Source organism: Conchiformibius steedae (assembly GCF_014054725.1).
Classification (GTDB): Bacteria; Pseudomonadota; Gammaproteobacteria; order Burkholderiales; family Neisseriaceae; genus Conchiformibius; species Conchiformibius steedae.
Genome location: NZ_CP059563.1, coordinates 1,545,716 through 1,603,386, shown reverse-complemented (window position 1 = coordinate 1,603,386; position 57,671 = coordinate 1,545,716). Strand labels below are relative to the sequence as shown.

Below are 57,671 nucleotides of genomic sequence, written 5' to 3'. Positions count from 1 at the left end.
GCGGGCTATGCGGCGGCAAATACTGCGGCAACGCCCGCGCCTGCCCCTGCAGATCCGACTGCAGGACCGTTTGCGCAAGTGCCGCTGCATATTATTCAAACCACCCAAACCAGCGGTGTGGGCGTAAAACCGAATGTGGTGCTGCAAATCGACAATTCCTATTCCATGTATGCTTCGCCTGAAGAAACCAGCCCCAATAGACACATTTTACAACCCCCGCGCTTATATACCGATTCCCGTTTGGAAATTACCAAACGGGCGTTGCGCCGCATTATGCAAAATCCCCAATACCGCGACGGCATCAATTGGCAGATGATTACCTTGTGGGACAAGGTAGTAGAAGAATATAAATATCCTTTTCCGGTAAGCAGTTCCACTTGGAACAGACCGCCGAGTACGGATTGGTGGCAAGACCATGCGCGGGCATTTTTGGCGGGGAATAAGCCGTTTGCCCGTCCGCCTGCCGAGCTGGACCAACTGATTGATAAGTTTGTCGCCACAGGCTATACCCCCACCACCGAGCGTTATTTTGATGCCATTTACCTGCTGCAAAAAGCCTTGGAACGCGATGATGCATGGCGTTGTCAAAAAAGCGCGGTGATTATTTTTTCAGACGGTAAGCCGAATACTGCCAATTATTTTGATGATAAAAAATCATTGCCGTCCGATTTGCTGCGCAGTCAGGCTGCACCTATGGCAAAAAACAGAAAAAGTGCTCGTGAACCGGCATTGTCGTTTTACCTGCACCCCGGCAACCAACATTATATGCGGATTAACCACGATACCAATAAAGGCACAGACGAGCCGATGATTAAATTTGCGTGGAAAGAACCGTTTATTTACAGCCATCCGAATATGCGTCTGTTTGTACGCCAATCATCGGATAATAATCCGCCTGCTTGGGGCTTGTTGTCTCCGTATGATTCCCTGCAGGGTGTGGAAACTTATGGTTATTCGTTTATTAACCAAGGTTCAAACTCTCCCCATTTGGGCGATTATAACTATTGGACACAGCGTGGTTATTCCTTGCGTTTCTTGGCAGAATCGGTGTATCTTAACGATTTGCGCAAAGTGGGTCAACATGCCAACCCCACTAAAAACGGTCGCCGTTTAAGAGACAGAGACCCTTCGGGCAAAAGCTATGATGCGCCGCCGTTTCATAAGCAAAATATTGAAACCTATACCATTGCTTTCGGTATTGACCGCACAAGAGAACCTTTGGGTTTTCCGTATTTGAAATATGCGGCAACGGGTACTTCACCCGATTACCAAAGCCGTAAGGTATTTGATGCGCGCAGTGAAGAAAGCCTGAATAAAGCCTTTGATACCATTTTGAGCGATATTGCCTCAAAAAGCCTGTTTACCCCGCCTGCTTCGTTTGCGGGTATTTCGCCCACCGTATCCAGCGATGAAGCCACGCGCAAAGTGCCGAATATGGCGGCAACCACGCATTTGAGCATGAAAACGGGCAGCAGCGAAATCTATTTTTACGAGGTGTTAAGCAGCGACCAAAACGGTACGAATGTTAATAAAAACCAGCATACCACACCCAGCTTCGGCAACCGCCGCGTGCTGATTAACAACGGCAGTATTACCACTTGGCTGAATCAGTTGGCGGCAAACAATGCCTTTTTCGGTATTCCCGACAACGGCAAAAATGCCAATGAATGGCAGCAGTCGATGATTCCGTGGATTATGCGTTCCAAAGCCGATGTATCGCTGGGCAGCACCAATAATGCGCTGAAATACCGCGACCGTGTGGATATTCATGACGGCGGTATGCGCCGTAATACGCGCAATATGGGTGATGTGGTGTATTCACCGATTTTGGCCTACGGTCCGAATGAAAACGGCCGTCAGAAATACCTGATGACGGCTGCCAACGACGGCATGGTGTATTTGTTCCGCAGCAATAACGACCGCAACCACCCCTATGATTTGAAACTGAACTATATCCCCGCCGCTATGGAACGCGAAAGCGAGCAAGACACCATGGCGAAACACTTTAAAGATATTGTTCACCCCGAATATGTTCAAAATTATCAGGTAGCACCGCACCGCTTTATGATTAACGGCGGCTTTGTGATGCGTACCATGGATAAGAACGGTCCGCAACAAGTCTTTATGGCGGGCAATATGGGTCAGGGCGGACGCGGTATGTATGCTTTGAATGTGGGTGGTCCCAGCCGTGCCGACGGTTCAAAAAATGTGGGTATTGATGCGCCCGAATCAGAATGGACAACTTCTGTGCCGTTGATGGAAACCCCCAAAGGCAATGCAAACCGCGAAATGGGTTATACCATTAATGCCCCGCAAATCGGACGGGTGGCGTTAAACCGTTCGGTAGTTAAAGATGGCGACGGCAAGGGTACGATGACCACGGATTTGCTGGATTTGCGTTATGCCATTTTTGTGAACAGCGGTGTGAGCAATCCGTTTAGCCGTGGCGACGGCACGCCCGGTAGCGACAATACCGAAAGTGCTTTGTATGTGTACAGCCCGTTTAATAATTTGAACGTGGGTGCCACCCCGCCGAAAGGTCAGAGCAATAAAAATCCCCATGCTTTACAACAGGGTGAGTTAATTAAGAAAATTGTTGTTTCCCCCAGCGATGGCAAAGGCGGTTTGGCGCAACCCACTTTGGTGGACATCAACTTTGACGGTGCGATTGACATTGTGTATGCAGGCGACTACAGCGGCGGCGTGTACCGTTTTGATTTGCGCGGCGACAAGAGCGAATGGAAGGCACAAAAAATCTTCCAAACCCTGAACGGTCAGCCCATTACCAGCGCACCTGCGGTGTTCCGTAACGAACAGAACAAATATATTGTGATTTTCGGCACGGGCAGCGATTTGTACCAAAAAGACTTGGACGACAAAAACGTACAGTCTATGTACGGTGTGTATGAAGATTTGACCGATTTCAATCCCACTGTGAAGTATCAGAGCGATTTGGTGCAACAAACCATTACCGAAAGTCATGCCAATATCAAAGGTAAAGATTATAATGTGCGCAAATTAAGCGATAACAGCCCCGACGACCCAAACATCAAAGGCTGGTATTTCAGCTTCCCTGCGGGCGAACGTGTGGTGGTGAAACCCAATGTATTGCTTAAGAGTGTGTTGTTCAGCACCCGCAGCTACCGTGTGAACCGTCAGGGTTCGGCAAATGCTGCCGGCACACAACCTGATTTGTGCGTGCAAACCAGCAGTTCGGAGACTTCGGAAGGCGAAAGCTGGGTAATGCAGGTAAAAGTGGACAACGGCGGTAATATCCCCAGCGGTAAAGATGCCAATGAAGTGTATGCTTATGCGGACTTTTTGGGTCAGTATGAAAAAGATGCCGACAACAAAAAATATGTTCGCCCCGATGAGCTGTTTGCGGGCTTCCGCAGCGAAGGCGGTATCGTGAACATGGCATTGCTGTTTGGTGTAAACAAAGACCCGAACGGTGTGGGCGGTATTCAAAGCTCTTACACCCGCGACGGCGATGCGGGCGATAACGGTATTGACCCGCCGCCTGATGCCGCAGGCGAAAATGCCAAGGGCTTTGATTTGTGTGTGGCAGAAGACGACAACAAACTGCTGTACAACAACACGGGCGACAGCAAGGGCTTGAGCGATAACTTTGTACCGATTCATGCGAATGTGTGTGCGTCTGCACAAAAAGGCATCGTGCGCCGTTTGAGCTGGCGTGAGTTGTTTTAATTATCTGATGTTGTGATAAAAAAACGGTTGCAGATTGTTCTGCAACCGTTTTGGTTTGTGTGGGTTTAACAGTTTAAACGTTGCCGCCGTTTGCCAAAGTGTCCTGCATGGGGGAAAAGGTGGCGGCAATCAGTTCGGGCAAGCAGCCTGCCACGGCGGTATCGGCACAGTAGCTGACTTCTTCAAACAGGCGCAGCAAATCCAAGCCTTCGCGAGCATCAATAATGCGGACAATCGCGCCTTTACGCGCTGCCAAATCCATTTTGATTTGTGGCGGGGGCAGTTCCAACGAAACCAAATGGCTGACAAAGGTTTGCTGTTCGGGGTGGCTGCTGACGCGCAAAATGCCGTTCAAACGGGTGTGCCAGCCCGCAAGGGGATGGTCGTAACCCACTACTGCCTGCATACCTGCGGCGGCGATTTGAATCAGGGCGGCGAACGCGCTTTCCTGTGTGCCGCCGTGCAGCCAGATGTGTTTGGGGCTGCGCCAAGTAAGGGTGTTTTCTTCGCCGCTGCTGTGCGCCAATTGGGATTGGGCGTGGCGCAGGTTGTGGATTTTGGCCTGTCCTGCCAAACCCGATAATTTAACGCGGGTGTCGTGGTCAAAGCCTGTTTCGCGTATCATTTTTTCGGCGGCATTGAGGGCTTGGGCATCGGCAAAGGCTTCGCGGCTGAGGGTGGGAATGCGCCAGCGTCCGTGTCCGAGCCTTTGCAGGTAAAAGCCTGCACCTGCTTTCGGTCCTGTGCCGGATAAACCATGTCCGCCAAAGGGTTGTACATCGGGAAAGGTGTCGGTGGTGCGGCGGTTGATGTAAATATTGCCTGCTTCAATGTTTTGGGAAATATCGTCGCTACGGCTGCGGATGCGGCTGTGAATGCCGCAGTTAAGGGCGTAACCTTTGCCGTTGATTTGGGCGATGGTTTGCTTGAGCTGGTCGGCATGGAAACGGCAAATGTGCAGCACGGGACCAAATACTTCGCGCTGGAAGTGGCTTAAATCCGCCAATTCAATAATGGTGGGCGGAATATAGGCATGATGGGACAGATGGTGGGGCAGGGGACTTTGGTGAACGTGCAGGGCGGTGGTTTTGGCTTGTTCTATATAAGCGCTGATGTTGTCGTGGGACTCTTGGTCAATAATCGGTCCGACTTCCACGGCGGCATCGGCGGGATTGCCGATAATCAGGTTGTCGGCGGCGGCGCGTAACTTGGCGATGACTTGGTCGGCGATGTCGTCTTGCACGCACAACAGGCGCAGGGCGGTGCTGTGTTGTCCTGCGCTGTCAAAGGCGGAATGCAGGACATCGCGGCACAGACGGTGAATGTCGGTGCTGCTGTCGGCAATCATCACGTTTTGTCCGCCGCTTTCGGCAACAAACACGGGCAAATCGCTGCGTTGTCCGAGGCTGTGGTTGATGAGCTTGGCGGTGGCGGTGCTGCCCGAAAACAACACGCCGCCGATGCGCGGGTCTTGCACCAATGCTGCGCCAATGTCTGCGCCGCCTGTTAAAAGCTGCAAAGCGGCTTTGGGAATGCCGCAGCTGTGCAGAATATTGACGGCGCGGTAGGCGGTAAGCGTGGTTTGTAGGGCAGGTTTGGCGATAACGGTGTTGCCCGCCGCCAGCGCAGCGGCGATTTGTCCGACAAACACTGCTAAAGGCGAATACCACGGACTGATGCACACCAGCGTGCCGACAGGGGCGCGGTCGGCGCACAAACGTTCGGCTTCGGCGGCGTAATAACGGCAGTAGTCCACCGCCAAACGCAGTTCGTCCAAAGCGGCGCGCGCGGTTTTGCCCGATTCGCGGATAATCAGGTTCAACATTTCGGGCAGGCAGTTTTCCAGTGTGTCGGCAAAGCGGCACAGTGCATCGGCGCGTTGCTGCACGGGCACGGCTGCCCAATGCGGTTCCACAATTTTTGCCGCACTCAACACATTATGCACTGCCGCTTCGCGTATTGGCGACACCGCACCGATGGCATCGTTGGCATCGGCGGGATTTTGCACAAAACGCGCTTCGTGGCGCGGCGTGTCCATTACCGTAACGGGTGCGGCTTGGAAACCGTCTTCGCTGGCGAGATTCATCAGTTCCTGCAAACGGTTTAACACCAAATCATCACTAAAATCAATCCCAATGGCGTTTAAACGGGTTTGACCGTACAAATAACGCGGCAAGGGCAGCGCGGGGTGGGTTTTGCCCTGCGTGCTAACCGCCGCATCCAGCGGATTGCGCGGCGAACGGATACCGTCTGCCGTTTCTTCCGTTTCGGGCAGCGTGTCTGCCAAATTTAAGGTAAAACGGTCGCACAAACGCCGCGCCGTGTAATCCGACCACTGCGCCGCCTCGCCCACAGGCAAATAAATACGACAGCGTCTGCCCAACTGCTTTTCGCCCGCCACATGGTCAAACAGCGTTTCGCCCAAACCGTGCAGGCATTGAAATTCCAATTCGCGTTCCTGTGCCATTTCGTGAATGGCAGCGACTGTGTCGGGATTGTGGGTGGCAAACTGCGGATACAGCGCGTCTTCTGCTGCCAACAGCAATTGGGCGCACGCCAGATACGATAAATCGGTGTGCGCTTTGCGCGTGTAAACGGGATAGCCGTTTAAACCTGCCGACTGCGCCGCCTGAATTTCCTGCGACCAATATCCGCCTTTGACCAAACGCACCATTAAGCGGGTTTGGTTTTTGCGGGCGCAATCCGCCAATAGCTCAATCACAGCAGGCGCACGTTTTTGATATGCCTGCAAGGTGATACCGATGCCGTGATAACCCGCCAACACCGTTTCTGCTGCCAAGGCTTCCACCAGCGACAGTGATAATTCCAAACGCGTGCTTTCTTCGGCTTCTATGCAAATGGAAATTTGATATTCTTTTGCCAGTAAAAACAGCGTTTTCAGTTTGGGTAGCAAATAATAATGCACCTGCTGGGCGCACAGGTGGCGGAAAAACGGACAAATCGCCGACAGTTTTAAGGACAGATTATGCGCGGTATAAACGCCCGTGCGCCGTGTAAGTGCGCCGATGGTATGCACCGCATCGGTGTAAATCTGATAATGGGCTTGGGCTTCGGCTTCGGAAGCCGCTTCGTTTAAGGGCAGGGCAAACGAAAAGGCATAGCCTGCTTTTTCGCGTTTTTTGAATTTTTTGGCGGCTTCTTCAATGGTGGCGGCTGCGGTAAAGTGGCGCGTGAGCATATTCACGCTTTGTACGGCTTTTTTGCTGCGGCTTTCCGCATCGGTGGGGACAGCTTCTTCGGTTTCGCGGTGTCCTGCCAGTTTTTGCAGCCACGAAACGGGTTCTTCTTCGGTATGGCGCAGGATTTTGTCCCAATCGCCTGCCGACAATTTGTCGCGCAACAATTCCTGACGGGTGGTTTCATCGGGCGTGCGCGGCAAGGCTTCCACCAGTTCCATCAGCGCACGACCTTCGGGCGATACGGGCGGACAGGCATCTGCCAACACCAAAGCAGGGGTTTCTGCCGCGCTTTGGCGTGATTTTTCCCGCAACGTATGCGCCAAATCGTCCGCAGCATCGCGCTGTTCGGGCGGGATGTGCAGTCCAGCAAACAAATCGGCAACCGATTGGGCTTCATCGCGGCGGTAAGCGGCGGTCACGGCGCGGCGCAGGGGGGAAGTGTGTTGCGGCAGAAATTGGAACATGAGTTTTAACCTATGAAGCAAATGCGGAACTACAAAGCGCAAATCTTATCCGAAATCAGGGGAAACGGGCAATTTGTTTGTCGGTTTGCGCCCGATTTTGCGGCATCATCGCCCCAATTCGGCAAAAAACACCATCAACAGCGGCGCAGTCAGATTCACCACAAAGCCGAAACTTACCGCCACAGGCACGGCTGCCAATCCGCCCGAATGCTGAATGGCAGGCAGGGTAAAGTCCATACTCGTTGCCCCGCCGATGCCCACCGCGCTGTTGGCAAAACGCGGCATCAGCAGCGGAATCACCGCCAATGCCAGCAGTTCGCGCAACAAATCGTTCAGCAGTGCCACGCTGCCCCATGCCGCGCCGTAGCTTTGCGTCATCATGATGCCCGACAGCGAATACCAGCCGTAGCCTGACGACAACGCCAGCCCCTGCCACAGCGACACCCCGTCAATCAGCAGCGCAAACAGCACCCCCGCCGCCGCGCACGACAGCATAAATACCGCGCTTAATTGTAGTCCGCGCGTATTCAGCAGCACCTGCCTCAGCGGAATCCCGCCGCCGCGCAACTGCACCCCCACCAAAAAAATCAACATCATCAGCGCGTAATGCCCTGCATCTTTGTGCGGCAGCAGCGCAGCGGGCAACAGCAATCCCAAGCCCAAACCCAATAGCACCGTACCGATTTGTTTTGCACCGTTGGCAAACGACACCTGTTGTTTGTCTGCCGTTTTGCCCGCAGGCTGCCACGGTTTGATGCGGTCAAACCACATCATCGCTGCCAAATTGCAGCTTGTCAGCAGCGCAAACAGCAGCAGCGCGTAAAACGCGATTCCGCCCAATTCGCGCCCCAAATTATCCGTTTGTGCCAAACCGATGCCAATCAGCAGCAAAATCACATACACGCACAAGGTCAGCAAACGGTCGGTCAGCCGCAGCGCGGGCGCAGGCAAACGAAAACAAAAACCGACAAACATCGGCAGCAGCACGGTCAGCACGGTTTGCAGATTGTCCATCATACACCACCCAAAAAAGGGAAAGAAAAGATAGTTGATGAAAATAAAAACGAGACAAGGCGGCAACGCCCGCCGTGTACAAATCGTACATCAGGGCGTTGGCAACGCCGTATCGTTGCGATTTTAATCAACGATAAAAAACGGCACGCCTTGCCTGATGCCAAGCGTGCCGCCAAAGGAAAAATCAAACAATCAGTTTGGAAATGGTTTTAAACGCAGGATGTTTGGCATCTTGCAGCAGTTGGAACAACACGCTTTCCACATTGCTGACAATTGCGCCTGCCGCCGTTGCTTGGCGCAAACCGTTTTTCTTATTGGCGGCGGTGCGCGAAGTCAGGCATTCTTGCGGCAGATACACATTTAAGCCCTGTGCGCGTAAATCCAGCACGGTTTGCAACATACAAATATGCGTTTCGCAACCCACGGCGATGATATTGGTTGCGCCGCTGTCGCGCACGGCGGCGGCAACGTCTTCCGTCCACGCCGAAAAGCGGGTTTTTTCAAACACGGGGGCGTTGTCGGCGGCGGTTTTGATGGGTTCTACCGTGTGTCCCAAGCCTTTGGGGTATTGTTCGGTGAGCAGCAACGGCACGTCAAGGGCGCGTAAACCTGTGATTAACTTCACGGTGTCGGCGATAAAGCGCTCGTTTTCGTGCAACACGGGCAACAGCCGTTCTTGAATGTCAATTACCAAAGCCAAGGTGTTGTTGGGGGTAAGCATGGTTTTTCTCCTAGCGGTGTTTTACTTCAAAACATTGATGAATTTTTTTGTTGCGGAAATCGTCGGGAACGGATTGGGCAGACACATCGCGGATGTGAAATTCGGCTGCCAGTTCGGGGGCAAGGCTGAAACTGCGTAAATTATTGGAAAAATACAAAGTGCCGTTGGATTCCAGCAGGCGCATGGTTTGGCGCACCAGCGGGATTTGGTCGCGCCCGATGTCTAAAATATCGTGCATTTTTTTGCTGTTGGAAAAGCTGGGCGGGTCTAACACAATCAGGTCAAAACGTTTGTTTTGGACGTTGGCCTGTTGCAAATACTGAAACACGTCGGCGCGGACGGTGCGGTGGGCTTGGGGATTGATGCCGTTTAGGGCAAAATTGCGTTGCGCCCATTCCAAATAGGTGTTGGACAAATCCACGCTTTCGCTGGAAACCGCGCCACCTGTGGCGGCATACACGCTGAAGCTGCCCGTGTAGGCAAATAAATTTAAAAAACGCTTGCCCGCCGCGCTGTCGCCCACGGTTTTGCGGGTGTTGCGGTGGTCGAGAAACAAGCCTGTGTCCAAGTATTTATCTAAATTCACCCAAAATTTGCGCCCGTTTTCGCTCACGATAAAATCTTCGCCCGTGCTGCCTGTTTTTTGGTATTGCTGCAAACCTTTCTGACGGCTGCGCTGTTTTAAATGAATGTTTTGCGCGGGAAATCCGCACACAAAGGCAACGGCTTCCACTGCGCCTTCCAGCCAGCGGCGGTGGTCGGCGGGCGACATCAGCCAGCCTGTGTCGTATTCCTGCACATGGGCGTGACCGCCGTAAATATCCACGGCAAAGGGAAATTGGGGAACGTCGCGGTCGTAGGCGCGCCATGCTTCCAGTTGCAGGCGTTTTGCCCATTTTAAGCGGTGTTTGATGTTTTTGCCCAAGCGGTTGGCAAACGGGGAAAAATCGGTCATGGCATTTGCTGCGGGGGATAACGGTGGCAGCATACCGCGCCCTTGCGGGTTTGTAAACACGGCAGCAGCAGCGGTTTTTGCACGGCGCATTTGTCAAATGCCCGCTGCACGGGTTAAGTTCGCACTTTTGCTTTTTTCATCAAAAATTCCTTTTCGGTTTGAAACCCTGCCGTTTACGGCGGTAAAATAAGTTTTTTTGTTTCGGCGGGGTGTAAGCCCGTCCGAATCAGGGCAACACATCGGGCTGTGCTTGATGTGCAGCCCTGTGTATTGAAACATTTTTGTGATAAGGAATACAGGTGAAAACCTACGCGCCCAAATTAAGCTTTGAATTTTTCCCCACGCGCACACCCGAAGGTCGCGCCAAACAGGTGGTAACGCGCAAGCAGTTAAGCCAGTTCCGCCCTGATTTTTTTTCGTGTACTTCAGGGGCAGGCGGCAGCACCCGTGAAGGCACGCTGCAAACGGTGCAGGATATTTTAAACGAAGGCACGCCCGCCGCGCCGCACCTGCCCTGCATTGGCATGGACGCAGGCGAAATCAAAGAATTGTTGCAGCAATACAAGCAAATGGGCGTGCGCCATTTGGTTGCCTTGCGCGGCGACATTCCATCGGGCATCGGTTCGGGCATGGGCGGTTTGCGCTATGCCAACGAATTGGTGGAATTGGTCAAAAACGAATTTGGCAACGATTTCCATATCGAAGTGGCAGCGTATCCCGAATACCATCCGCAGTCACGCAGTGCCGAAGACGACATCAACCATTTTGTGCGTAAGGTAAGAGCGGGCGCAGATTCGGCGATTACCCAGTATTTTTACAATGCCGATGCCTATTTCCGTTTTGTGGACGATGTGCAGGGGCGCGGCGTGGACATTCCCATCGTACCGGGGATTATGCCTGTGGCGAGTTTTTCCAAGCTGGCGCGGTTTTCCGATGCCTGCGGTGCGGAAATCCCGCGTTGGCTGCGTTTAAAATTGCAATCGTATGCCGATGATACGGCGGCGATTAAGGCATTGGCATTGGATGTGGTAACAGAAATGTGTGCCCGTTTGTTGCGAGAAGGTGCGCCGGGGCTACATTTTTACACACTGAATCAGGCGGGATTGTCGTCCACCATCTGCCAGCGTTTGGGCTATTGAGACTAGGGCGTGTCCCTATTGACTTATGCGGCGGTGTTTTTGGTATAAACCCGCGTCTGCCGCGTTAAAAATCCTTACAAGGTGTTCAACCTTGCGCGGATTTTTGCCTTGCATACACGGATTTCTACTCAACAAACCGCTTGGCAAAGCAAATAGGGACACGCCCTAGGACACGCCCTAGGCTGCCGCTGCCTGCTTACCGAATAAATAAATATAAAGGAAACAATATGCTGAATCCGTCTTCTTCTGAAACGCCCAATTTCAGCCAGCGTCAGAGTGTGGGGGCGCGTGATGAACAGCAAGATGTGGTGTGGAACCAAAATGTGTCGGACACGCTGCGGCTGTATGTGTTGGCAGACGGCATGGGCGGACACCGCAACGGCAGTTTGGCATCGCAAACGGCAGCACAGGCATTCGCCGCGCATATTGACAGCCACATCAGCGGCACGCACCCCGAATCGGCGTTAAAAGCCGCGCTGTATCAGGCAAATAACGCCTTGGCGCGGGTGATTAAGGCGCGTCCCGATACCGAGGGTATGGGGACGACTTTGGTGGCGGTGCTGCTGCACCTGCCCGATGGCGCGTACAGCTTTGTCAGCGTGGGCGACAGCCCTTTATATGTGTTTGAAAACGGGCGTTTGCGCCGCATCAATGAAAATCATGCCTTTGCGGCGGATTTGGAAAAGCTGGTGTCGGCAGGGCAGATGAGTCGTGAAGAAGCGGCGCAGCATCCTGCCCGTCATGCCATTACCAGCGCGGTGATGGGGAAAGACATTCCGCGTATTGACGTGCGTTCGGGCGTGTTGCCGCCTGATGCCTTGCTGCTGCTTGCCAGTGATGGTTTACAAACTTTGGACGATGCACCCGATGGCGACATTGCCGCGCTGCTGGCGCAACAGGGGCGCGATTTGGACGGCTGTACCCGAGCCTTGTTAGACGCGGTGGCGGCGCGTGGGCGCGAGGGTCAGGACAATACCAGCGTGATTTTGGTGCGCCGTTCCGAGCATGAAGCGCACACTGCGCCTGTCCGCAAAGTGGCGAATCCGACCACCTTAAACAGCCAACGCCGCCCCAGCGTGTTGAATCCCGACAGCGGGCTGATGTTGCCGCCGCCACAAAAGCCGAAATCTTCGGTGTTCGGCGTGGCGTTGTTGGCGGGCATGGCAGTAGCAGGGATAGCGGGTTTGCTGGTGTTGGCACTGTATTTCCGTCCGCCACCGCAGCAGCAACCCGAACAGGCAAAACCTGCTGCGTCCGCTGCGGCGGCATCGTCTGCCGTTTCTGCCCCTGTTTTGCCTACGCCTGACGCGTCCCCCGCAGCTTCCCGACCTGCTGCACCCGCATCCGCGCCCGCCGTTCCCGTTTTACCCGCATCCGCCGCATCATCGGAGTCTGCTTTATGACTGCTTACCGCCACGACGCACTTGCTGTCGGACACCTGCTGAACAACAATACCTACCGCATCGAGCGTGTACTCGGTTCGGGCGCGTTTGGAATTACCTATTTGGCGCAACACGTTTTGTTGGGTTCGCAACACGTTATCAAAGAGTATATTCCCGATACCGCCACCCGCCGCGCCGGCACAGATGAAGTCGTCGCCAAAAGCAACGGCGATGAAGAGCTGTTCCGCTGGGGTTTGGACAGTTTTTTTCACGAAGCGCAGCTTTTGCACCGTTTGAATCACCCCAATGTGGTGAAAGTAAACGATTTGTTTGAAGCCAACGGCACAGCGTATTTTGTGATGCCTTATTTGGGCAGTACCACCTTATTGGATTGGATTCAGGCGAACCCCAAGCCACAACGTGCCGATTTAGATAAGATTTTTGTGCCACTGCTGGAAGGTTTGAAATATATTCACGCACAGGATTTGCTGCACCGCGACATCAAACCCGCCAATATTCTGTTGGCGCAGGAAGGACAGCCGATTTTGATTGATTTCGGTTCGGCGAGAATGGCAGTGGGCGGGCGCAGCCGTCCGCTCACGCAAATTCTGACCCCCGGTTTTGCCCCTGTGGAACAATACAGCAACAAAGGTCCGTACACCCCCGCTTTGGATTTATACGGCTTGTCGGCGTGTTTGTATCAGGCGGTAACGGGCAATTTGCCTGAAGAGGCCGTCAATCGTTTGCAGCAAGACCCTTATCAGCCGTTGGCAAAAAGCGTGTATGCCAAACACTATCCCGCACATTGGTTGGCGGCGATTGACAAGGGCTTGAGTGTTCACGCTCGCGACCGTTTTCAAGATGCTTTTGAAATGCAAAAAGCTTTGATGGGGCAAGGCGCAACGGCAACAGCAGCACACACCCAAGTGCGCGAAGCTGCGCCCCCTACAGGGAAAAAACAACAGCAACAGTCGGTTCATGCTGTCCCGAATGCTGCACCGAAAACGGCATCGGCTGGGTGTATGGGCGGTTGTTTGGGCAGTGTGATGCGTTTCGGGCTGATTGGTGTGGCGGCAGCGGTGGCGGCTTACGGCTATTTTGTCGGTGCAAACAAACAAGCGGCGGAAAACGGCGAATCGGACAAACCCTATCAGGGCGAAATCCGCATTACTGTGGCAGGCAAGGGCGCAACCTTTAGCGGGCGCATTGAAAACGGCAAGGCCAACGACAGCAACGGCAAGCTGGTGTTTGATGACGGCACGGTGTGCGAGGGCAGCATCATCAACAACAAACGCGAAGGCACAGTGTTGTGCCGTTACCCCAAAGGCAGCGTGTACAACGGCACATGGAAAAACGACCAAAAACACGGCGAGGGCGAATACACCATGAATAAAGCCTCGCCCGCGCAGTCTTACCGCGGCGGCTATGTGCGTGGCAAACTGCACGGTCAGGGCGTGATTGTGTACAAAAACGGTGCGTCTTACGAAGGCGAGTTTGCCAACGACCGCATTATGGGCAAAGGCGCGATGACGGGCATGAAAGATGCGCCGATGTGCAAGGGCGAGTTTAATCAGGCGAAAAACACCGCCGTGTGCAGCTACCGCGAAGACGGTTTGACTTTCCGTTACACAGGCGGGTTTAAAAACGCGTTGTGGGAAGGCAAAGGCACGCTGGTGCGTTTAAACGGCAAAGTGGAAGCAGGGCGCAGCGAAGGCAGGTTTAAACAGGGCGAGCTGGTGGAAGAAACCCTGCGCCCCGTTCCCGCCGAAGAAACCGAAACCATTGAAACGGAAAACGAAGAAAACACAGCGTCTGCGTCTGCGCTGTAAGGGCAGACGGATAGCGAAAATCAAAAGGAAGAGCCTGTGAACAAGATTAAACTTTTTGCCTGTTGGCTGTTGCTGCTGTGGGTGCTGCCTGCACGGGCAGACGATTATCCTGACGTCCGCGCCGCGCAGCAATCGGTGTACCGCGTGTGGCTGGGTTTGCCCTTGCCGAAAGAATTTACCCTGCAAAGCGGTACGCAGTACCGTCCCGCGTTGGACAATAAAGGTTTTGCCGTTGCGCCGTTTGACGGTTTGCAGTTGCAAAGCAAATCGTCGGGCAAACTGCGCGAAGCGGGCGGCAGCGGGCTGATATTCCAATATGGGGCGCAACCTTATCTGTTGCTGGCAAGCGGTTCGGCTTATAGCGTGTCCAAGCAGGGGCATTTGCTAACCAATGCGGCAGTGGCTGCCGATGCCAGCGGTACAGAAGTGTTTTTTACCGATAAAGCGGGTATGCGCTACAACGGCGGCGACGGTAAAGTACGCGCTTTTGTGGTGATGGCGGTGTCGCCGAAATTGTCGCTGCTGCCTGCTGATACGGTGGCTGCCGACAGCCGCCGCGATTTGGCGGTGTTGGCGGTAAAAGACCCGCGTATGCTGCACGCCAAAGCCAAACCGATTGCCTTGGCAGACCCGCAATTTGTTGAGCGTGGCACGCCCGTGTTTGCCGTGGGCATGGAAGGCGTGTCTGACCAATTGGGCGCGAAACGCGGCGCGTTTGACGAACAGGGCTATTTGAATCCGTCTAACGAAACGGGTTTGCTGGAACGCCATGTCAAGAACGGCGCAGCCGATGCGTGGGAACACAGCGCGGCGGTGCAGGGCAGTATGCGCGGCGGACCTTTGTTAAACCGCTGCGGACAAGCTGTTGCCACGGCGCAAATCGGTAAAAACCAAGTTGCCGTTGCCAATAGCGAAGCCGCTGCGCTGTTACGCAAACAGCAAATTCCCTTTGAACAGGCAACGGGACGTTGCGGCGGCGCAGAAGCCGTTGCCGCCAATTGGCTGGACGCGATGATTGCTTTTGTGAAAACCGCTGCCGACAAACCGCACACGTTTATTCCGCTGCTGATTATCGGTGCGCTGGTGTTGGTGGCGTGTGTGGTGGCGTGGAAGCTGCTGTTCTGGGTGTTGCGCCGCAAACGCCGTTCTGCTGCGCGTGCGCCAGATATGCCGCAACATCAAGCCGTTCCCCCGCGCCCCGAACCCGCGCAAGCCACGCGCCGCGCCGCCGCGCCCTCGCCCAAAACGCACAAGGTCAATCCCGCCGCTGCGGGTGTGCCTGCGCGTTTGACCGTTCAAACAGGCGCATGGCAGCCGCTGACGGTGTATCCGCAGCAAAGCCTGCGTGTGGGGCGGGATACGGATTGCGATGCGGTGATTGCAGACGGACGGGTGTCGTCCCACCATTTGGATTTATACTTTGACGGCAACCAGTTGTTTGTGGAAGACGCGAACAGCACCAACGGCACGTTTATTAACGGCAAACGGACAAACGGGCGCACGCGCTTAAACCGTGGCGATGTGTTGCAGCTGACTTCTGATGCCGATGTTGCCGTATTTGTGTACGGCGACACCGCTGCTGCGCCTGTGGCACGTTTGCGCCCGCAAACAGCAGGTTTGCCCGAAGTGCTGTTGTTTGCAGAACAAAGCGTTCAAGTCGGACGTGCCGCCCACAATGATTTACAATTGTCGGATATGCAGGTGTCGGGTACGCACGCGCTGCTGCGTGTGGAAGCAGATGGCAGTCTGATGTTGTCAGACCAAGGCTCAACCAACGGCACGTTTGTGGACCATGTCCGCATTGACTCGCCCGTGCGCCTGCGTGTTGGGCAAAGCATCTTTTTCGGCAGTCCCGACAGCGCCTATGTGGTGGCGCAGCCCGATTAACCGTTTTGTGAGAATTGAATCATGTCGCTAACCCTGTGCGCCGCCGCCAAGCATTATTACGATGCTTCCGCTCATCCGCGCTGTCCTTATTGCCACGATGTGTCTGCTCCCGCAGCGGGAACGCGCACCGTAGCCGCGCCCAAAACCCATGTTGCCACTGCGCCGCCTGTGGCGGCTGCGGATACCGTTCGTCCCGCCGCAGCTGCTGCGCCGAAAACCCAAATTTTTTCTGCACCCGCCGCCGACCACGATTGGCCCGTAACAGGCTGGCTGGTGGTGTTGAACGGCGCAGGTCAAGGGCGCGATTTTCGTTTGATTGACGGCGAAAACCGCATCGGGCGCAGCCGCGATATGGAAGTGAGTTTGGATTTTGGCGAACACAGCGACCCGCACATCAGCCGCGACAGCCACGCGATTGTGGTGTACGATGCCCGCGCCAACGAATTTTTTGTGGAACGCGGGCGCAGCCGCAACCTGCCTTTGCTTAACGGTGCGACTTTACGCGGTACGCCCGTATTGAAAGCCCGCGACGTGTTGCAGGTGGGCGAAACGCAATTGCTGTTTATGCCCTTGTGTGGCAAGCATTTTGTGTGGGAAGATTAAACGGGGAAATTTTAGATGGACGAAATGGAAGCATTAACGCCTTTATCGCAAGCGCGTTTGTGGATTGTGAAAATCGGTTCAAGTTTGGTGACGGCAGGCGGGCGCGGCGTGGATTATGCCGCTTTGGGCGCGTGGGCGGAACAAATTGCCGCACTCAAGCGCAGCGGCGCAGATGTGGTGCTGGTGTCCAGCGGCGCGGTTGCCGAAGGTTTGAGCCGTTTGGGTTGGGACAAACGCCCGACCGCATTAAACCAACTGCAAGCCGCCGCCGCCGTAGGACAAATGGGTTTGGCGCAGGCATACGAACAGGCATTTGCCCCGCACGGCATTACCACTGCGCAAATTTTGCTCACCCACGACGACTTGCGCCACCGCACCCGTTACCTGAACGCCCGCAGCACCCTGCAAACGCTGTTGGCGCATCACATTGTCCCCGTTATCAACGAAAACGACACCGTTACCACCGATGAAATCAAATTGGGCGACAACGACACTTTAGGCGCATTGGTGGCAAACCTGTTGGATGCCGATGTGTTGGTGATTCTAACCGACCAACAAGGCTTGTACGACAGCGACCCGCGCCACAATCCCCAAGCGCGTTTTATCGGGCGCATCGCCGCCGACCACCCTGATTTGACTGCTATGGCAGGCGGTGCGGGAACGGGTGTTGGCACAGGCGGTATGTTTACCAAAGTATTGGCAGCCAAACGCGCCGCCCAAAGCGGGGCAAACACCGTGGTTGCCTCGGGACACGAAAGCGATGTACTGATGCGTCTGCGCCGTGATGAAGCCGTAGGCACGCTGTTTTACGGCACGGTATCGCGGGTAAATGCCCGTAAACAGTGGCTGTTGGGGCAATTGCGCGTGGCAGGCAGCGTAACCGTAGATGCAGGCGCAGAAAAAGCTTTATTGCAACAACATGGTAGCCTATTGCCTGTGGGTTGCCGTGTCGTATCGGGCAGCTTTGCGCGGGGCGAACCGATTGCCGTGTTGAACGCGCAAGGTCAGGAAATTGCCCGCGGTTTAAGCAATTACAGCCGCAGCGAAACCGAAAAAATCCTTGGCATCGCCAGCCGCGACATCGGCAGCCAACTCGGTTACGCCCACGAAGACGAGCTGATACACCGCGACAACCTTGCCCTAACCAACTGATTGCCTGAAAGAAAGGAAACCCGATTATGAATCCCCGCTTGGATTTGCTCAAACCCTATCCCTTTGCCCGTTTGCGTCAAGCCCTGCAAGGTATCAACCCGCCCGCAGGACTGCCCGTGATTCCCCTGCACATCGGCGAACCCAAACACCCCGCCCCCGCCGTGATTACCGATGCGCTTACCGCCCACCTGCACACCGTATCGCAATACCCCTTGGCACACGGTTTGCCCGAATTGCGCCAAGCCTGCGCCGATTGGTTGTCGCGCCGTTATAACGGCATTGTGCTTAATCCCGAAACGCAAATCCTGCCCGTATTGGGCAGCCGCGAAGCCCTGTTTGCTTTTGTGCAAACCGTATTAGACGGCAGCGAAAGCAAGTGTAAACCTGTAGTTGTGTGTCCCAATCCGTTCTATCAGATTTACGAAGGCGCAACCTTGTTGGCAGGCGGCGAAACCGTGTTTGCCAATGCCACCGCGCCGCGTTTCCTGCCCGATTGGAGCAGTGTGTCTGCCGAGCAATGGGAACGCTGTCGGCTGGTGTTTGTGTGTTCGCCCGATAATCCGTCAGGCAGCGTGTTCCGTTTGGAAGATTGGCGCACCCTGTTTGCCTTGCAGGACAAATATGGTTTTGTGATTGCTTCAGACGAATGTTATTCAGAAATTTATTTTGATGACGATGCGCCGATGGGCTGTTTGCAGGCAGCGGCAAAACTCAAACACAGCTGCCGCGATATCGTGATGTTTACCAGCCTGTCCAAACGTTCCAATGTGCCGGGCTTGCGTTCGGGTTTTGTGGCGGGCGATGCGCGTTTGTTGGAAAAATTTTTGCTGTACCGCACCTATCACGGCAGCGCCATGGGCTTGCCTGTGCAACACGCCAGCATTGCCGCGTGGCAGGACGAAGAGCATGTGATTGAAAACCGCCGTTTGTATGCCGAAAAATTCGCCCGTGTGCTGCCCGTGCTGCAACAGCGTTTTGATGTCAAAATGCCCGAAGCATCGTTTTATATCTGGTTGCCTGTGCCCGATGGCGACGATTTGGGTTTCGCCCAAGAGCTGTACGAACGCGCAGGCGTGCAGGTTTTACCGGGGCGTTTTTTCGCCCGCGATACCGCACAGGGCAATCCGGGGCGCGGTTTTGTGCGGATTGCTTTGGTGGACGAAGTCTCGCGCTGCGTGGAAGCGGCAGAACGCATGGTGGCACTGTAAACCTGCTGTATCTGATTTGTTGGCAGATTCAAAAAAGCGCGGCAGCTTTTGCCGCGTTTTCTGTTTGCTGCGATATTCTTTATAATGGCGGGGTATTCGGATTTGCCGTTTTGCCAATCGGCAACGGTGTTATAGTTAATGTGATTTATTTTTCATACAAGGCGGCGATGCCGCAGACAGTATGGATAATACGGCAAGGCAAGCCAACGCCGTATGAGAAATAAAGCATATTGACTATATCGGTTTATCAAAACTTCCTATCTAAAAAACTTGAAAGCATTTTGTGTTAAACGACATCATTCCGCTGCCCAAAAACACCTTGCGCCCCCCCGAAACCGTATTGGTCAATATCACCCCGCAGGAAACCCGCGTTGCCGTATTGCAGGACAACGAAATCTGCGAGCTGCACATCGAGCGCAACGGCGGACACGGTTTGGTGGGCAATATTTATTTGGGCGTGGTGCGGCGGGTGTTGCCGGGGATGCAGAGCGCGTTTGTGGATATTGGTTTGGAACGCGCCGCCTTTTTGCATATTGTGGATATTTTTGAACAAAGGCAAAACCCCGATGCTGCGCAACGCATTGAACACATGCTGTTTGAAGGGCAAACCCTGCTGGTGCAGGTGATTAAAGACCCGATTAACAGCAAAGGCGCACGCCTTTCCACCCAAATTTCACTGGCTGGGCGTTTTTTGGTGCATCTGCCGCAAGACGCACACATTGGCATTTCCCAGCGCATTGAAAACGAAGAAGAACGCCACAGTCTGCGTGAGCGTTTACAGGCATTGTTACCCGAAGGACACAGCGGCGGTTATATTATCCGCACCAGTGCCGAAACCGCCGATGATGGCGAACTGGCTGCTGATATCGCCTATTTGGGCAAGCTGTGGCAAAACATCAGCAAGCTGGCGCGTACCAGTCCGCCCGAAACCCTGTTATATTGCGATTTGCCTTTAAGTTTGCGCGTGTTGCGCGATATGTTTCACCCCGACACCAGCCGTCAGATTTTGGTGGATTCCAATCTCAACCACACCAATATGCGCGAGTTTGCCGATTTGTATGTTAGCGGCGCAGCTGACAAAATCCGCCTGTATCAGGGCGAACGTCCGCTGTTTGAAGCCTATGGCGTGGAAACGGAAATCCAAAACGCTTTAAAACCGCGCGTGAATTTAAATTTCGGCAGTTATCTGATTATTGAAGCCACCGAAGCCATGACCACCATAGACGTGAACACGGGCGGATTTGTGGGGGCGCGTAATTTTGACGAAACCATTTTCAAAACCAATCTGGAAGCTTGCCACGCCATTGCCCGCGAATTGCGCCTGCGTAATTTGGGCGGCATGATTATTGTGGATTTTATCGATATGGCACAACCCGCACACCGCGAAGCCGTGTTGCAGGAATTTGCCAAAGCCCTCAGTCTTGACCGCACCCGTGTTACCTTAAACGGTTTTACCAGCTTGGGTTTGGTGGAACTCACGCGCAAACGCACCCGCGAAAACCTCAATCAAATCCTGTGTGAGCCGTGTCCCGCTTGTCAAGGGCGCGGACATTTGAAAACCGCGCAAACCGTGTGTTACGAAATCCAGCGCGAAATCGTGCGCGAAAGCCGCCGTTTTGACACCAAACAATTCCGCGTGATTGCTTCGCCGCAAGTGATTGAATTGTTTTTAGATGAAGAATCGCAGTCTTTGGCGGGACTGATGGATTTTGTCGGCAAACCTGTGTTGCTGGAAGCAGACGGGCATTATCCGCAGGAACAATACGATATTGTATTGGTATAAGTTTTTTTGCTTTTTATTACAAGGAAATCCGAAATGAGTGTGTTAAACAGTTTGTTGGGCATGGCGGTGCTGTTGGGTATTGCTTTTGCCTTGTCGCGCCACCGCCGCGCCGTAAATTGGCGCACGGTGGGGGTGGCGTTTGCGCTGCAATTGGGCTTGGGCGCGTTTGTGCTGTATTCGCCGCAGGGTAGGGAGGTGCTGGCAAAGCTGTCGGAAGGCGTGGTGGCGGTCATGGACTACGGCAACAGCGGGATTGCGTTTTTGTTTGGCGGTTTGGTGGACGCTAAAATGTTTGAGCTGTTTGGCGGCGGCGGTTTTGTGTTTGCTTTCCGTGTGTTGCCGATGATTATCTTTTTCTCGGCTTTGATTTCGCTGCTGTATTATTTGGGCGTGATGACGTGGGTCATCCGTGTGATTGGCGGTGCGCTGCATCGGCTGTTGGGAACGTCGCGCCCCGAATCCATGTCGGCAGCGGCGAATATTTTTGTCGGCTTAACCGAAGCACCCTTGGTGATTAAGCCCTATCTGCCGCAGATGACACGCTCGGAATTGTTTGCGATTATGGCGGGCGGTTTGGCATCGATTGCGGGTTCGGTATTGGGCAGTTTGGTGGGCATGGGCGTACCCGCACATTATCTGATTGCCGCCTCGTTTATGGCTGCCCCCGGTGGATTGCTGTTTGCCAAACTGATTTACCCCGAAACCGAAACCCCCCAATACGACCCCACCGCCGCAGCCGTCTTTGCCGACAAAGACGAATCCCAACCCACCAATGTGATTGACGCCATTGCAGCGGGTGCGGATACGGGCATGAAAATCGCCTTGAGCGTGGCAGCCATGCTGATTGCCTTTGTCAGTATTGTGGCATTGTTAAACGGCATTATCGGCGGCGTGGGCGGCTGGTTTGGCGTAACAGGTTTGTCTTTAGAAAAAATTCTTGGCTGGCTGTTTTCGCCCTTGGCGTGGCTGATTGGCGCACCGTGGTCAGAAGCGCAAACCGCAGGTTCGTTTATCGGGCAAAAACTGGTAATTAACGAATTTGTTGCCTACAGCAATTTTACCGAACACCTGAAAGCAGGTGCAGACGCACTCTCGCCCAAAACCCAAGCCATTATTACTTTTGCCTTGTGCGGGTTTGCCAACTTCAGTTCCATCGCCATTTTGGTGGGCGGATTGTCGATTATGGCACCACAGCGGCGCGGCGAAATTGCCCGTTTGGGCGTATTGGCACTGGTGGCGGGTACGCTGTCCAACCTGATGAGTGCCACGATTGCGGGTCTATTTATCGGATTAGCCGCCTAATATATTTCAACACACAGGGCAGCACGCAATGTGTTGCCCTTATTTTCCCGCCGTAAACCGAAAAGGAATCTTGATGAAAGCCAAAATTTTATCCTTAATGGATTTGACTTCGCTCAACGAAGACGACACCCCCGAACGCATCCGCAGTCTGTGCGCCAAAGCCGTGCAACCCATCGGCAAAGTGGCTGCCGTGTGTGTTTATCCCCGTTTTGTGGCATTAGCCAAACAAGAATTGGCAGCGCATCCCGATATTGCCATTGCCACTGTGGTGAATTTCCCCAGCGGTCAGGAAAGCAGCGAACAAGTGCGGGCAGACACCCGTCAAGCCCTTGCCGATGGCGCAAACGAAATCGATTTGGTTTTCCCTTACCGCGACTTTGCCGCAGGCAAGCAACAAGCTGCTGCCGAATTAACCGCTGCCGTTGCCAAACTGTGCCGTGAAGCCAATGCCAAATTAAAAGTGATTTTGGAAACAGGCGAATTGGACGCAGTCACTGCCCGCGCCGCCGCCGATTGCGCCCTTGCCAACGGTGCGGATTTTCTGAAAACTTCTACAGGCAAAACCCCGCACGGTGCCAGCCCCGAAGCTGCTGAAATTCTGTTGGCAGCCATTGCCGAAGCAGACAAATCCAGCAGCGCAGGCATTAAATTATCGGGTGGAGTGCGTGATATTGCCGCTGCAGAAGGCTATATCCGCCAAGCCGAAGCCGCTTTCGGTGCAGATTGGGTCAATCCCGCGCATTTCCGCATTGGTGCATCGGCTTTATTAGATGCTTTGCTGGCAGCGTAAACCCTTCCCGCATTGACCGTATAGAGTAAAAATGCTATGGTAAACATCGGGCAGATTTGCCCGATTTTGTGTCTGTTTGAATCAGTCAAGGACATTATCATGAACATTAAAACTTTAACACAATTGCAGCAAATGGAAGCAGGCGCAGCATGTCAAAAAGCCACCATTGCCGCCTATAACCACTACATAGAAAACGGGCAGATAGACCATGCCTGTGAAATTGCCGATTGGGTGGTGGGCGATGCAGAGGAAAGTTTAGGTAGGAATACCGCTTTTTCTGCCGATTTTCAAATGCACTGCATCCGTTATCTGATTGATGCCTATTACCGCCAATATGCTGAAAGCGAGAACGGTTCTGAAGCAGAAGAACAGGCAGCCGAGCGTTTGCACATGGCTTTGTGGCGTTTGAAATGGGTAATTGAAGGTCTGCCCGAAGACACATCATGCAGTTTGGCAGATATTGAAGAAGCCAATCAATTTATGCAGCAAATTTACGGGCATTTTGAATTTGATTTGGCGGTGATGTATAAAATGCTGATGTATCAAAATGTGGATATGGGCAATGCTGCTGCTGCCAAACAATATTTTGCACAATGGCGCGAACACGCCGACAGCGATGATTTAATGGCAGATTGTGCAGCCTGCGAACAACATGCTTTGGTGGTGTATCATCATTTTATCGGGGAATACGAACAAGCCTTGAAATACGCCCAACCGATTTTATCGGGCAAAATGTCGTGTGGGAAAGTCCCGCACGAAACCTATGTTCCCGTTATCGACAGCTTAATCCGCTTAAAACGCCATCAGGAAGCCGAGCAGTATTTGGTACAGGCGCTGGATTTGCTGGAAAGCAATATAGAACCCCATATTCATATTTTGCCCCGATTGATTTGGTTGTGCAGTTTGTTGGGCTTGAGTGAACGGGTGGAGGAACTGTTTGAAGAATATGGGGATTTAATTGCCGCTTATAGCCAAAACAGCACGTTGGCGTATCTGCGTTATGTGATGGCGGCGGTAGCGGTTAATGATGAAGCCTTGCCCGAAGCGCAAAGGGTGGCAAAGGTTTTGGACGAACGCAACGGCAACAGCCATTATCAAACCCTGCTGGAACGGGCGTTTACGGCAACTGCGCTGCATTAGCGGTAAGATACTGATTGAAAACGCCTGCAAACTTTTGGGTTGGCAGGCGTTGTTGTTTAAATCATGGGTTTAGGGCTTATTTTTGCTGTTTGGCACCAAATGCGCCTGCAAAATCGCCGACTTCTTTGTTGCCTTTGCCTTCTTGGTGGAATGTGCCTGCCAGTTCTGCGGCATCTTTACCGTAAAACGCGCCACGGGTAATCACATTGCCCATCTTGCCGTTGAAGTGGCTGCCGTCAATTTTGCCATGCAGGAAAATATCGGGTTTGCTGTCAAATTTCAGGGTGCCATCTACGGTTTTTTTGTCAAAGTGAACGGTAAATTGGGACGTACCTGTTTGGTCGTTGCCTGTGCCAAGCAGTATGGCACGACCTTGATAAGTAACGGGATTGGCATGGGTGGGAATGGTGGTGCTGAGATTGCCTTGGGCAAAAATATAGGGTTGTCCATTGTTGGCACCGGGCAGGTATGCCAGCGAACCATAACGGGCGTGTGCCAAATGTGTGCCAATCAGTGCGTCAAACGGTGTTTTGTCTTTGCGCCACTCGGCAAAATCGGGGTCTTTACGGTTGGGGTCGGCGGCGGGCATCAATTGGATATTTTGACCGTGAACTTGCAGAAATTGCAGCTTATCGTGTTTGCCGTCAGCCAAAAAGCCTGTTGTTATGGTTTCGTTTTGATCGGCAGTCAGGTAGCTGCCTATGGTGCTTTGGCTGTTGGTATGGCTGTTGTTTTTGTTGCTATTTTGCTTGCTGTTGTCGTGAGCATGGTGGTGGCTGTCGCTTTTGCTGTTGCTATTCTTGATGATGTTGCGGATGGTGTTTTTGCCGTGCTGGTGTTCTGCGCTGCTGCCTGAACTGCCGCAAGCTGCCAATGCAATGCCTGTGGCGATAAGGGCAAGTGATTTTAAAAATTTCATTTGGAAACTACTTGTTGTCAAGAGATGTTGTATTAAGTTTGAGTAAAGATTGTAAGCGTTTTTGAGTTTTTTATCAAGCGTGTGTGGCGCATGATGGGCGTTTTTTGAAGCGAATTTTGAATTTTTAAATATAACTAATTATTTCAAAAAAAAAAAAATGGCTTGACTGAATGATTTTTTTTGCATAAGGTGCTGTGCTTGATTAAGCGATTGCTTTTGTTTGTTTTGTGCATCTGCACCTGCTGGCTGTGTGGTTTTTTCCGTGCAGCCTGAAACAGAAAGAACCTTTATGAAACCTACCATTGCCCTAGTCGGACGCCCCAATGTGGGCAAATCCACCCTGTTTAACCGTTTAACCCGCAGCAAAGACGCCCTTGTCCACGACCTGCCCGGCTTGACCCGCGACCGCCATTACGGACACGGGCGCGTGGGCAGCAAGCCTTATTTGGTGGTGGATACGGGCGGTTTTGAGCCTGTGGTGGACAGCGGCATTTTGCACGAAATGGCGCGGCAGACTTTGCAGGCGATTGACGAAGCCGATGCCGTTGTGTTCCTAACCGATGCGCGTACAGGCTTGACCCCGCAAGATAAAATTATCGCCGACCGTTTGCGCCAAAGTCCGCGCCCCGTGTTTTTGGCGGTAAACAAAGGCGAGGGCGGCAACCGTCCCGTTCTCGCGGCAGAGTTTTACGAACTGGCATTGGGCGAACCCTATGTGATTTCGGGCGCACACGGCGATGGCGTGTACGGTCTGATGGAAGATGTGTTGGCGCATTTTCCCGATGCTGAAGAAGAAGTGAGTGAGCCGAAACACCCCGTGTTTGCCGTCATTGGTCGTCCCAATGTGGGCAAATCCACTTTGGTTAATGCTGTGTTGGGCGAAGAGCGTGTGATTGCCTTTGATATGGCAGGCACCACCCGCGACAGCATTCATATTGATTTTGAACGCGACGGCAAACCGTTTACCATTATTGATACGGCGGGCGTGCGGCGGCGCGGCAAGGTATCGGAAGCGGTGGAAAAGTTTTCCGTAATCAAAGCGATGCAGGCGGTAGAAGCGGCGAATGTGGCGGTGCTGGTGTTGGACGCGCAGCAGGACATCGCCGACCAAGATGCCACTATTGCGGGATTTGCCTTGGAAGCAGGGCGCGCGCTGGTGGTGGCGGTCAACAAATGGGACGGCATCAGCGAAGAACGCCGCAACGACATCAAACGCGACATCGCCCGCAAGCTGTATTTTTTGGATTTTGCCAAATTCCACTATGTTTCCGCCTTGAAAGAAAAGGGCATTGACGGCTTGTTTGCCAGCATTCAGGCAGCCTACGATGCCGCGATGGTCAAAATGCCCACGCCGAAAATCACCCGCGTGTTGCAAACCGCCGTGGAACGCCAACAGCCGCCGCGTGCAGGTTTGGTGCGCCCGAAAATGCGTTACGCCCACCAAGGCGGCATGAATCCGCCCGTGATTGTGATTCACGGTAATTCGCTGCAACACATTTCCGACAGCTACACCCGCTATCTCACTCAAACCTTTAGAAAAGCCTTTAATTTACAAGGCACACCCTTGAGGATTCAATACAATGTTTCCGAAAACCCTTATGAAGAAACGGCAGAAAAAACCAAGAACCAACCCTTGCGGCGCGTGTCTTTAAGTAACCGCATTGCCAAGCGCGAAGGGCGCAAAGACGAGAAAGCGCGTAACAGCGGCGGTAAAAGCAAAAAACGGCAGGTGAGTGTGAAGAAAAAACAGGGCTAAAAGCAGCAAAACGGCGGAAAACCATTTCTTTCCGCCGTTTTGTCGCGGTACAATGCCAATTTTTGAGCGCATCATGACTGCCACTTTTGACCTTGCTACCCAATTACTTGCCCGCCCCTCGCTTACCCCCGATGATGCAGGTTGTCAAACCCTGCTTGCCGAGCGTTTGCAGGCAATCGGTTTTCAAGTAGAGCCTTTAAACTTTGGCGATACCCGTAATTTTTGGGCGCGACGCGGTACGGCTGCGCCCGTATTGTGTTTTGCAGGACACACTGATGTTGTGCCTGCGGGCGACGAAAGCCGTTGGACTTCGCCACCGTTTACCCCCACTGAGCGCAACGGACGTTTGTATGCCCGTGGTGCAGCGGATATGAAAACCGCCATTGCCTGTTTTGTTACCGCTTGCGAACGTTTTACCGCCGCGCAACCCGATTTTCAAGGCAGTTTGGCGTTGTTGATTACCTCAGACGAAGAAGGTGATGCGCTGGACGGTACGACCAAAGTTGTGGACGTACTCAAACAACGTGGCGAGCGCATTGATTACTGCATTGTCGGCGAACCCACCGCTGAGCGCGAATTGGGCGACACCCTGAAAAACGGACGGCGCGGCTCGCTGTCGGGTACGCTGACCGTACATGGCAAACAAGGGCATATCGCCTATCCCCACCTTGCCGAAAACCCCATTCACACCGTTGCGCCTGCTTTGGCAGAATTAACGTCTATTCAATGGGATAAGGGCAACGACTATTTTCCGCCTACAGGCTTTCAAATTTCCAATATCCACGGCGGCACGGGCGCAACCAACGTCATTCCTGCCACAGTGGAAATCAAATTTAATTTCCGTTTCAGCACCGAAAGCACCGCCGACAGCCTGAAACAGCGTGTTCACGCCGTTTTGGATAAATACGGCTTTCAGTATGATTTACAATGGACTTTGTCGGGCGAACCGTTTTTAACCGAAGCGGGCGTATTGACTGATGTTGCCCAAGCTGCCGTGCGCCAAGTTTGCGGCGTAGAAGCCAAACTGTCCACATCAGGCGGTACCTCAGACGGACGCTTTATCAAAGCCGTTGCCGATGAATTGATTGAATTGGGTTTTTGCAACGAAAGCATTCATCAGATTGATGAGAATATTCCCGTTAATGATATTGACAAGCTATCTGCCATATATGAAGTGATGATGGTGCAATTATTGGATAAACAGGCATCTTAATCAAATTGATATGGGTTGGGTTATGGCTTTGCCTAATCCAACCTACTCTTGCTCATTTAATACTTGTTCAATAGATATCTCCAGCCTGTCTATAAATAATACGATATTTTTATTCTCTAAATATGGAAAATGATTTACCAAAAATTCATCTGTAAATTTTATTGAATTAACAGATAAAATATTTTCTTTAAATGAACCATATAAATGGTAATTAAAATTATTGTTTATATTTTTAAAACCTATTGTATATTGTTCTGGTGTGTTATTTATATGATACTCGTCCAATATTTGATAAGTTAGTTCAACTAAATATTCTTTATTCAATTCTAATTGAAATGTTACACTGGAAATAAAACACAACAATTCAATTCCATTGATTATAAAAAATCCTAATTCTTCTATCTCTTCATCTAGTTTAACTAATTTGGCTTTATATTTAAACATATAAATTCCTTACTGCTACTTGTTTTGGGATTTTAACATACCCGTTCACTATAACAGTAGAGGTAGGTTGGGTTGAAGCGTAGCGTAAACCCAACATTTTTATTTTATTGGAAAAAGTTGGGTTATGGCTTTGCCTAACCCAACCTACCTAACTAATGTTATTCAATAAATAAGGTAATTAAGTTCAGTTTAAAGTCCTCTAAAAATTCAAAATGAATAAATTTATTATCAATCTTATATCTAATATAATGATATTCATCATATCCCAACCCAACATTATTTGTTGTGCAAATACGTTCAGGACTACCAAACAATGGGTTCATTGCATAAATAATATCTTCTTTTGAAGAGTTTGGACTTATTCCATTTATGAAATTGTTTTTAAGTTGGAAGCTATGAAATAAATTTTTTGGTTTTATATAAATAAATATTGCCTCTAAAATTCCATTTTGGTTAAAGGAAAATTGACATCCCCCTAAATAAAAAGAATAGATAACTTCTGGTTCAAGATAGCATACTTCTTCCCTGATAAATGGTGTATCAATGATAGAAATAAGCCTTGAAATCGCATTATCGCATTCTTGTAAACCAATACAGTTTAAGAAAGTTAAAATATTTCCTTCTGGTTTAAGCAACATTATTTAATTCCCCTTTTTCTGTTTAAATCAATTACTCTTCCTAAAGCATCATCTATTTGAGAAAGAGTAGGTTGGGTTGAAGCGTAGCGTAAACCCAACATTTTTATTGGAATATAAGTTGGGTTACGGCTTTGCCTAATCCAACCTACGCTTGCTTTAATTTTGCTGAATAATAATAAAGCTCATCAATTTCTTTTCTGCATGATTAAAATTGGTTTGTATTGAATTACCATCATTGTAAATGTAACTAATTCCAAATCAATAAGAGCAAAAGGGTTTAAATCGTTCCCTAATCTTGCTAATTAGGTAAAGAATTTGATCCACATCATTTTTATGATGATCCATATAAACGTCAGACATATATGAAATAAATTCTATATATTTATCAAACGATAAACTAGATGTTTCAACATAACCAATAAAACAGTAAACTTCATTAAATTGGTCTGGATAATCCCAATCATTATTTAGTGAATAGCTAGTTCCTTCGGACGAAAATATGCCATACCCCTCCGAAGCTAAACTTAATATCTCTATATAGTTTTTCTTATATCTTTCATCATTTGAATTGATTGCCGCTGAAATGATATAATATAAATCTCCAGCTCCATTTTTTTCAAAAAAATCTTCCAATCTCTTTGATAACCACATAGTTAGTCCCTGATAAATAAAAATTAGCAAGAGCAAAAGTAGGTTGGGTTGAAGCGTAGCGTAAACCCAACATTTTTATTGGAATATAAGTTGGGTTACGGCTTTGCCTAACCCAACCTACGCTTGCTTGTTATAGAATATCTATGTAATTTAACTTACCTTTAAAACATGAATTAATTTCTTCCAAAGAAATGATTGTCGTACTATCGGAATTATCATTTAATCCATGAGAAATAATTAAAGATAAACCATTTTCAAAATTTAATAGTACCCCTCTTTCATTAGGTAACTCCATTTTCTTCAAATTTTCTTTTTCTATTTCTTTAAGAATTGAAACACTTTTAATTTTTTGATTTAAAAATACACTCCAATGAGTAAAATCCTTAGCATCAAAAGGGATTAAATTTTTATCTTCTTCCTGTAGCCATTGAGTTGTTTGACCAATTTCATTTTTTTCCACCCATACTAAAACGCTATTCCTACTCGGGTCGCTGCTACCACCGAATATTAAGCCGTCTTCAAAATAAAGTAAAATAGGACCTAAACATAATGAGAAAAAATCTCTGGGTTCAAGCTCAAAAGTTTTAATTAAATATTCAATAGAATCATTGTTACAGCGTAACATTTTTATTAATTTTCTACCTATTAAACTATGTAATAAAGATTTTACATTACTAGGTAGAGATACGTCATAAATCGGAGTAATCATTTAGATAAATTCCTCTTCGCTTCTTGAATTAGTAAATCAATCATCTTTAGATTATTTGTTGATGGTTTTGTTTTTAGTAGCGGTAGGTTGGGTTGAAGCGTAGCGTAAACCCAACATTTTTATTTTATTGGAAAAAGTTGGGTTACGGCTTTGCCTAACCCAACCTACCTAACTATAGAGACCATAGAGATAGCGCCACATTACGCAATCATAAATACAGATACAATCGTAGCTTTTTATGGAGAATAAATTAAAATATAGTATTATTGATAATAATACCGAGTTCTTAATAGTTATTGGAGTGCTTTTGTTGGTAATATATGTGTGAATAGCGAGTATCACAATCAGTAAAAATAATAAAACATTTATATATCCTAATGTTGATACAACTGTATATATGTAGGACAATATGGTAACATCTGCGGTTATACCCCGATTAATAAAAAGAATTGAAAAGTAAACCAATGATGGTATGGTGAGTATTATATTTAATAACAAAATTTTACGCATAATTATTTAGCCTTTGCAATTTTTATATATATCCTTTGTGCCGCTGCTAATTGTTTATTCAATTTGGGTGCGGTTTTTTTATTTTGTTTTTGAATTTTGGCATATTCGTTCACTCACTATAACAGCCGTTCAATTGGCAGTACCGAGAGTACCCGCACCAGCCACCGTCGCCAAAAACTGGCTTCAGGCTCTTGGGTGTGGGTGTTGCCGTTTTGCGGGTCGTGCCAAACCAAATGCCCTTGGCGGTTAAGCGCGACACGGTAGGCGGTTTGTTCGGTTTCATCGTGTAAGCGGCGGTACATGGTTTGCGCGAGTTGGCGGTTGTGAATCACTAAACCCATTTCGGTATTGAGTTTTGCCGAGCGCGGGTCTAAATTTAATGAACCGACAAATACTCTTTTTTTATCAATAATAAAAGTTTTGGCGTGCAGGCTGGTGGCAGAGCTGCCTGTTAAGCCGCGGTCGCGCAGGGGGCGTTTTTTGCTTTTGCTTGGCGGGGACACAGGCACAACAGGCGTGGGATTGGGTTTGAATTCATATAGTTTGACACCTGCTTGTAACAGCGGTTCTCGGTAGCGGGCATAGCCTGAATGTACCGCCGCTACATCAGTCGCGCGTAGTGAATTGGTAAACACGGTAATGCCTACGCCTTGTCGGGCAAAATCGCTTAATAATTGTGTGCCTTTGGCGGTGGGGACAAAATAGGGACTGACCAGATACATATTCTGCGTGGGTGTGCCAAGTGCGCGGTGCAGCTCGGCAACAATATCGGTGCGGGCGCGGCGGTCTAGGGCTTTGGCGGGGTCATCGCTAACCAAGCGGGCTTGTGCGGGCAGTAGCGATACCGTTCCCTTTGCCAAGGCTTGTGCCAAGGGCATGCGCGCGTTTTGGGCGAGATAGCGTTGTTGGGCGGCGGTGGGTGTGGCTGGCGGGAAATCGGCGGCGGGCGCGGTACGCACAATCAGATGCAGCGGATAGGCAGAATCGCTTTGCCAATAGCGGTCAAAATCGGTGGATACCTGCCCGACAAGCTCGCCCGCTGCCAATACGTCTAAATCGGCAAACGCTTGTTCGTCCGAGCCGTGAAAATATTCGTCGCCGATATTGCGCCCGCCAATCACGGCAGCGCGGTTGTCGGCGGTGAGCGATTTGTTGTGCATGCGCCTGTTTAAACGGGGAAAGTCGCTTAAATAGCCGATAAAACGCCATTTTCGGTACAAAAACGGGTTAAACAGGCGCACTTGGATATTGGGGTGTGCGTCCAATGCGGCAAGCACGGCATCGTTGCCGTGGGTGTTGTTGTCGTCCAGCAGCAGGCGCACGCGCACGCCGCGTTCTGCTGCCTGATACAGGTATTGCAACAATAAGTTACCCGAAATATCGTTGCGCCAAATGTAATATTGCACGTCCAGCGCAATGCGGGCGTGTTGAATCAGTGCGGCGCGGGCAGTAAAGGCATCGTGGGGGTGGTCAAGAATATAAAGATAGGCATTGGGTGGTGCGGGGGCGCGTTTGGGCAGGCGCAACAGCGATTCCAGCTGCGGCGCACTGCGGACGGGAATGTGTACGGAAGGTTCGCGCAAAGACAAATCGGGCAGGCTGCGGCAGGCGTTTAACAGTAATAACGCCAGCAGCATCGCTGCCCGATGGTTCAATGGCAAGTAATCTTTACATAGGCGCAGATTCAATAAGCGCGTATGCCGAATGATTGTGAATCGATTCAAAGTTTTCGCTTTCCACGCTGAAACGGCGGATGCGGGCATCGTTTTGCAGTGCCAAGGCAATATCGCGCACCATGTCTTCCACAAATTTGGGGTTTTCGTAGGCGCGTTCGGTAACGAATTTTTCATCGGGGCGTTTTAACAAACCATAAAGCTGGCAGGAAGCCTGATTTTCCACCAAATCGATGATTTCTTCCACCGCCACTGCGCCGTCGCTTTCCAAAGAAACGGTAACGTGCGAACGCTGGTTGTGTGCGCCGTATTGGGAAATTTCTTTAGAGCAGGGGCATAAGCTGGTAACGGGAACGAGTACGCTCAAGCGGTGGCGGGTTTGCTCTTGGTTGATGTCGCAAGCCAGCGTAACCTGATAATCCATTAGGGATTTGATGCCCGAAACGGGCGCGGTTTTTTGGCGGAAAAAGGCAAACGCGGCTTCAATACTGCCCGAATGGGCGTGCAAACGCGCCAACATGCTTTCGGTAAGATTGTGCAGCGCGACAGGCGAAAGCGCGGCATCGTGTTCTTCCATCAGCGCCACAAAGCGCGACATGTGTGTGCCTTTTTGTTCAGCGGGCAGATAAACCGCCATTTTCAGTTTGGCGGTGGTGTGGACGATGCCCTGCGCCGATTCAATCCGCACGGGAAAATGCAAATCTTTGATGCCTACGCGGTTGATGGGCATATTGCGGGTGTCGGGGGTGCTTTGTATATCGGGAATAGAATGTGTCATGGTGTGTGTGTTTGGCTGAAAGCGCGAAAGTATAGCATTGTGTTTGCACGGTGGTATTGATTCTCGCTATATGTGAAGTAAGGGCAGGGCGGGTTATAATCAGCGCATGGATACAGCATTACAAACCTATCTGGTGGGCGGTGCGGTGCGCGATGCGCTGCTGGGACTGCCCGTACACGACCGCGATTGGGTGGTGGTGGGCGCAAGCCCCGACATCATGCGCCAACGTGGTTTTACCGCAGTGGGGCGCGATTTTCCCGTGTTTCTGCATCCCCACACGCATGAAGAATACGCCTTGGCGCGTACCGAACGCAAAATCGGGCGCGGTTACGCGGGGTTTAGTTTTGATACGGGACAACACGTTACGCTGGAACAGGATTTGTCGCGCCGCGATTTGACTATTAACGCCATGGCACAAGATGCAGACGGCAGACTGATAGACCCTTTCGGCGGCGCAGACGATTTGCGACAAGGCATTTTGCGCCATGTGGGTGCAGCGTTTGTAGAAGACCCCGTGCGGATTTTGCGGACAGCGCGGTTTGCGGCGCGTTACGGTTTTACCGTTGCCCCCGAAACCATGCAGCTGATGCGCGACATGGTGGCAAACGGCGAAGCCGATGCGCTGGTGGCAGAACGCGTTTGGCAGGAATGGGCTAAAGGGCTGATGGAAAACCATCCGCGCCGTATGTTGGCGGTGTTGCGCGAATGTGGGGCATTGTCCGTGCTGTTGCCCGAAGTAGATGCGCTGTTTGGTGTCGCGCAACGCAGCAGTTGTTATCCCGAAAACGACTGCGGCGAACACGCTTTGCAGACCTTACAACGTGCAGCGGATTTGGGTTTGAGTTTGCCCGAACGCTATGCCGCGCTGTTACACGGATTGGCTGCGGTAGATACCGTTAATCAGCGTTGGCGCGTACCGAAAGACTGCGCCCAATTGGCAGAACAAGTGTGCGCCTTGCACATGCGTTTGCATCAAGTGGGGCAAGTTGAGCAGACAACAGCATTATTAGATGTATTAAAACAAGCCGATGCGCTGCGTCGTCCGCAACGTTTTAAGCAGATGTTAAATGTTTGCCAAGCCATTTTTGCTCAAACGCCTTATCCGCAGCGGGCGCATGGCTTGGATTTATTGGCAGCGGCGCAGTCGGTAGATGCAGGCGCAATCGCCCAAGCCCAAGCAGGCAATCCGCAACATATTGCCGCTGCCATTGACCAAGCCCGCACCGCCGCCATGCACCCCGTCCAACGCGCTTATCAAGAGAAACATCATTATGATTGAAATCCGTCAATTAAACCTGCAACGTGGCGATAAAGTGTTGCTGCAACAAGCCGAACTCACTCTTGCCCCGCGCCGCCGTGTCGGTTTGGTGGGGCGCAACGGCACAGGTAAATCCAGCCTGTTTGCCCTGATTCGCGGCGAACTGGCTGCCGACAGCGGCGAAGTATCGTTACCGAAACACTGGCGCATCGCTGCTGTGGCGCAGGAAACCCCCGCGCTGGACATTCGCGCCTTGGATTATGTGTTGCAGGGTGATGGCGAACTGCAAACCCTGTTGCAAGGTTTGGCAGCGGCGGAACAGGCAGACGACGGCTTGAAAATGGCGGAATTCCACGCCAAGTTGGAAGAAGCCGATGCCTACACCGCCGAATCCCGCGCCGCCAAATTATTAAGCGGATTGGGTTTTTCGCAAGACGAACAGCAACAGCCCGTAAAAAGTTTTTCGGGTGGCTGGCGCATGCGTTTAAACCTTGCGCAAGCCTTGATGTGTCGCGCCGATTTGCTGCTATTGGACGAACCCACCAACCACTTGGATTTGGAAGCCGTATTGTGGCTGGAAAACTATCTTGTCGAATTGCCCAACACCCAAATCGTGATTTCCCACGACCGTGATTTTCTTAACGCCGTAACCGATTACACCGTGGAATTGTCGGGGCAGAAACTGCACGGCTACGGTGGCAATTACGATTACTATCTGCAAGAACGCGCCCAAAGGCTGGCGCAACAACAATCCGCCTACGCCAAACAACAGGCACACATCAAGCATTTACAATCGTTTATTGACCGTTTTAAAGCCAAAGCCACCAAAGCCGCCCAAGCGCAAAGCCGCATCAAGGCTTTAGAAAAACTGGAAAAAATTGCCCCTGCCCACATGGACAGCCAGTTTTATTTCAGTTTTTCCGCGCCCGAACACCTGCCCAATCCGCAATTGCGCTTGGAACGCGCCGATTTGGGCTATGCGGGAAAAACCGTTTTACATCAAGTGGATTTGTCGCTGGAAAACGGCGCACGTTACGGGCTGTTGGGCGTAAATGGTTCGGGTAAATCCACTTTTATCAAAGCTTTGTCTGGCGATTTGCTTCCGCAAAACGGCAGCATTATCCGCGCCGACAAGCTGTGTATCGGTTATTTCGCCCAGCACCAGTTAGAGCAGTTGCGTGGCGACCAAAGCCCCGTGTGGCACATCCGCCGCCTCAGCCCCGATGCCAAAGAGCAGGATATCCGTAACTTTCTGGGTGGATTTGATTTTGTTGGCGACATGGCACTTGCGCCGATTGAGCCGTTTTCGGGTGGCGAAAAAGCGCGTTTGGCATTGGCGCTGCTGGTGTGGCAAAAGCCCAATCTGCTGCTGTTGGACGAACCCACCAACCATTTGGATTTGGACATGCGCCACGCGCTGACCACGGCATTGCAGGGTTTTGAGGGCGCGTTGGTGCTGGTAAGCCACGACCGCAGTTTGTTGGAAGCGGTTACCGACCGTTTTTTACTGGTGCAGGACGGTAGGGTAACGGTGTTTGACGGCGATTTGGAAGACTACCGCCGTTACCGTTTGGCGCAGCAGCAGGCAGAAAACGCCCAAACCGCCGCGCCCGTTGCCAACAGCAACAACCGCAAAGCGGAAAAACGCCGCGAAGCGGAAATCCGCGCCGAACGCGCCCGTGTGTGCAAACCGATTGAGCGTGAAATCGCCCGTATTGAAGCGCAGATGGCGCAGGCGCAAACCCGTTTGCAGGCAGCAGAAAACTTTTTGGCAGACGAAAATGCCTATCTGCCCGAAAATAAAGCCGCTTTGCAGCAGGCATTGGCAGAAGCGGCGCAGGCAAAAAGCGAATTGGCGCAATGTGAAGAAGATTGGCTGGTGCAACAGGAAAGTTTGGAAGCGGCGCAGGCGCAGTTTGCTTAACATGCGGGTGGATTTCGGCTTGCCAAGCACCGTGTAGGGGCGTATAAACACGCCTGTTTTCCACAACCCGACTGTAAAAGGTGTTTACCATGTTTTTTGAGCACATCACCGCCGCCGCCGCCGACCCGATTTTGGGCTTGGGCGAAGCCTTTAAAGCCGACCCGCGCAGCCTGAAAGTGAATTTGGGCATCGGCGTGTACAAAGACGCGCAAGGACAAACCCCGATTCTGGCATCGGTGAAAACCGCCGAAACCCGTTTGCTGGCGCAGGAAGCAGACAAAAACTACCTGCCGATTGACGGCTTGGCGGCGTACAACACCGAAACCCAAAAACTGCTGTTTGGCGAAAACAGCCCCGTGCTGGCTGCCAAACGCGCCAAAACCGCACAAAGTTTGGGCGGAACGGGCGCGTTGCGGATTGCCGCCGAGTTTGTCAAAAACCAAACTTCCGCCAAAAACGTGTGGATTTCCGCCCCCAGCTGGCCCAACCACAACGCCATTTTTGCCGCCGCAGGCGTGTCCATTCGTGATTACCGCTACTACGACAAAGCCGCCAACGGCTTGGACTGGGACGGCATGATTGAAGATTTGGCGCAAGCGCAGGCAGGCGATGTTGTATTGTTACACGGCTGCTGCCATAACCCCACAGGCATTGACCCCACGCCCGAACAATGGCAACAACTGGCAAAAATGTCGGCAGAAAAAGGCTGGCTGCCGCTGTTTGACTTGGCGTATCAAGGCTTTGCCAACGGTGTAGATGAAGATGCCTACGGTTTGCGCGTGTTTGCCGAACACAATCCTGAATTGCTGGTTGCCAGTTCTTATTCTAAAAACTTCGGTTTGTACAGCGAGCGCGTGGGCGCGTTTACCTTGGTGGCTGCCGATGCCGAAACCGCAGAACGCGCCTTTACCCAAATCAAAGCCATTATCCGCACCCTGTATTCCAACCCCTCTGCCCACGGCGCGGCAACGGTGGCGCTGGTGTTGCAAGATGCCGAATTAAAAGCGCAATGGCTGGCAGAGCTGGCGCAAATGCGCGACCGCATCAAAACCATGCGCGGTCAAATGGTTGAGTTGTTAAAAGAATGCGGTGCAAACCGTGATTTCAGCTTTATCGTGCAACAAAACGGCATGTTCTCGTTTAGCGGTTTGTCGCCCGAGCAGGTGGACCGCTTGAAAGAAGAGTTTGCCATTTACGCCGTGCGTTCGGGACGCATCAATGTGGCGGGCATCACCGCCGACAATATCCGCTATTTGTGTGAAAGCATTGCCAAAGTGCTGTAAGGGTAAATGCGGTTGCGGCAGGCGTTTCCGTTTGCTGCAACCGCTGTGTTTGTAATGGTTTGTTTTTGCAAAAATTTGTTTGTATTTGTTTACAACCCGTTTCCATGTTTTGGTAATTTGTTGTTTAATTTCATGCCGTTTTTTGCCAAAAAAGACTGTTCAACACGCGCCAAAAAGGGTAAATTATGCCCTGCGGCAGTTTTACCCGTTTTTAGCGGAATCGGGGAAGTTGCCCGATTTTGATTTCAATAACTCTGCATTCTCTAACGAGAAGGAACACAACCATGCAAACAGAAAAAGAACTGCGGACGAAACGCCCCGTCTTTCTGGATTTGCAGATTTTGACCAAAAGTCTGCCCATTCCGGGGATTGTTTCGATTCTGCACCGCGTAACGGGCGTTGCCCTGTTTGTCCTGCTGCCCGTGTTGCTGGCATTGCTCGGCGGTTCGCTCAGCAGCGGCGATACTTTTGACGACTACAAAAGATGGGCAGATAATTTCCTGATTAAGCTGATTTTGTGGGGCGTATTGTGGGCGTTGATGCACCACCTGCTGGCAGGCGTACGCTTTTTGCTGTTGGACGCCCACATCGGCACCGATTTGCAAACCGCGCGTAAAACCGCACGCATGGTATTGATTGGCGGTGCTGTTTCTGCCTTTATTTTGGGGATTTTCTTATGGTAGACCGCAAACTGACCGGCGCACACTACGGTTTGCGCGATTGGGCGATGCAGCGCATCACTGCCGTGGTAATGCTGATTTACGCCGTGATTTTCTTCTTTTTTCTGCTGGGACTGCTCGGTGCGGACGATTACACCGAATGGAAGGCATTTTTTGACAAAACTTGGGTGAAAGTCTTTACCCAAACCACCTTTATCGCGTTGTTTTTACACGCTTGGGTGGGTATGCGCGACCTGTGGATGGACTATATCAAACCCTTCGGGCTGCGTTTGCTGCTGCAATCTGCCACCATCGTGTGGCTGGTGGGCTGCACCGTGTATTCGTTCTATGTGCTTTGGGGGTAAAACATGACTTTTCCAATCCGAAAATTTGATGCCGTGATTGTTGGCGGCGGCGGCGCGGGTTTGCGTGCCGCATTGCAATTGTCGCAGGCAGGTTTGAACACCGCCGTTTTGTCAAAAGTATTCCCCACCCGTTCGCACACCGTGGCGGCGCAGGGCGGTATTTCCGCTTCTTTGGGCAATGTTCAGGAAGACCGTTGGGACTGGCACATGTATGACACCGTAAAAGGTTCGGACTGGCTGGGTGACCAAGACGCGATTGAATTTATGTGCCGCCGCGCACCCGAAGCCGTGATTGAGCTGGAACACATGGGCATGCCGTTTGACCGCGTGGAAAGCGGCAAAATTTACCAGCGTCCCTTTGGCGGACACACCGCCGAACATGGCAAACGCGCCGTAGAACGTGCTTGTGCCGTGGCAGACCGTACCGGTCACGCCATGCTGCACACCCTGTATCAGCAAAACGTCCGCGCCAATACCCAATTCTTTGTGGAATGGACAGCGCTTGACCTGATTCGTGACGAAAACGGCGATGTGGTCGGCGTAACCGTAATGGAAATGGAAAGCGGCGACGTGTACATTTTCCACGCCAAAGCCGTATTGTTTGCCACAGGCGGCGCAGGACGTATTTACGCTTCTTCCACCAATGCCTTTATGAACACTGGCGACGGCTTGGGTATTTGCGCCCGTGCAGGTATCCCCTTGGAAGACATGGAATTTTGGCAATTTCACCCCACAGGCGTGGCAGGTGCGGGCGTGTTGATTACCGAAGGCGTGCGCGGCGAAGGCGGCATTTTGCTGAATGCTGATGGAGAGCGTTTTATGGAACGCTATGCCCCTACCGTAAAAGATTTGGCCTCACGCGATGTGGTTTCTCGCGCTATGGCGATGGAAATTTACGAAGGTCGCGGCTGCGGTCCGAAAAAAGACCACGTTTTGCTGAAAATTGACCACATCGGCGCAGAAAAAATCAAATCTAAACTGCCGGGTATCCGCGAGATTTCCATTCAGTTTGCTGGCATTGACCCGATTAAAGACCCGATTCCCGTTGTGCCGACCACCCACTATATGATGGGCGGTATTCCCACCAACTATTTGGGCGAAGTGGTTGTGCCTGAAGGCGATAATCCCGAAGTAGTGGTAAAAGGCTTGTATGCTGCTGGCGAATGCGCTTGCGCGTCCGTACACGGTGCCAACCGCTTGGGTACGAACTCATTGTTGGACTTGGTGGTATTCGGCAAATCCGCAGGCGACAGCATGATTGCCTTTATCAACGAACAAAGCGATTGGAAAAAGCTGCCTGAAAACGCAGGCGAATTTACCAAAGCCCGTCTTGACCGCTTGAATAACCAAAGTGGTGGCGAAAACGTTGATGCCCTGCGTAACGAATTGCAACGCACCGTACAGCTGCACGCAGGCGTGTTCCGTACCGATAAGATTCTGAAAGAAGGCGTGGACAAAGTTTTGGCATTGTACGAACGCGCCAAAAATACCGAAATTCAGGACAAGAGCCAAGTGTGGAACACTGCGCGTATTGAAGCCTTGGAGCTGGACAACCTGATGGAAGTCGCCAAAGCCACCCTGATTTCCGCCGAAGCGCGTAAGGAATCACGCGGTGCGCACGCATCGGACGACCACCCCGAGCGCGACGATGAAAACTGGATGAAACACACCCTGTTTTATTCGGCAGACAACCGTTTGGCTTATAAGCCCGTGCATACCAAGCCTTTGACAGTGGATTATATTGAGCCTGCCAAGCGCGTTTACTAAAAAATACAACGGCGCGTTTCACACACGGCGAAACGCGCCGCGCAAGGAACACAGCATATGGAAAAAGTACGTTTTCAAGTGTACCGCTACAATCCCGATGTGGATGCCAAGCCGTACATGAAAGACTATGAAATTGAAATCGAACCCACCGATGTGAAACTGCTGGACGCTTTGGTTAAAATCAAAGCCAAAGACGACAGCTTTTCATTCCGCCGTTCCTGCCGCGAAGGGATTTGCGGTTCGGACGGTATGAACATCAACGGCAAAAACGGCTTGGCGTGTCTGACCGATATCCGCAGCCTGCCGCAACCGATTGTGTTGCGTCCTTTGCCTGGTTTGCCCGTGATTCGCGACCTGATTGTGGACATGACCCAGTTTTTCAAGCAATATCATTCCATTAAGCCCTATGTGGTGAATGATACGCCTGTAGATAAAAACAAGGAACGCCTGCAATCTCAAGAAGACCGCGCCGAATTGGACGGCTTGTACGAATGTATTTTGTGCGCCTGCTGTTCTACCGCTTGCCCGTCTTTCTGGTGGAATCCCGACAAATTTGTCGGTCCTTCCGGCTTGCTGAACGCCTACCGCTTTATCGCCGACAGCCGCGACACCATTACCAACGAGCGTTTGGACAATTTGAACGACCCCTACCGTCTGTTCCGCTGCCACACCATTATGAACTGTGTGGACGTGTGTCCGAAGCATTTGAACCCCACCCGCGCCATCGGCAAAATCAAAGAGATTATGCTGAAGCGTATGGTGTAATACCTTTTTTATAAAGGAATCCTGCCTGAAAAAGCCATAGATAGTCAGGCTTTTTCAGGCTGTTTATCAATAAAAAATATAATCAGTATCATCAAAATTTGTGATACCTGTAACTACATGTAAAGAATATGGCACAATTTGACGATACCGCCAAACGGCGCATCCGTTTTTTAACCCGTCGCGGTCTGCTGGAATTGGATATTCTGCTGCAACGCTTTATGCAGCAGGGTTTTGAACAGTTAAGCGATGCAGAACTGGCTGTGTTTGTGGAAATTTTGGATTTGCCCGACCAAGAATTTTTGGCATTGGTGAATCAAAAACAAACCGAATGCCGCGAAGAATTTAAGCCTTTATTGGCAAAAATCAGGAATGCTTAAAGCAGTCCTACCCACCCACCCTCAAGTAAAACATTTCATTTAAGGAGCAAGAGATGTCAAAATCTGTAAAATTACAAGCCGAAGGTGTTGAAGCCGTTGAATTGCCGGTGCTGCAAGGTACGTTGGGCAACGATGTGGTGGATATCCGCGCTTTGAACAAAGCCACTGGCTTGTTTACTTTCGACCCCGGCTTTGTTTCCACAGCCAGTTGCGAATCCAAAATTACCTTTATTGATGGCGACAAAGGCTTGCTCTATTACCGCGGCTACCCCATTGAGCAGCTTGCCGAGCACAGCGATTATTTGGAGGTGTGCTACCTGCTGATTTACGGCGAACTGCCCACTGCCGAACAAAAAGCCGATTTTGTTAATACCGTTACCCGCCATACCATGGTGCATGAACAGCTGAACTGGTTCTTCCGCGGTTTCCGCCGCGATGCGCACCCGATGGCGATGATGGTGGGTGTGGTGGGCGCACTGTCTGCTTTCTATCAAGACAGCTTGGAAATTGCTGACCCCGAACACCGCAAAGTGGCGATTTACCGCCTGATTTCCAAAATCCCGACCATTGCTGCGATGTGTTACCGTTATTCCAACGGTTTGCCGTTCAACTATCCGCGCAATGATTTGTCCTACACCGCCAACTTTATGCACATGATGTTCGCCACCCCCTGTGAAGAATATGTGCCGAACCCCGTATTGGTGCGTGCGTTGGACCGCATCTTTACCCTGCACGCCGACCACGAGCAAAACGCTTCCACTTCTACCGTGCGTTTGGCAGGTTCTTCAGGTGCGAACCCGTTTGCCTGTATCGCTGCGGGTATTGCCAGCCTGTGGGGTCCGTCTCACGGCGGTGCCAATGAAGCGGTGTTGAATATGTTGGCTGAAATCGGCGACGTGTCCAAAGTGCCTGAATTTATGGAAGGCGTAAAAGCCAAGAAATACCGCTTGATGGGCTTTGGTCACCGCGTGTACAAAAACATGGACCCGCGTGCCGCCATCATGAAACAGACTTGCGATGAAGTGTTGAAAGAACTGGGCTTGGAAAACGACCCGCAGTTCAAACTGGCGATGGAATTGGAAAAAATCGCTTTGAACGACCCCTACTTCATTGAGAAGAAACTGTATCCGAATGTGGACTTCTACTCTGGCATCGTATTGTCTGCATTGGGTATTCCCGTGCCGATGTTTACTGTGATTTTTGCCTTGGCGCGTACCGTGGGCTGGATTTCGCACTGGAACGAAATGATTAGCGACCCCGGTCAAAAAATCGGTCGTCCGCGTCAGCTGTACACCGGTTCCGACCGCCGCGATTTTGTCGCTGTAGATAAGCGTTAATGCTTTGATAAGCTAAACTTTGTTTTCAGGCAGTTTGCCCTTTGCCATCGGCAGGGGCAGGCTGCCTGAAACGGCTTTTGGCGGCAGAAAATAAAAAATAGGCAGTCTTTCCCTTACCAATTTTGGTAAGAAAGGGTAGAATGCCCCCTGCCCGCAGATTTTCGGATTACAGGGCATTGGATTACCGTTTTAACGACGCTCGAAATGTAAAAGGCATCAGTCATGATGGATGAAAAACTCAATTTTTCTTATTTGTTCGGCTCGAACGCCCCTTATATTGAAGAATTGTACGAACAGTTCTTAAGCAACCCCGATTCGGTGGACGCACATTGGAAACAATATTTTACCGATTTGGCAGCCCAACCGGGCGCGGCAGTGCGCGATGTGGCGCACCGTCCGATTCAAGAATCTTTTGCCAATCTCGCCAAGCGGCGCAATATCGGCGCAGTGGCAGGCACTATTGATGAAAGCCTGCTGCACAAACAGATTGCCGTATTGCGCCTGATTTCTGCCTACCGCATTCAAGGTGCGGGCGCGGCGAAGATTGACCCCTTGGGCTTGAAACTGCCTAAAAATATTGAAGGTTTGTCGCCCGAAGCGCACGGTTTGACTGAAGCGGATATGGCGGTAAACTTCAGCTTGGGGCAGGGCGATTTTGCGGGTACGCAAAAAATGCCTTTGTCCGACATCATCAGCAAACTCAAGCAGACCTACTGCGGTCACATCGGCATTGAGTATATGTACATCGGCAACCGCGAAGAACGCCATTGGATTCGCAATTATTTCGAGCGCGATTTGTCCACTCCCCGTTTTGATGCCGAACAAAAACGCTATATTTTAAAACAAATTACCGCAGCCGAAACCATGGAACGCTATTTGCACACCAAATATGTGGGGCAAAAACGCTTTTCGGTAGAAGGCGGCGAAAGTGCCATTGCGGGCTTGAACTATCTGATTCAAAACGCGGGTAAAGACGGCGTAGAAGAAGTGGTAATCGGCATGGCGCACCGCGGACGTTTGAACGTACTGGTAAACACTTTGGGTAAAAAACCCGCTGATTTGTTTGCCGAATTTGAAGGTCGCGCCGAAGCCAAGCTGCCCAGCGGCGACGTGAAATACCACATGGGCTTCAGTTCCGACATCGCCACCCCGCACGGCGCAATGCACGTTACGCTGGCGTTTAACCCCTCGCACTTGGAAATTGTCAATCCTGTGGTGGAAGGCTCGGTACGCGCCAAGCAGCGCCGCCGCGGTCTGGACGGACGCGCCCAAGTGTTGCCCGTGCTGATTCACGGCGATTCCGCCTTTATCGGTTTGGGCGTAAACCAAGCCACCTTTAATATGTCGCGCACCCGTGGTTACACCACCGGCGGTACCGTACATATCGTGATTAACAACCAAATCGGCTTTACCACGTCCGACACCCGCGATACCCGTTCTACCGTTTACTGTACCGATATTGCCAAAATGGTGGAAGCGCCCGTATTCCATGTAAACGGTGACGACCCCGAAGCCGTGTGCTATGTGGTGCAAGCGGCTTTGGATTACCGCAAGCAGTTCCACAAAGATGTGGTGATTGATTTGGTGTGCTTCCGTAAGCTGGGTCATAACGAGGGCGACGACCCCACTTTGACCCAACCTTTGATGTACAAAACCATCGCCCAACACCCCGGCACCCGCGCCCTGTATGCCGACAAACTGATTAAAGAGGGCGTGGTGACCGCCCAAGAGGCAGACGGTTATGTACAGGCTTACCGCGATGCTTTAGACAAAGGCGAACACGTTGAACACACCCGCTTGAGCGATTACGAAAGCAAGCACCGTGTAGATTGGCGCAAATACCAAGGTCAGGATTGGCGCGAACACGTGGAAAGCGGTTTGTCTGCTTCCGATATTCAGCGTTTGACCGACAAATTTACCCAAGTGCCAGAAGGCTTTGGTTTGCATAATACCGCCAAACGTGTGATTGAACAGCGCAAAGCGATGGCAACAGGCGAACAGCCTTTTGACTGGGGCATGGCGGAAACCGTGGCGTATGCCAGCATGGTGACCAACGGCACAGGCGTGCGTATTTCGGGCGAAGACTCGGGACGCGGCACGTTCTCGCACCGTCACGCTGTGTTGCACGACACCAAGCGCGAACATCAGCAATCCGATAGCGGAACGTATATCCCGCTGCAACATATGTCGGACAACCAAGCCCGCTTTACCGTGATTGATTCCATCTTGAATGAAGAAGCGGTAATGGCTTACGAATACGGCTACGCTTGCTCTGCACCCGATAAGTTGTTGATTTGGGAAGCACAATTTGGCGATTTTGCCAACGGCGCACAGGTTGCCATTGACCAGTTTATTTCTTCGGGCGAAACCAAATGGGGTCGTTTGTGCGGTTTGACCACCATTCTGCCGCACGGTTATGACGGTCAAGGTCCTGAACACTCTTCCGCGCGTTTGGAACGCTGGCTGCAACTGTGTTCCGAACACAATATGCAGATTGTGATGCCGTCTGAAGCTTCGCAAATGTTCCATATTTTGCGCCGTCAGGTATTGCGTTCTTACCGTAAGCCCTTGGTTATCTTTATGTCTAAACGTTTGTTGCGCTTTAAAGATTCCATGAGCCCGATTGGTGCGTTCTTGGAAGGCACAACATTCCGCCCTGTGATTGGCGATACCGTACAACGCGCTGACAATAACAGCGTGCGCCGTGTGATTTTGTGTGCGGGTCAGGTATATTACGATTTGGCGAAAACCCGTGCCGAGCGTGGCTTGGAAAACGATGTGGCGATTGTGCGCGTGGAACAGCTTTATCCCTTCCCCTATGCCGAAGCCGAAGCGGAATTGGCGAAATATCCGCAAGCCACTGAAATCATGTGGGCACAGGAAGAGCCGAAAAATCAAGGTGCTTGGTATCAAACCCGTCACCGTTTGGAAGCCTTGGCAAAACGCGGTCAGCAAGTGATTTATGCAGGTCGTCCTGCCAGCGCATCGCCTGCGGTGGGCTATGCTGCCAAACACAATGCACAGTTGAAACAATTGCTGGAAGATGCGTTTGAATTCAGCGGTGTAGTAGCTGCAACAGAAAATGTGGTTGCGCCCGTTGCCCCTGCCGAACCGCAAATCCGCCCTGTGGCACAAGCGGCTGCGCCTGCTTTTGCCCCTGTGGCTGAAGAGCCTGAAGTCGCCGAAACACCCGTTGAAGCGGTGGAAGAAGCGCATGAGCCTGAAGCACACGAATCCGCCAAAGCGAAAAACAGTTTTTCCGATGGTAACTTTAACTTTGTTTTGAAAGCGAAAAAATGATTGTAGAAGTAAATGTTCCCGTTTTTGCCGAAAGTATTACCGAAGGTACTTTGGTGTCTTGGCACAAAAAAGTGGGCGAAAGCGTTGCCCGCGATGAAGTGCTGGTAGATATTGAAACCGATAAAGTGGTGTTGGAAGTGCCTGCACCACAAGCGGGTGTGTTGGTGGAAATTTTGGTGCAAGACGGCGAAGTGGTGGAAACCCAGCAGCTGTTGGCGAAAATTGACACCGCAGCACAGGCGGGTGCGGGTGCGCCTGCTGCTGCCGAACCGGTACAAGCGGCTGCTGCGCCCGCTGCCCCTGCTGCTGCGCCCGTGTTGCAACAGGCACAAGCTGGCGTTGCCATGCCTGCTGCGGCGAAATTGGCGGCAGAAAAAGGCATTGATGTGGGTGCGGTACAAGGCAGCGGTCGTGATGGTCGTGTGCTGAAAGAAGATGTGCAAAATTATCAAGCACCTGCTGCACAAGCAGCGGCTGCGCCTGCTGTATCTGCGCCTGCCGCGGCTCCCGTGCCTGCGGGCGAGCGTCCGCAACAGCGTGTGCCGATGAGCCGTCTGCGTGCGCGTGTGGCAGAACGTTTGCTGGCTTCGCAACGTGAAAACGCGATTTTGACGACGTTTAATGAAGTCAATATGAAGCCTGTGATGGATTTGCGCGCCAAATACAAAGAAAAATTTGAAAAAGAGCATGGCGTGAAGCTGGGCTTTATGTCCTTCTTTGTAAAAGCGGCGGTGGCTGCACTGAAAAAATACCCCGTTGTGAATGCTTCGGTAGATGGTAACGATATTGTTTACCACGGTTATTTTGACATCGGTATTGCCATTGGCAGCCCGCGCGGTTTGGTTGTGCCGATTTTGCGCGATGCCGACCAAATGAGCATTGCCGAAATTGAAAAAGCGATTGTGGATTATGCGGTTAAAGCCAAAGACGGTAAAATCGCTTTGGAAGATTTGACTGGCGGTACCTTCAGCATCACCAACGGCGGTACGTTTGGTTCCATGATGTCCACGCCGATTATCAATCCGCCGCAATCTGCCATTTTGGGCATGCACGCGACCAAAGAACGCGCTGTGGTGGAAAACGGTCAAGTTGTGGTACGTCCGATGATGTATCTGGCATTGTCTTACGACCACCGCATTATTGACGGTCGTGAAGCGGTGCTGACTTTGGTTGCGATTAAAGATGCGCTGGAAGACCCTGCACGTTTGCTGTTAGACCTGTAATCAGCTAGCAGTCTGAAATAGAAAACGCCCCGATATGGTTTATCGGGGCGTTTGTGTGTTTATGGTTTGGTGGGCGGTTTGGGCGGCATGGCTTCGGCGCACACGGGCGGTTTTTTGATGGTAGCGTAGTAGGCGCGACATTCTGCGCTATATTGTGCCTGCAAACCGCGATAATGCGGCGGGGTCATAATGGCTGCACCGTAAACGGGATATTTGCTGGGATAGTAGCGGTACATCTGACGCATCCAATCGGCAGCAGCTTGGTGTTCGCCTGCGCGGTAGGCAAGCAAACCCCATTTGTGGGCGTTGGCATAGGGGCGGTAACGCGCCGATTCACGCGCTGTTTGCGCCCATGCGGGAATGTGGTCGGCGGCGGTATCCACATGATTGAGCAAAGTCATATCAGCATAATAACGCAGCATCGGTTCGGTACGCGACAGATAGAGCAGGGTGGTGATGTTGGCGGCTTTTTCGGTGGCGGTGGTGGTTTTGGCGGCGGCTTGGCGCAGGTCTTGATAAACAAAACCCAAACGCACCACCCCCACCAGCATCATGGCTGCGCCGATGCCTACCGTCCATGTCATCCATTCGGGCAACGGACGTGTGGATTCAGGCGCGGGCATCAGTCCCACAAACAACATAAACGCGCTGAGAAAATACACATACCACAGCGGATATTCCACCAAGCTGTGTACCAGCGACACGGTTAGCAATGCCAACAGCAGCAGCGAAGCGGCACTGGCTTGGGAAAAAGCACGGCGCACGCATACCGCCAACCCGCCTAATACCAACAACGTCCCCACTATCCCCATTTCTGCCAACAAATTCAAAAAGCTGTTGTGGCTGTGGGTAAACAAGACATTGGTTTCATAAGGGCGGAAGCCTAGCGGATAAAAATCGGCATCCACCAAAAAACCTTGCAGGGCGTAACTGCCCCAGCCGTGTCCGAACCACGGTGCGCTTTGGAAAACCAGCCATGCTTTGCGCCATTCGTAGTCGCGCCCCGATTGTCCGAAACGGTGGTTGGCAAGGCGTTCAGCCGCGCTGTCCACGCCGCTGCTGTGTTGAAACAATTGCAACAGCGGTTCGGCGGCGAATTGGGCAAATGCCGTCCACAACAGCACCGCAGCAAAAACAACGGTCATGCGCGTGGCGTTGTTACCGTTCAGCCAACGCCACAACGGTAAGGCTGCGCCGATTGCCAAAAAATACGCCAATACAGCGCGTGAACCCGTCAGCCCCAAAGTCAGCCCCAAATAAGCCGTTACAGGCAACGCCAGCCACCACGCCATGCGCCGTGTCGTCCACAAATAAGCCGTTGCCAATACGCCCCACATCAAGTAATGCCCGAAATGGTTGCGTTGTCCCAATTGTCCTTCCACAATGCCTGAACGGTACATCAGCCAGCCTTTCCATGCAGCGGCTGCGCCCGTGTATTGCATCCAGCCCACGGTTGCTTGCAGGCAGCACGCCAGCACCAACACCCATGCCAGCACCGCCACGGCGCGTTCTTGCCCGATATGGCGAACCCAGCCGCGACACGCCCACACCCCCAGCGCGAGAATGGCAAACGACCACGCCGCCATATCGCTTAAGCCGATATAGCTCAAATCCATTACCCGCGCCTGTACCGCCCAAAATAATGCCATCAGCAGCAGCCACAGCGAAGCGGCAGGCGGGCGCACATCCAGTTTGCCTGATAATGCCGTTGCCAGTACCAGCACCAGCACCCCGCCCAAAGACAGGCTTTCTAAAAACAGGGCAGATTGCGGACCCGTGCGCCAAATTGACAAAAACGGCACTGCCACAACCAAAATCAAACCCACGCATAAGGGCAATAATCGCGTGGAAAACAAGGGAAATTTGGACATCATGATGATTTTTTCTGTTTAAATAAAGACAGATAACGCAGACACAAAACAAAAAACGCCACCGTCAGCACGGTTTGTGCGGCGGCGAAATACAGGCTTGCTGCAGGTGCGTCAAACAGGCGCATCACCCCTTCGGCAAAATACGCCAGCACCAGCATGGAACAATATTGATAGGTATAAATGCGTCCTTGCCAAATCCCGCGCACGGGCAGGCACAGCGGCAACAGTTTCAACAGCAGCAGCCAGCGTCCTGTGGCAAGCGGGGCAAACAAACCGTCCCACAACAGGGTCAGCATAATTAGGGCAAACCAGCACAGGGCAGCGGCGCGGTAGGGGGATTTCATCAAAAACTCCTTTTCGGTTTGAAACCCTGCCGTTTACGGCGGTAAAATCAGCGTTTGTTCGGGTTGGGCGTAATCCCGTCCGAATCAGGGCAACACATAGGGCTGTGCTTGATGTGTAGCCCTGTGTGTTGAAACAGGGTATTTTTTGAGAAAAACGGCAATCTGCCATTATAGCCCTGCTGCAGGGTTTCGTGTCGTCAGGCTGCAGCAGGGATTTTGGTTTTAATAAAATAATCAAGCCCCTAAAGATAGGGGCTGGTGTGGGTAAGGTGTGGGGATTAAGCCGCAAGGCTTTGCAGGGATTCCATGCGTATCATCACCACGGGCGCGGAAACGGATTCGTGGGCGTTGATGGCGGTAATCGCGGCTTGGATATTGCGTTCCACTGTGCTGTGGGTCAGAATCACGATTTCTGCCTGATTGTCGTCCAATACGGCTTTCTGAATCAGGGCTTCAATAGAAATGCCTTGCTCTGCCAACAGGTTGGCAATGCTGCCTAACACGCCTGCACGGTCGGCGGCGCGTACGCGCAAATAATAGCTGCTGGTAATGTCGTCCATTGACAAAATAGGTTGTTCGCGCACATTATCGGCACGGAACGCCAGATAAGGCACACGGTTGGCGGTGTCTGCACCAATCATGCGGCTGATGTCAATAATATCCGCCACCACCGCGCTGGCAGTGGGCAACGCGCCCGCGCCCGCACCGTAATACAGGGTTTCGCCCACCATATCGGCATCTACGCGCACGGCGTTCATCACGCCTTCCACATTCGCCAGCAAACGGCATTCAGGGATTAAAGTAGGGTGAACGCGCAACTCAATGCCTTGCGCCGAGCGGCGTGTGATGCCCAACAGCTTGATGCGGTAGCCCAATTCTTCGGCGTATTTGATGTCGCGGCTTTCCAAACGGCTGATGCCTTCCAGATAACACGCGCCAAAATTCACGGGTGTGCCGAATGCCAGCGCCGACATAATGGTGATTTTGTGTCCCGCATCGTGTCCTTCAATATCAAACGTGGGGTCGGCTTCGGCGTAACCCAATTCCTGTGCCAACTTCAGCGCATCGGCAAAACTTTGTCCTTTTTCACGCATTTGCGTAAGGATAAAATTGCTGGTGCCGTTGATAATGCCCGCAACGGATTGAATGCGGTTGGCAGACATGCCCTCGCGCAAAGCCTTAATAATCGGAATCCCGCCTGCGACTGCGGCTTCAAAATGCACCATCACATTTTTTTGAGCGGCGGCAGCAAAAATTTCATTACCGTATTCGGCAAGCAGTTTTTTATTGGCGGTAACCACATGTTTACCGTTTTCAATGGCTTGCAACACCAAATCTTTAGCCGTGTCGCTGCCGCCGAACAGTTCCACCACAATATCCACTTCGGGATGGCTGACCACTTCAAACGGGTCGGTGGTAAACAGCGCATCGGGGCAAACCTTAAACGCCTTGCCCACATTGCGCGTGGACACCATAAACACATTGACATTGCGTCCCAAACGGCGGGCGATTTCGGCAGCATTGTCGCGCAACACCTGCGCCGTTCCGCCGCCTACCGTACCCAAACCCAAAATTCCGATGTTGATTGTCTGCATATCAGTCCTTTAAATATTGAATTAAGTTATTTTTTATTGGGCGGCGTGTCGCGCAAAAACACCCATTCGTGTTCGGACGAAGCCGCTGCGTTAAACACATAGCCTTCCCAATCAAATCCTTTAAGCTGTTCCGCTTCTGTGGCTGCCGTGTGCGCCGCATAACGCACCATCAAACCACGGGCGCGTTTGGCGTAAAAACTCACCACTTTATACGCACCGTCTTTGCGTTCTTTAAACACGGGCGTGATGATGCGGGCGTTTAAACGCTGCGGCTGTACCGCTTTAAAATATTCGGCAGATGCCAGATTAATAACGGTTTTGTCGCTGCGTGGCTGCAATTCGCCGTTAAGCCAATCGGTAATCAACCCATCCCAAAAACGGTATAAATTCGCCCCGCGCCGATTGGCAAACGGCGTACCCATTTCCAAACGGTAGGGCGCAATCCAGTCCAATGGGCGCACAATACCGTATAAGCCCGATAAAATCCGTACATTTTCTTGAATATAATCGATTTCTTCGGCGCTGCGCCCGTAAGCGTCTATGCCTTCATAAACATCGCCGTTAAACAGATACAGCGCGGGTTTGGCATTGTCGCGGTGAAACGGGGTGTGCCAGCGGGCAAAACGCTCGGCATTGAGCAGGGCGATTTTGTCGGAAACGTGCATCAGCTCGGCAATTTGCTGCGGGGCAAGCGGACGCAGTTCTTCCATCAGTTCAGCGGCGTGTGCCAATAGCGGCGGCTGCGCGGCGTGTTCGGGAAATACATCGCGGTTTTCGTTCAGGTTTTTGGCAGGGGAAAGTAAAAAAAACATGGGTTTTCTCAATCAGGTTTTGGCTGGGGCGGCTTTGTGGGTTTTGGGCAGGGTAAAGTGTACTTTCAAACCGTTGGGGCGCACGTTTTCGGCATGCACTTTGCCGTGGTGCTGTTCGGCAATGTGTTTTGCCAATGCCAAACCCAAGCCCGTGCCTTGTTTGTTGGCGCTGCTGTCGGCGCGGTAAAACGCAGTAAAAATATGCGGCAGCTGTTCGGGTTTGATACCGGGACCGTTATCGGTGATTTCAATATGCAATTGGCGGCGGTCTTCGTGTACCGACACCTGAATGATGCTGCCTTCGGGGCTGTAATTCATGGCATTGCGTATCACATTGTCCAAAGCGCGGTACAAATAGCTTTCATTGGCGTGAATGCGGGCGTTTTCGTCTATGCCTTTCATGTTCAGGCGGATGGTATGACCGTGGGTTTCGGCAACACTTTGGCTGTCTTCTACAATCTGACGGATAAACGCCGCTAAAGGCAATTCTTCTTTTTCCATCGGGATATTGGCGGTTTCCAAGCGCGACAGTGTCAGCAGTTCGCCCACCAGCGTGTCCATGCGCCCCAATTCGTTTTCCAAACGCCCGATGTATTCTTCCTGTTTGTCGGGGCGAGCCTGCATTAGCCCGACAATCGCCTGAATCCGTGCCAAGGGGGAACGCATTTCGTGCGACACATGGTGCAGCAGATGGCGTTCTTTTTCCACCAGTTTTTGCAATTGGTCTGCCATTTTGTCAAACTGCACGCCCAAATTGGCAAGTTCGTCGCGGCGTTCGTGCAGCTGTTGCGACACGCGCGTATCCAACTCGCCCGATGCAAAACGGTTCATGCCCTGTTCCAAAATGCGGATGGGCTTGGTAATGTTGTTGGCGAGAATATACGCCAGCAGCAGTCCGATAATCAGCGTGGATGCCAAAATAATAAATTCGTGCCAAATGGGGGCGAGTTCCAAACCCGGAATCAGCAGCGGGCTGGGCATGCGTTCAATCTGCATACGGTCAAAATGGCGCACGAAAAACAGGTATTCTTCGCCAAAAGGGTCGTAAATCACGGAAGCCAGATTGGAATTGGGGTTTTTTAGGGCAAAACTGTAGGCGCGTTCAATTTCTTCGGCAGCGATGCGGCGGTTGAGAATATCGCGTTTGTCGTCGCCGGTAATCACAATCACATTTTGGGCGGCGGGATTGCCATGCCAACGTTCCAACAGCTCGCGCACCGCATCTTCGCCACTGTTTTGCAAGGCATTTTGTGCATTGCCCAACAAGCTGATTTCCATATTGCGGGTTTGCTTGAACTGGTTTTCCGCCAAGCGGTTTTGCACCACCCAAAAAGAAAAACTGGCCACAAAAATGGCGCAGATAATGACCATACAGAAAGTGGCGAAAATACGTTGGAACAGGCGCATGGCAAACGGCACAATAAGGAAAAAGGGGATTATAGCCGATTTTGTTACCGCCGCGCCCGTGCAAGTACAGGCACGGGCGCGGCGGCAAAATCAGGCAAACTGGCGCAATAGGGCATGGGTTAGGTTGATAAACTGGCGGTATTTGTCGGTTTTCATGATTTTTACCGTGTCCAAATCAATTTCAATCAGCGTGCCGCTTTTGTTGCCGTATAAAATCAGGTTGTCCACATGAAACATCGCCTGTCCCTGCACCACAATCGGCACGACAAACGCCTGAATCATTTCGCCACTGGCAATGTTTTGTAATACCACGCTTTTTTTGATATTGGGCGGTAAATCGCCGCTGACGTATTGAAACGGATTGGTGCGTGGGTCAATCACACCGTTGAAGCTGTAAATAAAAATCTGGTGCGCCATTTTGGGGTTGTTTTTTAGATACAGTTCCAACAGCATACCGCGCAAATCAACGGTGGTTTCCATAGGGTTTCCTTTTTTTAGGTGGCGTGTATGGGAATCACGCGGTTTGAGGCACGTTTTTTACCGCCTTCGCCGTAGTTTTCTTCAACATACTGCTGCACAATGGCTAAAAATTCCGCCGCCATATTGTTGCCTTTCAGCGTAACTTTGCGCTCGCCGTCCACATACACGGGGGCAACAGGGGTTTCGCCCGTCCCCGGCAGGCTGATGCCGATGTCGGCAAGTTTGCTTTCGCCCGGACCGTTGACCACACAGCCCATTACCGCCACATTCAGGCTTTCCACGCCCGGATACTGAATGCGCCAAACTGCCATCTGCTCGCGCAAATACTGCTGAATATCCCGCGCCAATTCCTGAAACACGGTGCTGGTGGTGCGCCCGCAACCAGGGCAGGCAGTGACCATTGGCGTAAACGAGCGCAAGCCCATGGTTTGTAAAATTTCTTGGGCAACAACGACTTCCTGTGTGCGCGGACTGCCCGGTTCGGGCGTGAGCGAAATGCGGATGGTGTCGCCGATGCCTTGTTGCAGCAGCACCGACAGCGCGGCGGTGGAAGCAACAATGCCCTTGCTGCCCATGCCCGCTTCAGTCAAACCCAAATGCAGCGGATAATCGCAACGTGCGCCCAAATCGCGGTACACTTCAATCAAATCCTGTACTGCGCTGACTTTGCAAGACAAAATAATTTTGTCTTCAGGCAGCCCCAAATCCACCGCTTTTTGTGCCGATTCCAAAGCGGACACAATCAGGGCTTCTTTCATCACTGCTTCGGGGCTTTTGGGATTGGCGGAAGCCAAGTTCGCGTCCATCATGCGTTTGGCAAGGCTTTGGTCAAGTGAGCCCCAGTTGACACCGATGCGGACGGCTTTACCGTGTTCGGCTGCGGTGCGAATCATATAGGCAAATTTTTCATCGCCTTTCGCGCCCTTGCCGACATTGCCCGGATTGATGCGGTATTTGGACAAGGCTTTGGCGCAGTCGGGAAACTCTGCCAGCAGGCGTTCGCCGTTAAAATGAAAATCGCCGACCAAGGGCGTATTGCAGCCCATATCGTCCAAACGGCGGCGGATTTTCGCCACTTGTGCCGCGGCTTCGGGGCTGTTTACGGTAATGCGTACCAGTTCCGAACCGGCATCGCTTAATTCTTTAACCTGCTGCGCGGTGGCGGCGGCATCGGCGGTGTCGGTGTTGGTCATGGACTGGACGACCACGGGTGCGTCCGAACCAACGGTTACATGGTCAATCTGCACTTGGCGCGTGCGGCGGCGGGTGTACTGCATGGCGCAATTCCTTGTGTGTTGCTTATTTTGCCGCTGAAGCCTGTGCTTCGCCTGCGGTAAACGCCACCGATTTGCCGTCGGTGCGTTTGGTGCTTAAATCAATTTTTTCGCCATTAAATTCGGCGGTTGCACCTGTAGCATAGCCCATTTTCACTTGGAAAGGCGCACCTTCTTTAAAACGGTATTCGCCATTGGCAGGCACAATTTTGTTAATCAGTTCTTTGCCTTGAGAATCGGTAACGGTAAGCATGGTGCGGTAGCGGTTGGTAATCAGCAACTCGCCCTGTGCGGAAGCAGGGGCATTTTCGGCAGCAGCAGAGGCTTCTGGCGGAACCAAAGCGGCGGAAGCGGTTTCCGCCTGCATGGGTTTAACCATCACATTGGCAGCGTTCAGGTTTTCGGCGGAATTGTCATCGGTGTCGGTGGGAATGGTGGACACGCTTTCTTGTTTTTCGTTTTCGCTATTGGATTTTTCCTGCCACAAATACACGCCTGCGCCAATGCCTGCCAGCAACAATAGCGCAAAAATCCATTTGGGAAAACCTTTATTGATTTTGGTGTTGGCGTAATTTAAGCCCGAAGCGGCGGCATCGCGGCGGTACAGGTTGGGTGGAGCAATGAGGTTCAGGCTGCGGGTAAGTTCGTTTTCGTCCATGTCCAAAAAACGCCCATAGCTGAGCAGAAAACCGCGAATATAAATCGGTTCGGGCAGGCTGTCGTACAAGCCGTTTTCCAAGGCTTCAATTTGGCGCACGGGCAGTTTCAGGCGTTCGGCAACATCGCCTACAGTCAGGTTTTTTTGTTCGCGCAAGCCGCGCAGACGGCTGCCCAATTCGGCGGTGGCTTCCACGCCTGCGGGCGACAGGTGGGGGGTGTGCAGATGGTTCATGGTTCCGGATTTCCTCGGGTAATGGTGTTCAGTTCGTCGGAATAGGGATAATGTTCGCGCAGGGTGGCTTCGTATTCATAGGATTTTTGCATGTCTTCTTCAGCACGGGCAATGCGCCAGCCCAGCAGCAAATCATCGGCATTCAGTATATCCACACGTTTTTGGTATTGCCTGAAAAAGTGGTCTGCTTCTTTGATGTTGTCGCGTGCCAACATCACTCTGGCGCGTTCTTTGAACACGGCAACAAAATTGGGGTTGATGTTGAGCGCCCGTTCAAAAAAACGGTCGGCTTCATCGTATTTGTGCAATTTGGCGTTGCAAATGCCTTTGTTTAAATTGGCGACTTCGGGCGCGGGATAGGTGGGGTCGGCAAGGGCTTTGTCAAAATGCGGCAGGGCTTCCAAAGGGTTGTTGCGGATACTGCACAAAAACCAACCGTAGTTATTGTTGATTTCCGCACCTGCGGGGCTGATTTTTAGGGCTTCTTTAAAGCTGGCTTCTGCTTTTTCATATACTTTTAAAAATTGGAAAATCTGGGCGCGGGTCAGCCATGCCATATCGTATTTGCGGTCGTTTTTCAAGGCTTCTTCAATGGTGGCGGTGGCGGAACGGTAGTCGCCCGTGTTCATGTATTCAATGGCAAGCTGGGTTTTGATACGCGCGGCTTCGGCGGTACGTTCCTTACCCGACAAGGGTTTGAATTTAGTCAGGTTCGCGCCTGAACCTTCGGTAACACAGCCTGCCGTACCCAATAGGCACAGGGCAAGCGTTAAGCTGAACAATGGTTTTTTCATTATTATTTTCCTTGTGTGGGGTGGCGGTATGTTCAGGCATTCGGACGTGCTGTGCCGTTATCCTGATAAATCTGCTGCCATTTTGCCTGACGTTTGGTTCTATCTTGTACTTGTCCTGCCAATTGCCCGCAGGCAGCGTCAATATCATCACCGCGTGTTTTACGCACGGTGGTTACCAAACCTGCTTCCGCCAAAATATCGCGGAAAGCGTGGATTTGTTCGCGTTTGGAACGCTGATAACCCGAATTGGGGAAAGGGTTAAACGGAATCAGGTTAAATTTGCACGGGGTGTCTTTGACCAAATCCACCAGCTCGCGGGCGTGTTGCAAACGGTCGTTTACACCGTCCAACATCACATATTCAAAGGTAACAAAAT

Annotated in this window: 46 protein-coding genes (2 of these 46 running past the window's edge); 25 read left to right on the top strand and 21 right to left on the bottom strand. The window is 51.8% G+C overall.

From position 1 onward, the window contains the following. Positions 1 to 3,708, top strand: partial view of a PilC/PilY family type IV pilus protein gene (locus H3L98_RS08360; protein ID WP_027021618.1) — the 3' portion only. The gene continues 66 nt to the left of window position 1, outside the view; the window shows 3,708 of its 3,774 coding nt (coding positions 67–3,774); the start codon falls outside the window, past its left edge; it ends in the stop codon at positions 3,706 to 3,708. A gap of 73 nt (positions 3,709 to 3,781) precedes the next feature. Here H3L98_RS08360 and putA read toward each other — a convergent pair whose 3' ends face one another. The 4 genes from putA to H3L98_RS08340 form a co-directional block, all read right to left on the bottom strand. After that, complete coding sequence (gene putA, locus H3L98_RS08355) at positions 3,782 to 7,372, bottom strand: bifunctional proline dehydrogenase/L-glutamate gamma-semialdehyde dehydrogenase PutA (RefSeq protein WP_051532003.1); 3,591 nt, start codon at positions 7,370 to 7,372, stop codon at positions 3,782 to 3,784. Between the two features lie 105 nt (positions 7,373 to 7,477). After that, positions 7,478 to 8,386, bottom strand: coding sequence for a LysO family transporter (locus H3L98_RS08350; protein WP_027021617.1), 909 nt, complete (start codon positions 8,384 to 8,386; stop codon positions 7,478 to 7,480). A 184-nt stretch (positions 8,387 to 8,570) separates the two neighbouring features. Then, positions 8,571 to 9,107 (bottom strand): isochorismatase family protein, encoded by a 537-nt coding sequence (locus H3L98_RS08345; protein ID WP_027021616.1) that lies wholly within the window; start codon positions 9,105 to 9,107, stop codon positions 8,571 to 8,573. Between the two features lie 10 nt (positions 9,108 to 9,117). Continuing rightward, complete coding sequence (locus H3L98_RS08340; RefSeq protein WP_027021615.1) at positions 9,118 to 10,062, bottom strand: class I SAM-dependent methyltransferase; 945 nt, start codon at positions 10,060 to 10,062, stop codon at positions 9,118 to 9,120. A gap of 299 nt (positions 10,063 to 10,361) precedes the next feature. Here H3L98_RS08340 and metF point away from each other — a divergent pair, with 299 nt between their 5' ends. From metF to H3L98_RS08285, 11 genes are all read left to right on the top strand, one after another. Continuing rightward, positions 10,362 to 11,201 carry a methylenetetrahydrofolate reductase [NAD(P)H] gene (gene metF / locus H3L98_RS08335; RefSeq protein WP_034333079.1) on the top strand — a complete coding sequence of 280 codons (840 nt, stop codon included), beginning with the start codon at positions 10,362 to 10,364 and terminating at the stop codon, positions 11,199 to 11,201. Positions 11,202 to 11,428: 227 nt separating this feature from the next. Beyond that, positions 11,429 to 12,604, top strand: coding sequence for a PP2C family protein-serine/threonine phosphatase (locus H3L98_RS08330; RefSeq protein WP_027021613.1), 1,176 nt, complete (start codon positions 11,429 to 11,431; stop codon positions 12,602 to 12,604). Further along, positions 12,601 to 14,412 carry a protein kinase domain-containing protein gene (locus H3L98_RS08325; protein ID WP_051532002.1) on the top strand — a complete coding sequence of 604 codons (1,812 nt, stop codon included), beginning with the start codon at positions 12,601 to 12,603 and terminating at the stop codon, positions 14,410 to 14,412. The genes H3L98_RS08330 and H3L98_RS08325 overlap by 4 nt, the downstream gene beginning before the upstream one ends. A gap of 36 nt (positions 14,413 to 14,448) precedes the next feature. Next, positions 14,449 to 16,299, top strand: a complete 1,851-nt coding sequence (locus tag H3L98_RS08320; RefSeq protein ID WP_084481842.1) for an FHA domain-containing protein — start codon at positions 14,449 to 14,451, stop codon at positions 16,297 to 16,299. Between the two features lie 21 nt (positions 16,300 to 16,320). After that, a complete protein-coding gene (locus H3L98_RS08315; protein ID WP_027021611.1) occupies positions 16,321 to 16,902 on the top strand; it encodes an FHA domain-containing protein in 582 nt (193 codons plus the stop codon). A 24-nt stretch (positions 16,903 to 16,926) separates the two neighbouring features. Beyond that, positions 16,927 to 18,054 (top strand): glutamate 5-kinase, encoded by a 1,128-nt coding sequence (gene proB, locus H3L98_RS08310; protein ID WP_027021610.1) that lies wholly within the window; start codon positions 16,927 to 16,929, stop codon positions 18,052 to 18,054. A gap of 26 nt (positions 18,055 to 18,080) precedes the next feature. Then, a complete protein-coding gene (gene dapC / locus H3L98_RS08305; RefSeq protein ID WP_027021609.1) occupies positions 18,081 to 19,262 on the top strand; it encodes a succinyldiaminopimelate transaminase in 1,182 nt (393 codons plus the stop codon). Positions 19,263 to 19,545: 283 nt separating this feature from the next. Further along, positions 19,546 to 21,045, top strand: a complete 1,500-nt coding sequence (gene rng, locus H3L98_RS08300; RefSeq protein ID WP_027021608.1) for a ribonuclease G — start codon at positions 19,546 to 19,548, stop codon at positions 21,043 to 21,045. A gap of 33 nt (positions 21,046 to 21,078) precedes the next feature. Next, entirely contained in the window at positions 21,079 to 22,347 is a 1,269-nt protein-coding gene (locus tag H3L98_RS08295) for a NupC/NupG family nucleoside CNT transporter (protein ID WP_027021607.1), read from the top strand. A 73-nt stretch (positions 22,348 to 22,420) separates the two neighbouring features. Next, on the top strand, positions 22,421 to 23,137 hold the full coding sequence (gene deoC / locus H3L98_RS08290; protein WP_034333076.1) for a deoxyribose-phosphate aldolase: 717 nt from the start codon (positions 22,421 to 22,423) through the stop codon (positions 23,135 to 23,137). Between the two features lie 99 nt (positions 23,138 to 23,236). After that, positions 23,237 to 24,277, top strand: coding sequence for a hypothetical protein (locus tag H3L98_RS08285; RefSeq protein ID WP_051532001.1), 1,041 nt, complete (start codon positions 23,237 to 23,239; stop codon positions 24,275 to 24,277). 76 nt (positions 24,278 to 24,353) lie between these two features. Here the strand turns inward: H3L98_RS08285 and H3L98_RS08280 are convergent, their stop codons facing one another. After that, the gene (locus H3L98_RS08280) at positions 24,354 to 25,196 is read right to left on the bottom strand and encodes a transferrin-binding protein-like solute binding protein (RefSeq protein WP_027021605.1); all 843 of its coding nucleotides are present in this window, start codon (positions 25,194 to 25,196) and stop codon (positions 24,354 to 24,356) included. Between the two features lie 289 nt (positions 25,197 to 25,485). On the opposite strand from H3L98_RS08280, the gene der reads away from it, so the two are divergent. Both der and dapE read left to right on the top strand, forming a co-directional pair. Next, a complete protein-coding gene (gene der, locus H3L98_RS08275) occupies positions 25,486 to 26,952 on the top strand; it encodes a ribosome biogenesis GTPase Der (protein ID WP_027021604.1) in 1,467 nt (488 codons plus the stop codon). Between the two features lie 73 nt (positions 26,953 to 27,025). Further along, positions 27,026 to 28,165, top strand: a complete 1,140-nt coding sequence (gene dapE / locus H3L98_RS08270) for a succinyl-diaminopimelate desuccinylase (RefSeq protein WP_027021603.1) — start codon at positions 27,026 to 27,028, stop codon at positions 28,163 to 28,165. A 42-nt stretch (positions 28,166 to 28,207) separates the two neighbouring features. Here the strand turns inward: dapE and H3L98_RS08265 are convergent, their stop codons facing one another. From H3L98_RS08265 to folE2, 6 genes are all read right to left on the bottom strand, one after another. Continuing rightward, positions 28,208 to 28,609: a hypothetical protein gene (locus tag H3L98_RS08265; protein ID WP_027021602.1), complete on the bottom strand. Its 402-nt coding sequence runs from the start codon at positions 28,607 to 28,609 to the stop codon at positions 28,208 to 28,210. 158 nt (positions 28,610 to 28,767) lie between these two features. Beyond that, entirely contained in the window at positions 28,768 to 29,247 is a 480-nt protein-coding gene (locus H3L98_RS08260; protein ID WP_027021601.1) for a hypothetical protein, read from the bottom strand. 258 nt (positions 29,248 to 29,505) lie between these two features. After that, positions 29,506 to 29,898, bottom strand: coding sequence for a hypothetical protein (locus H3L98_RS08255; RefSeq protein ID WP_027021600.1), 393 nt, complete (start codon positions 29,896 to 29,898; stop codon positions 29,506 to 29,508). A 130-nt stretch (positions 29,899 to 30,028) separates the two neighbouring features. Beyond that, positions 30,029 to 30,607 (bottom strand): hypothetical protein, encoded by a 579-nt coding sequence (locus tag H3L98_RS08250; RefSeq protein WP_156932224.1) that lies wholly within the window; start codon positions 30,605 to 30,607, stop codon positions 30,029 to 30,031. Between the two features lie 626 nt (positions 30,608 to 31,233). Next, a complete protein-coding gene (locus H3L98_RS08245; RefSeq protein WP_034333070.1) occupies positions 31,234 to 32,754 on the bottom strand; it encodes a phospholipase D family protein in 1,521 nt (506 codons plus the stop codon). Positions 32,755 to 32,785: 31 nt separating this feature from the next. Then, positions 32,786 to 33,568, bottom strand: a complete 783-nt coding sequence (gene folE2, locus H3L98_RS08240) for a GTP cyclohydrolase FolE2 (RefSeq protein WP_034333068.1) — start codon at positions 33,566 to 33,568, stop codon at positions 32,786 to 32,788. Between the two features lie 106 nt (positions 33,569 to 33,674). Between folE2 and H3L98_RS08235 the strand changes: the two genes are divergently transcribed. The 11 genes from H3L98_RS08235 to odhB all read left to right on the top strand — a co-directional run bounded on the left by H3L98_RS08235 (position 33,675) and on the right by odhB (position 47,826). After that, on the top strand, positions 33,675 to 34,847 hold the full coding sequence (locus H3L98_RS08235) for a tRNA nucleotidyltransferase/poly(A) polymerase-related protein (RefSeq protein WP_027021596.1): 1,173 nt from the start codon (positions 33,675 to 33,677) through the stop codon (positions 34,845 to 34,847). Further along, positions 34,840 to 36,750 carry an ATP-binding cassette domain-containing protein gene (locus H3L98_RS08230; RefSeq protein ID WP_027021595.1) on the top strand — a complete coding sequence of 637 codons (1,911 nt, stop codon included), beginning with the start codon at positions 34,840 to 34,842 and terminating at the stop codon, positions 36,748 to 36,750. The genes H3L98_RS08235 and H3L98_RS08230 overlap by 8 nt, the downstream gene beginning before the upstream one ends. Before the next feature lie 89 nt (positions 36,751 to 36,839). Next, positions 36,840 to 38,033, top strand: a complete 1,194-nt coding sequence (locus H3L98_RS08225; protein ID WP_027021594.1) for an amino acid aminotransferase — start codon at positions 36,840 to 36,842, stop codon at positions 38,031 to 38,033. A 284-nt stretch (positions 38,034 to 38,317) separates the two neighbouring features. Next, entirely contained in the window at positions 38,318 to 38,716 is a 399-nt protein-coding gene (sdhC, locus tag H3L98_RS08220; protein ID WP_027021592.1) for a succinate dehydrogenase, cytochrome b556 subunit, read from the top strand. Further along, positions 38,710 to 39,057 (top strand): succinate dehydrogenase, hydrophobic membrane anchor protein, encoded by a 348-nt coding sequence (sdhD, locus tag H3L98_RS08215; protein ID WP_027021591.1) that lies wholly within the window; start codon positions 38,710 to 38,712, stop codon positions 39,055 to 39,057. The genes sdhC and sdhD overlap by 7 nt, the downstream gene beginning before the upstream one ends. Positions 39,058 to 39,060: 3 nt before the next feature. Next, positions 39,061 to 40,824 carry a succinate dehydrogenase flavoprotein subunit gene (gene sdhA, locus H3L98_RS08210; RefSeq protein ID WP_027021590.1) on the top strand — a complete coding sequence of 588 codons (1,764 nt, stop codon included), beginning with the start codon at positions 39,061 to 39,063 and terminating at the stop codon, positions 40,822 to 40,824. Between the two features lie 57 nt (positions 40,825 to 40,881). Next, positions 40,882 to 41,589, top strand: coding sequence for a succinate dehydrogenase iron-sulfur subunit (locus H3L98_RS08205; protein WP_027021589.1), 708 nt, complete (start codon positions 40,882 to 40,884; stop codon positions 41,587 to 41,589). A 128-nt stretch (positions 41,590 to 41,717) separates the two neighbouring features. Then, the gene (locus tag H3L98_RS08200) at positions 41,718 to 41,966 is read left to right on the top strand and encodes an FAD assembly factor SdhE (RefSeq protein ID WP_027021588.1); all 249 of its coding nucleotides are present in this window, start codon (positions 41,718 to 41,720) and stop codon (positions 41,964 to 41,966) included. A gap of 53 nt (positions 41,967 to 42,019) precedes the next feature. Further along, positions 42,020 to 43,303: a citrate synthase gene (gene gltA, locus H3L98_RS08195; protein WP_027021587.1), complete on the top strand. Its 1,284-nt coding sequence runs from the start codon at positions 42,020 to 42,022 to the stop codon at positions 43,301 to 43,303. Between the two features lie 222 nt (positions 43,304 to 43,525). Continuing rightward, a complete protein-coding gene (locus H3L98_RS08190; RefSeq protein ID WP_084481840.1) occupies positions 43,526 to 46,603 on the top strand; it encodes a 2-oxoglutarate dehydrogenase E1 component in 3,078 nt (1,025 codons plus the stop codon). Further along, the gene (gene odhB, locus H3L98_RS08185) at positions 46,600 to 47,826 is read left to right on the top strand and encodes a 2-oxoglutarate dehydrogenase complex dihydrolipoyllysine-residue succinyltransferase (protein ID WP_027021586.1); all 1,227 of its coding nucleotides are present in this window, start codon (positions 46,600 to 46,602) and stop codon (positions 47,824 to 47,826) included. The genes H3L98_RS08190 and odhB overlap by 4 nt, the downstream gene beginning before the upstream one ends. A gap of 59 nt (positions 47,827 to 47,885) precedes the next feature. On the opposite strand, the gene H3L98_RS08180 is transcribed toward odhB, so the two are convergent. The 10 genes from H3L98_RS08180 to rlmN form a co-directional block, all read right to left on the bottom strand. Next, positions 47,886 to 49,700, bottom strand: a complete 1,815-nt coding sequence (locus tag H3L98_RS08180; protein WP_246327805.1) for a PglL family O-oligosaccharyltransferase — start codon at positions 49,698 to 49,700, stop codon at positions 47,886 to 47,888. Next, positions 49,697 to 50,041: a DUF2069 domain-containing protein gene (locus H3L98_RS08175; protein ID WP_051532000.1), complete on the bottom strand. Its 345-nt coding sequence runs from the start codon at positions 50,039 to 50,041 to the stop codon at positions 49,697 to 49,699. The genes H3L98_RS08180 and H3L98_RS08175 overlap by 4 nt, the downstream gene beginning before the upstream one ends. Positions 50,042 to 50,319: 278 nt before the next feature. After that, complete coding sequence (locus H3L98_RS08170; RefSeq protein ID WP_027021584.1) at positions 50,320 to 51,636, bottom strand: homoserine dehydrogenase; 1,317 nt, start codon at positions 51,634 to 51,636, stop codon at positions 50,320 to 50,322. A 26-nt stretch (positions 51,637 to 51,662) separates the two neighbouring features. Next, on the bottom strand, positions 51,663 to 52,448 hold the full coding sequence (gene yaaA / locus H3L98_RS08165; RefSeq protein WP_027021583.1) for a peroxide stress protein YaaA: 786 nt from the start codon (positions 52,446 to 52,448) through the stop codon (positions 51,663 to 51,665). 12 nt (positions 52,449 to 52,460) lie between these two features. After that, complete coding sequence (locus H3L98_RS08160) at positions 52,461 to 53,855, bottom strand: sensor histidine kinase (protein WP_027021582.1); 1,395 nt, start codon at positions 53,853 to 53,855, stop codon at positions 52,461 to 52,463. Between the two features lie 90 nt (positions 53,856 to 53,945). Further along, positions 53,946 to 54,335, bottom strand: coding sequence for a hypothetical protein (locus H3L98_RS08155; protein WP_027021581.1), 390 nt, complete (start codon positions 54,333 to 54,335; stop codon positions 53,946 to 53,948). 14 nt (positions 54,336 to 54,349) lie between these two features. Continuing rightward, positions 54,350 to 55,612, bottom strand: coding sequence for a flavodoxin-dependent (E)-4-hydroxy-3-methylbut-2-enyl-diphosphate synthase (gene ispG, locus H3L98_RS08150; RefSeq protein ID WP_027021580.1), 1,263 nt, complete (start codon positions 55,610 to 55,612; stop codon positions 54,350 to 54,352). Positions 55,613 to 55,634: 22 nt separating this feature from the next. Then, positions 55,635 to 56,501 (bottom strand): helix-turn-helix domain-containing protein, encoded by an 867-nt coding sequence (locus H3L98_RS08145; protein ID WP_051531999.1) that lies wholly within the window; start codon positions 56,499 to 56,501, stop codon positions 55,635 to 55,637. Beyond that, complete coding sequence (pilW, locus tag H3L98_RS08140) at positions 56,498 to 57,295, bottom strand: type IV pilus biogenesis/stability protein PilW (RefSeq protein ID WP_027021578.1); 798 nt, start codon at positions 57,293 to 57,295, stop codon at positions 56,498 to 56,500. Before pilW ends, H3L98_RS08145 begins: the two co-directional genes overlap by 4 nt. 32 nt (positions 57,296 to 57,327) lie before the next feature. Further along, positions 57,328 to 57,671, bottom strand: partial view of a dual-specificity RNA methyltransferase RlmN gene (gene rlmN / locus H3L98_RS08135; protein WP_027021577.1) — the final stretch only. The gene runs 766 nt beyond the window's last position; only the last 344 of its 1,110 coding nucleotides appear in the window; its start codon lies beyond the right edge, outside the window — the gene reads right to left on this strand; the stop codon is at positions 57,328 to 57,330.

Excerpts from the sequence above, each read along its gene's own strand:
- putA (WP_051532003.1), bottom strand. The coding sequence starts at position 7,372 with ATGTTCCAATTTCTGCCGCAACACACTTCCCCCCTGCGCCGCGCCGTG.
- H3L98_RS08350 (WP_027021617.1), bottom strand. The coding sequence starts at position 8,386 with ATGGACAATCTGCAAACCGTGCTGACCGTGCTGCTGCCGATGTTTGTC.
- H3L98_RS08345 (WP_027021616.1), bottom strand. The coding sequence starts at position 9,107 with ATGCTTACCCCCAACAACACCTTGGCTTTGGTAATTGACATTCAAGAA.
- H3L98_RS08340 (WP_027021615.1), bottom strand. The coding sequence starts at position 10,062 with ATGACCGATTTTTCCCCGTTTGCCAACCGCTTGGGCAAAAACATCAAA.
- H3L98_RS08330 (WP_027021613.1), top strand. The coding sequence starts at position 11,429 with ATGCTGAATCCGTCTTCTTCTGAAACGCCCAATTTCAGCCAGCGTCAG.
- H3L98_RS08325 (WP_051532002.1), top strand. The coding sequence starts at position 12,601 with ATGACTGCTTACCGCCACGACGCACTTGCTGTCGGACACCTGCTGAAC.
- H3L98_RS08315 (WP_027021611.1), top strand. The coding sequence starts at position 16,321 with ATGTCGCTAACCCTGTGCGCCGCCGCCAAGCATTATTACGATGCTTCC.
- proB (WP_027021610.1), top strand. The coding sequence starts at position 16,927 with ATGGAAGCATTAACGCCTTTATCGCAAGCGCGTTTGTGGATTGTGAAA.
- dapC (WP_027021609.1), top strand. The coding sequence starts at position 18,081 with ATGAATCCCCGCTTGGATTTGCTCAAACCCTATCCCTTTGCCCGTTTG.
- H3L98_RS08295 (WP_027021607.1), top strand. The coding sequence starts at position 21,079 with ATGAGTGTGTTAAACAGTTTGTTGGGCATGGCGGTGCTGTTGGGTATT.
- deoC (WP_034333076.1), top strand. The coding sequence starts at position 22,421 with ATGAAAGCCAAAATTTTATCCTTAATGGATTTGACTTCGCTCAACGAA.
- H3L98_RS08285 (WP_051532001.1), top strand. The coding sequence starts at position 23,237 with ATGAACATTAAAACTTTAACACAATTGCAGCAAATGGAAGCAGGCGCA.
- H3L98_RS08280 (WP_027021605.1), bottom strand. The coding sequence starts at position 25,196 with ATGAAATTTTTAAAATCACTTGCCCTTATCGCCACAGGCATTGCATTG.
- der (WP_027021604.1), top strand. The coding sequence starts at position 25,486 with ATGAAACCTACCATTGCCCTAGTCGGACGCCCCAATGTGGGCAAATCC.
- dapE (WP_027021603.1), top strand. The coding sequence starts at position 27,026 with ATGACTGCCACTTTTGACCTTGCTACCCAATTACTTGCCCGCCCCTCG.
- H3L98_RS08265 (WP_027021602.1), bottom strand. The coding sequence starts at position 28,609 with ATGTTTAAATATAAAGCCAAATTAGTTAAACTAGATGAAGAGATAGAA.
- H3L98_RS08260 (WP_027021601.1), bottom strand. The coding sequence starts at position 29,247 with ATGTTGCTTAAACCAGAAGGAAATATTTTAACTTTCTTAAACTGTATT.
- H3L98_RS08255 (WP_027021600.1), bottom strand. The coding sequence starts at position 29,898 with ATGTGGTTATCAAAGAGATTGGAAGATTTTTTTGAAAAAAATGGAGCT.
- H3L98_RS08250 (WP_156932224.1), bottom strand. The coding sequence starts at position 30,607 with ATGATTACTCCGATTTATGACGTATCTCTACCTAGTAATGTAAAATCT.
- H3L98_RS08245 (WP_034333070.1), bottom strand. The coding sequence starts at position 32,754 with ATGCTGCTGGCGTTATTACTGTTAAACGCCTGCCGCAGCCTGCCCGAT.
- folE2 (WP_034333068.1), bottom strand. The coding sequence starts at position 33,568 with ATGACACATTCTATTCCCGATATACAAAGCACCCCCGACACCCGCAAT.
- H3L98_RS08235 (WP_027021596.1), top strand. The coding sequence starts at position 33,675 with ATGGATACAGCATTACAAACCTATCTGGTGGGCGGTGCGGTGCGCGAT.
- H3L98_RS08230 (WP_027021595.1), top strand. The coding sequence starts at position 34,840 with ATGATTGAAATCCGTCAATTAAACCTGCAACGTGGCGATAAAGTGTTG.
- H3L98_RS08225 (WP_027021594.1), top strand. The coding sequence starts at position 36,840 with ATGTTTTTTGAGCACATCACCGCCGCCGCCGCCGACCCGATTTTGGGC.
- sdhC (WP_027021592.1), top strand. The coding sequence starts at position 38,318 with ATGCAAACAGAAAAAGAACTGCGGACGAAACGCCCCGTCTTTCTGGAT.
- sdhD (WP_027021591.1), top strand. The coding sequence starts at position 38,710 with ATGGTAGACCGCAAACTGACCGGCGCACACTACGGTTTGCGCGATTGG.
- sdhA (WP_027021590.1), top strand. The coding sequence starts at position 39,061 with ATGACTTTTCCAATCCGAAAATTTGATGCCGTGATTGTTGGCGGCGGC.
- H3L98_RS08205 (WP_027021589.1), top strand. The coding sequence starts at position 40,882 with ATGGAAAAAGTACGTTTTCAAGTGTACCGCTACAATCCCGATGTGGAT.
- H3L98_RS08200 (WP_027021588.1), top strand. The coding sequence starts at position 41,718 with ATGGCACAATTTGACGATACCGCCAAACGGCGCATCCGTTTTTTAACC.
- gltA (WP_027021587.1), top strand. The coding sequence starts at position 42,020 with ATGTCAAAATCTGTAAAATTACAAGCCGAAGGTGTTGAAGCCGTTGAA.
- H3L98_RS08190 (WP_084481840.1), top strand. The coding sequence starts at position 43,526 with ATGATGGATGAAAAACTCAATTTTTCTTATTTGTTCGGCTCGAACGCC.
- odhB (WP_027021586.1), top strand. The coding sequence starts at position 46,600 with ATGATTGTAGAAGTAAATGTTCCCGTTTTTGCCGAAAGTATTACCGAA.
- H3L98_RS08180 (WP_246327805.1), bottom strand. The coding sequence starts at position 49,700 with ATGATGTCCAAATTTCCCTTGTTTTCCACGCGATTATTGCCCTTATGC.
- H3L98_RS08175 (WP_051532000.1), bottom strand. The coding sequence starts at position 50,041 with ATGAAATCCCCCTACCGCGCCGCTGCCCTGTGCTGGTTTGCCCTAATT.
- H3L98_RS08170 (WP_027021584.1), bottom strand. The coding sequence starts at position 51,636 with ATGCAGACAATCAACATCGGAATTTTGGGTTTGGGTACGGTAGGCGGC.
- yaaA (WP_027021583.1), bottom strand. The coding sequence starts at position 52,448 with ATGTTTTTTTTACTTTCCCCTGCCAAAAACCTGAACGAAAACCGCGAT.
- H3L98_RS08160 (WP_027021582.1), bottom strand. The coding sequence starts at position 53,855 with ATGCGCCTGTTCCAACGTATTTTCGCCACTTTCTGTATGGTCATTATC.
- H3L98_RS08155 (WP_027021581.1), bottom strand. The coding sequence starts at position 54,335 with ATGGAAACCACCGTTGATTTGCGCGGTATGCTGTTGGAACTGTATCTA.
- ispG (WP_027021580.1), bottom strand. The coding sequence starts at position 55,612 with ATGCAGTACACCCGCCGCCGCACGCGCCAAGTGCAGATTGACCATGTA.
- H3L98_RS08145 (WP_051531999.1), bottom strand. The coding sequence starts at position 56,501 with ATGAACCATCTGCACACCCCCCACCTGTCGCCCGCAGGCGTGGAAGCC.
- pilW (WP_027021578.1), bottom strand. The coding sequence starts at position 57,295 with ATGAAAAAACCATTGTTCAGCTTAACGCTTGCCCTGTGCCTATTGGGT.